General features: G+C 71.1%; 59 protein-coding genes and 1 pseudogene (2 of these 60 cut by a window edge). 31 read left to right on the forward strand and 29 right to left on the reverse strand.

Features of this window, described 5'->3' with window-relative positions:
• Nucleotides 1-274 carry the beginning of a deoxyribose-phosphate aldolase gene (gene deoC / locus AUC44_RS06475; RefSeq protein ID WP_062157905.1) on the reverse strand. 404 nt of this gene lie to the left of the window's left edge, so the window shows 274 of its 678 coding nt (coding positions 1-274); it begins with the start codon at nt 272-274; its stop codon lies off the left edge, out of view.
• 564 nt (nt 275-838) lie between these two features.
• Entirely contained in the window at nt 839-1,297 is a 459-nt protein-coding gene (locus AUC44_RS16150; RefSeq protein ID WP_082688971.1) for a polymorphic toxin-type HINT domain-containing protein, read from the reverse strand.
• Between the two features lie 224 nt (nt 1,298-1,521).
• Here AUC44_RS16150 and AUC44_RS06480 point away from each other — a divergent pair, with 224 nt between their 5' ends.
• Genes AUC44_RS06480 through AUC44_RS06520 form a run of 9 tightly spaced genes read left to right on the forward strand, consistent with a single transcriptional unit; the run spans nt 1,522 to nt 8,493 of the window.
• The gene (locus AUC44_RS06480; protein ID WP_062157906.1) at nt 1,522-2,004 is read left to right on the forward strand and encodes a PaaI family thioesterase; all 483 of its coding nucleotides are present in this window, start codon (nt 1,522-1,524) and stop codon (nt 2,002-2,004) included.
• 9 nt (nt 2,005-2,013) lie between these two features.
• A complete protein-coding gene (locus AUC44_RS06485) occupies nt 2,014-2,511 on the forward strand; it encodes a shikimate kinase (protein WP_062157907.1) in 498 nt (165 codons plus the stop codon).
• Nucleotides 2,512-2,567: 56 nt separating this feature from the next.
• Nucleotides 2,568-2,987 carry a methylmalonyl-CoA epimerase gene (gene mce / locus AUC44_RS06490; RefSeq protein WP_062157908.1) on the forward strand — a complete coding sequence of 140 codons (420 nt, stop codon included), beginning with the start codon at nt 2,568-2,570 and terminating at the stop codon, nt 2,985-2,987.
• Nucleotides 2,984-3,364 (forward strand): VanZ family protein, encoded by a 381-nt coding sequence (locus AUC44_RS06495; protein WP_417926366.1) that lies wholly within the window; start codon nt 2,984-2,986, stop codon nt 3,362-3,364. Before mce ends, AUC44_RS06495 begins: the two co-directional genes overlap by 4 nt.
• Before the next feature lie 54 nt (nt 3,365-3,418).
• Nucleotides 3,419-4,363, forward strand: coding sequence for an AAA family ATPase (locus tag AUC44_RS06500; protein ID WP_062157910.1), 945 nt, complete (start codon nt 3,419-3,421; stop codon nt 4,361-4,363).
• Entirely contained in the window at nt 4,363-7,254 is a 2,892-nt protein-coding gene (locus AUC44_RS06505) for a transglutaminaseTgpA domain-containing protein (RefSeq protein ID WP_062157911.1), read from the forward strand. The genes AUC44_RS06500 and AUC44_RS06505 overlap by 1 nt, the downstream gene beginning before the upstream one ends.
• Nucleotides 7,255-7,273: 19 nt before the next feature.
• On the forward strand, nt 7,274-7,768 hold the full coding sequence (locus AUC44_RS06510) for a hypothetical protein (RefSeq protein WP_062157912.1): 495 nt from the start codon (nt 7,274-7,276) through the stop codon (nt 7,766-7,768).
• Between the two features lie 4 nt (nt 7,769-7,772).
• Nucleotides 7,773-8,186, forward strand: coding sequence for a hypothetical protein (locus AUC44_RS06515; protein WP_062157913.1), 414 nt, complete (start codon nt 7,773-7,775; stop codon nt 8,184-8,186).
• Between the two features lie 7 nt (nt 8,187-8,193).
• A complete protein-coding gene (locus AUC44_RS06520) occupies nt 8,194-8,493 on the forward strand; it encodes a hypothetical protein (protein ID WP_062157914.1) in 300 nt (99 codons plus the stop codon).
• Nucleotides 8,494-8,518: 25 nt separating this feature from the next.
• Here the strand turns inward: AUC44_RS06520 and AUC44_RS06525 are convergent, their stop codons facing one another.
• Entirely contained in the window at nt 8,519-9,133 is a 615-nt protein-coding gene (locus tag AUC44_RS06525) for a pyroglutamyl-peptidase I (protein ID WP_062157915.1), read from the reverse strand.
• Between the two features lie 42 nt (nt 9,134-9,175).
• Here AUC44_RS06525 and AUC44_RS06530 point away from each other — a divergent pair, with 42 nt between their 5' ends.
• From AUC44_RS06530 to pdxH, 3 genes and pseudogenes are all read left to right on the forward strand, one after another.
• Nucleotides 9,176-9,637: a hypothetical protein gene (locus tag AUC44_RS06530; RefSeq protein WP_062157916.1), complete on the forward strand. Its 462-nt coding sequence runs from the start codon at nt 9,176-9,178 to the stop codon at nt 9,635-9,637.
• A gap of 74 nt (nt 9,638-9,711) precedes the next feature.
• Nucleotides 9,712-10,557: a DNA-formamidopyrimidine glycosylase gene (locus AUC44_RS06535; protein ID WP_062157917.1), complete on the forward strand. Its 846-nt coding sequence runs from the start codon at nt 9,712-9,714 to the stop codon at nt 10,555-10,557.
• Nucleotides 10,554-11,197, forward strand: a pseudogene (pdxH, locus tag AUC44_RS06540) (pyridoxamine 5'-phosphate oxidase). Before AUC44_RS06535 ends, pdxH begins: the two are co-directional and overlap by 4 nt.
• Nucleotides 11,198-11,234: 37 nt before the next feature.
• Here pdxH and AUC44_RS06545 read toward each other — a convergent pair.
• From AUC44_RS06545 to AUC44_RS06550, 3 genes are all read right to left on the reverse strand, one after another.
• Nucleotides 11,235-12,410 (reverse strand): ATP cone domain-containing protein, encoded by a 1,176-nt coding sequence (locus tag AUC44_RS06545; RefSeq protein ID WP_335338691.1) that lies wholly within the window; start codon nt 12,408-12,410, stop codon nt 11,235-11,237.
• Nucleotides 12,314-12,721: a hypothetical protein gene (locus tag AUC44_RS17285; RefSeq protein WP_335338692.1), complete on the reverse strand. Its 408-nt coding sequence runs from the start codon at nt 12,719-12,721 to the stop codon at nt 12,314-12,316. Before AUC44_RS17285 ends, AUC44_RS06545 begins: the two co-directional genes overlap by 97 nt.
• A gap of 94 nt (nt 12,722-12,815) precedes the next feature.
• Nucleotides 12,816-13,427: a TetR/AcrR family transcriptional regulator gene (locus AUC44_RS06550; RefSeq protein ID WP_062157918.1), complete on the reverse strand. Its 612-nt coding sequence runs from the start codon at nt 13,425-13,427 to the stop codon at nt 12,816-12,818.
• Nucleotides 13,428-13,535: 108 nt separating this feature from the next.
• On the opposite strand from AUC44_RS06550, the gene ppgK reads away from it, so the two are divergent.
• Both ppgK and AUC44_RS06560 read left to right on the forward strand, forming a co-directional pair.
• Nucleotides 13,536-14,348 carry a polyphosphate--glucose phosphotransferase gene (ppgK, locus tag AUC44_RS06555; RefSeq protein ID WP_062157919.1) on the forward strand — a complete coding sequence of 271 codons (813 nt, stop codon included), beginning with the start codon at nt 13,536-13,538 and terminating at the stop codon, nt 14,346-14,348.
• Nucleotides 14,349-14,401: 53 nt separating this feature from the next.
• Nucleotides 14,402-15,136 (forward strand): sporulation protein, encoded by a 735-nt coding sequence (locus tag AUC44_RS06560; RefSeq protein WP_062157920.1) that lies wholly within the window; start codon nt 14,402-14,404, stop codon nt 15,134-15,136.
• Nucleotides 15,137-15,187: 51 nt separating this feature from the next.
• On the opposite strand, the gene AUC44_RS06565 is transcribed toward AUC44_RS06560, so the two are convergent.
• The 9 genes from AUC44_RS06565 to AUC44_RS17020 form a co-directional block, all read right to left on the reverse strand.
• Entirely contained in the window at nt 15,188-15,937 is a 750-nt protein-coding gene (locus AUC44_RS06565) for an ABC transporter ATP-binding protein (protein ID WP_062157921.1), read from the reverse strand.
• Nucleotides 15,934-16,770 carry an ABC transporter permease gene (locus AUC44_RS06570; protein ID WP_062157922.1) on the reverse strand — a complete coding sequence of 279 codons (837 nt, stop codon included), beginning with the start codon at nt 16,768-16,770 and terminating at the stop codon, nt 15,934-15,936. The genes AUC44_RS06565 and AUC44_RS06570 overlap by 4 nt, the downstream gene beginning before the upstream one ends.
• An 18-nt stretch (nt 16,771-16,788) precedes the next feature.
• Nucleotides 16,789-17,739 carry an ABC transporter substrate-binding protein gene (locus AUC44_RS06575; RefSeq protein ID WP_062157923.1) on the reverse strand — a complete coding sequence of 317 codons (951 nt, stop codon included), beginning with the start codon at nt 17,737-17,739 and terminating at the stop codon, nt 16,789-16,791.
• A gap of 97 nt (nt 17,740-17,836) precedes the next feature.
• The gene (gene sat / locus AUC44_RS06580) at nt 17,837-19,003 is read right to left on the reverse strand and encodes a sulfate adenylyltransferase (RefSeq protein ID WP_062157924.1); all 1,167 of its coding nucleotides are present in this window, start codon (nt 19,001-19,003) and stop codon (nt 17,837-17,839) included.
• Nucleotides 19,004-19,102: 99 nt separating this feature from the next.
• Nucleotides 19,103-19,786, reverse strand: a complete 684-nt coding sequence (locus AUC44_RS06585) for a phosphoadenylyl-sulfate reductase (RefSeq protein WP_062157925.1) — start codon at nt 19,784-19,786, stop codon at nt 19,103-19,105.
• A complete protein-coding gene (cysC, locus tag AUC44_RS06590) occupies nt 19,783-20,322 on the reverse strand; it encodes an adenylyl-sulfate kinase (RefSeq protein ID WP_062157926.1) in 540 nt (179 codons plus the stop codon). Before cysC ends, AUC44_RS06585 begins: the two co-directional genes overlap by 4 nt.
• Nucleotides 20,319-21,890 carry a nitrite/sulfite reductase gene (locus AUC44_RS06595; protein ID WP_062157927.1) on the reverse strand — a complete coding sequence of 524 codons (1,572 nt, stop codon included), beginning with the start codon at nt 21,888-21,890 and terminating at the stop codon, nt 20,319-20,321. Before AUC44_RS06595 ends, cysC begins: the two co-directional genes overlap by 4 nt.
• Nucleotides 21,891-21,899: 9 nt before the next feature.
• Nucleotides 21,900-22,352: a DUF4395 domain-containing protein gene (locus AUC44_RS06600; RefSeq protein WP_062157928.1), complete on the reverse strand. Its 453-nt coding sequence runs from the start codon at nt 22,350-22,352 to the stop codon at nt 21,900-21,902.
• A 91-nt stretch (nt 22,353-22,443) separates the two neighbouring features.
• Nucleotides 22,444-23,391 carry an excalibur calcium-binding domain-containing protein gene (locus AUC44_RS17020; protein WP_231724550.1) on the reverse strand — a complete coding sequence of 316 codons (948 nt, stop codon included), beginning with the start codon at nt 23,389-23,391 and terminating at the stop codon, nt 22,444-22,446.
• A 65-nt stretch (nt 23,392-23,456) separates the two neighbouring features.
• Between AUC44_RS17020 and AUC44_RS06610 the strand changes: the two genes are divergently transcribed.
• Together AUC44_RS06610 and AUC44_RS06615 are read left to right on the forward strand one after the other, a co-directional pair.
• Entirely contained in the window at nt 23,457-23,987 is a 531-nt protein-coding gene (locus tag AUC44_RS06610) for a phosphoribosyltransferase family protein (RefSeq protein ID WP_062157930.1), read from the forward strand.
• 230 nt (nt 23,988-24,217) lie between these two features.
• Nucleotides 24,218-24,763: a phosphoribosyltransferase family protein gene (locus tag AUC44_RS06615; RefSeq protein WP_062157931.1), complete on the forward strand. Its 546-nt coding sequence runs from the start codon at nt 24,218-24,220 to the stop codon at nt 24,761-24,763.
• Nucleotides 24,764-24,823: 60 nt separating this feature from the next.
• Here AUC44_RS06615 and AUC44_RS06620 read toward each other — a convergent pair whose 3' ends face one another.
• Nucleotides 24,824-25,711, reverse strand: coding sequence for a complex I NDUFA9 subunit family protein (locus tag AUC44_RS06620; RefSeq protein ID WP_062157932.1), 888 nt, complete (start codon nt 25,709-25,711; stop codon nt 24,824-24,826).
• Nucleotides 25,708-26,634 (reverse strand): MerR family transcriptional regulator, encoded by a 927-nt coding sequence (locus AUC44_RS06625; protein ID WP_062157933.1) that lies wholly within the window; start codon nt 26,632-26,634, stop codon nt 25,708-25,710. The genes AUC44_RS06620 and AUC44_RS06625 overlap by 4 nt, the downstream gene beginning before the upstream one ends.
• 107 nt (nt 26,635-26,741) lie before the next feature.
• On the opposite strand from AUC44_RS06625, the gene AUC44_RS06630 reads away from it, so the two are divergent.
• Together AUC44_RS06630 and AUC44_RS06635 are read left to right on the forward strand one after the other, a co-directional pair.
• A complete protein-coding gene (locus tag AUC44_RS06630; RefSeq protein ID WP_062157934.1) occupies nt 26,742-27,641 on the forward strand; it encodes a UbiA family prenyltransferase in 900 nt (299 codons plus the stop codon).
• A gap of 1 nt (nt 27,642) precedes the next feature.
• Nucleotides 27,643-29,007 carry a phytoene desaturase family protein gene (locus AUC44_RS06635; protein WP_062157935.1) on the forward strand — a complete coding sequence of 455 codons (1,365 nt, stop codon included), beginning with the start codon at nt 27,643-27,645 and terminating at the stop codon, nt 29,005-29,007.
• Nucleotides 29,008-29,010: 3 nt separating this feature from the next.
• Here the strand turns inward: AUC44_RS06635 and AUC44_RS06640 are convergent, their stop codons facing one another.
• The 7 genes from AUC44_RS06640 to AUC44_RS06670 all read right to left on the reverse strand — a co-directional run bounded on the left by AUC44_RS06640 (nt 29,011) and on the right by AUC44_RS06670 (nt 36,081).
• Nucleotides 29,011-29,433, reverse strand: coding sequence for a hypothetical protein (locus AUC44_RS06640; RefSeq protein ID WP_062157936.1), 423 nt, complete (start codon nt 29,431-29,433; stop codon nt 29,011-29,013).
• A 211-nt stretch (nt 29,434-29,644) separates the two neighbouring features.
• Nucleotides 29,645-31,396, reverse strand: a complete 1,752-nt coding sequence (locus tag AUC44_RS06645) for a S8 family serine peptidase (protein ID WP_062157937.1) — start codon at nt 31,394-31,396, stop codon at nt 29,645-29,647.
• Nucleotides 31,397-31,884: 488 nt separating this feature from the next.
• The gene (gene pruA / locus AUC44_RS06650; RefSeq protein WP_062157938.1) at nt 31,885-33,456 is read right to left on the reverse strand and encodes an L-glutamate gamma-semialdehyde dehydrogenase; all 1,572 of its coding nucleotides are present in this window, start codon (nt 33,454-33,456) and stop codon (nt 31,885-31,887) included.
• 71 nt (nt 33,457-33,527) lie between these two features.
• On the reverse strand, nt 33,528-34,460 hold the full coding sequence (locus AUC44_RS06655; RefSeq protein ID WP_062157939.1) for a proline dehydrogenase family protein: 933 nt from the start codon (nt 34,458-34,460) through the stop codon (nt 33,528-33,530).
• Entirely contained in the window at nt 34,457-35,116 is a 660-nt protein-coding gene (locus tag AUC44_RS06660; RefSeq protein ID WP_062157940.1) for a GntR family transcriptional regulator, read from the reverse strand. Before AUC44_RS06660 ends, AUC44_RS06655 begins: the two co-directional genes overlap by 4 nt.
• A gap of 86 nt (nt 35,117-35,202) precedes the next feature.
• Nucleotides 35,203-35,586, reverse strand: a complete 384-nt coding sequence (locus AUC44_RS06665; RefSeq protein WP_062157941.1) for a hypothetical protein — start codon at nt 35,584-35,586, stop codon at nt 35,203-35,205.
• Nucleotides 35,587-35,613: 27 nt separating this feature from the next.
• Entirely contained in the window at nt 35,614-36,081 is a 468-nt protein-coding gene (locus tag AUC44_RS06670) for an MgtC/SapB family protein (RefSeq protein WP_062157942.1), read from the reverse strand.
• Between the two features lie 254 nt (nt 36,082-36,335).
• Here AUC44_RS06670 and AUC44_RS06675 point away from each other — a divergent pair, with 254 nt between their 5' ends.
• The gene (locus AUC44_RS06675; protein WP_046842690.1) at nt 36,336-36,602 is read left to right on the forward strand and encodes a cold-shock protein; all 267 of its coding nucleotides are present in this window, start codon (nt 36,336-36,338) and stop codon (nt 36,600-36,602) included.
• Nucleotides 36,603-36,719: 117 nt separating this feature from the next.
• On the opposite strand, the gene hpt is transcribed toward AUC44_RS06675, so the two are convergent.
• Nucleotides 36,720-37,247 (reverse strand): hypoxanthine phosphoribosyltransferase, encoded by a 528-nt coding sequence (gene hpt / locus AUC44_RS06680; RefSeq protein WP_062157943.1) that lies wholly within the window; start codon nt 37,245-37,247, stop codon nt 36,720-36,722.
• 60 nt (nt 37,248-37,307) lie between these two features.
• Between hpt and trpC the strand changes: the two genes are divergently transcribed.
• The 5 genes from trpC to AUC44_RS06705 are packed head-to-tail and all read left to right on the forward strand — an operon-like array spanning nt 37,308 to nt 41,501.
• The gene (gene trpC / locus AUC44_RS06685) at nt 37,308-38,111 is read left to right on the forward strand and encodes an indole-3-glycerol phosphate synthase TrpC (protein WP_062157944.1); all 804 of its coding nucleotides are present in this window, start codon (nt 37,308-37,310) and stop codon (nt 38,109-38,111) included.
• Complete coding sequence (locus tag AUC44_RS06690; protein ID WP_062157945.1) at nt 38,108-38,935, forward strand: MBL fold metallo-hydrolase; 828 nt, start codon at nt 38,108-38,110, stop codon at nt 38,933-38,935. Before trpC ends, AUC44_RS06690 begins: the two co-directional genes overlap by 4 nt.
• 58 nt (nt 38,936-38,993) lie before the next feature.
• The gene (locus AUC44_RS06695; RefSeq protein ID WP_062157946.1) at nt 38,994-39,692 is read left to right on the forward strand and encodes a TVP38/TMEM64 family protein; all 699 of its coding nucleotides are present in this window, start codon (nt 38,994-38,996) and stop codon (nt 39,690-39,692) included.
• A gap of 43 nt (nt 39,693-39,735) precedes the next feature.
• Nucleotides 39,736-40,791, forward strand: a complete 1,056-nt coding sequence (gene purM, locus AUC44_RS06700) for a phosphoribosylformylglycinamidine cyclo-ligase (protein WP_062157947.1) — start codon at nt 39,736-39,738, stop codon at nt 40,789-40,791.
• The gene (locus AUC44_RS06705) at nt 40,788-41,501 is read left to right on the forward strand and encodes a histidine phosphatase family protein (protein WP_062157948.1); all 714 of its coding nucleotides are present in this window, start codon (nt 40,788-40,790) and stop codon (nt 41,499-41,501) included. The genes purM and AUC44_RS06705 overlap by 4 nt, the downstream gene beginning before the upstream one ends.
• A 130-nt stretch (nt 41,502-41,631) precedes the next feature.
• Here AUC44_RS06705 and AUC44_RS06710 read toward each other — a convergent pair whose 3' ends face one another.
• Nucleotides 41,632-44,325 carry a DUF11 domain-containing protein gene (locus AUC44_RS06710; protein WP_062157949.1) on the reverse strand — a complete coding sequence of 898 codons (2,694 nt, stop codon included), beginning with the start codon at nt 44,323-44,325 and terminating at the stop codon, nt 41,632-41,634.
• Between the two features lie 644 nt (nt 44,326-44,969).
• On the opposite strand from AUC44_RS06710, the gene AUC44_RS06715 reads away from it, so the two are divergent.
• The 3 genes from AUC44_RS06715 (at nt 44,970) to AUC44_RS06725 (ending at nt 47,979) form a co-directional block, all read left to right on the forward strand.
• Complete coding sequence (locus AUC44_RS06715; protein ID WP_062157950.1) at nt 44,970-46,412, forward strand: nitronate monooxygenase; 1,443 nt, start codon at nt 44,970-44,972, stop codon at nt 46,410-46,412.
• Between the two features lie 83 nt (nt 46,413-46,495).
• Nucleotides 46,496-47,440, forward strand: coding sequence for a methylmalonyl Co-A mutase-associated GTPase MeaB (gene meaB / locus AUC44_RS06720; protein WP_062157951.1), 945 nt, complete (start codon nt 46,496-46,498; stop codon nt 47,438-47,440).
• Nucleotides 47,437-47,979, forward strand: coding sequence for an isoprenylcysteine carboxyl methyltransferase family protein (locus AUC44_RS06725; protein WP_157445204.1), 543 nt, complete (start codon nt 47,437-47,439; stop codon nt 47,977-47,979). Before meaB ends, AUC44_RS06725 begins: the two co-directional genes overlap by 4 nt.
• 58 nt (nt 47,980-48,037) lie before the next feature.
• Here AUC44_RS06725 and AUC44_RS06730 read toward each other — a convergent pair whose 3' ends face one another.
• Both AUC44_RS06730 and AUC44_RS06735 read right to left on the reverse strand, forming a co-directional pair.
• On the reverse strand, nt 48,038-48,562 hold the full coding sequence (locus tag AUC44_RS06730; protein WP_062157952.1) for a hypothetical protein: 525 nt from the start codon (nt 48,560-48,562) through the stop codon (nt 48,038-48,040).
• Nucleotides 48,563-48,641: 79 nt separating this feature from the next.
• Nucleotides 48,642-50,237: a GMC family oxidoreductase gene (locus tag AUC44_RS06735; protein ID WP_062157953.1), complete on the reverse strand. Its 1,596-nt coding sequence runs from the start codon at nt 50,235-50,237 to the stop codon at nt 48,642-48,644.
• A gap of 71 nt (nt 50,238-50,308) precedes the next feature.
• Between AUC44_RS06735 and argJ the strand changes: the two genes are divergently transcribed.
• From argJ to AUC44_RS17025, 4 genes are all read left to right on the forward strand, one after another.
• Nucleotides 50,309-51,463 carry a bifunctional glutamate N-acetyltransferase/amino-acid acetyltransferase ArgJ gene (gene argJ / locus AUC44_RS06740; protein ID WP_062157954.1) on the forward strand — a complete coding sequence of 385 codons (1,155 nt, stop codon included), beginning with the start codon at nt 50,309-50,311 and terminating at the stop codon, nt 51,461-51,463.
• A gap of 149 nt (nt 51,464-51,612) precedes the next feature.
• On the forward strand, nt 51,613-52,314 hold the full coding sequence (locus AUC44_RS06745) for a hypothetical protein (protein ID WP_062157955.1): 702 nt from the start codon (nt 51,613-51,615) through the stop codon (nt 52,312-52,314).
• Between the two features lie 67 nt (nt 52,315-52,381).
• Nucleotides 52,382-53,134, forward strand: a complete 753-nt coding sequence (locus AUC44_RS06750; protein WP_062157956.1) for a tryptophan-rich sensory protein — start codon at nt 52,382-52,384, stop codon at nt 53,132-53,134.
• A 73-nt stretch (nt 53,135-53,207) separates the two neighbouring features.
• A complete protein-coding gene (locus AUC44_RS17025) occupies nt 53,208-53,690 on the forward strand; it encodes a hypothetical protein (RefSeq protein ID WP_231724551.1) in 483 nt (160 codons plus the stop codon).
• 457 nt (nt 53,691-54,147) lie between these two features.
• Here the strand turns inward: AUC44_RS17025 and ileS are convergent, their stop codons facing one another.
• A protein-coding gene (gene ileS, locus AUC44_RS06760) for an isoleucine--tRNA ligase (RefSeq protein ID WP_062157957.1) crosses the window boundary here: on the reverse strand, nt 54,148-54,224 show its 3' portion. The gene runs 3,109 nt beyond the window's last position; only the last 77 of its 3,186 coding nucleotides appear in the window; the start codon falls outside the window, past its right edge; the stop codon is at nt 54,148-54,150.

The raw sequence follows: 54,224 nt of genomic DNA on the forward strand, positions 1-54,224 counted from the left end.
TCACCATATCCACCTCGTCCGCACCCGCCTCCACACTCAGCCGCGCCTCCACGGCCTTCTGCTCGCTGCTGACCGCACCCAGCGGGAAGCCACACACCGTCGCCACCTTCACGTCCGACCCATCCAGTTCCGCCTTCGCGAGCGGAATGAACACCGGGTTCAGGCACACGGCGAAGAACGAGTTATCACGCGCCTCGGCGCACAATTTCACGATGTCCGCGCGGGTGGCGGTGGGCTTCAGGAGGGTATGGTCAATGAACGAGGACAGCTTCACGCCCCCCAGAATACCCCCCCCAGCCTAAGAAAGATTGACCCGAAAGGAGGAGAGAGGACGGGGGAGACCGGCTGGCAGAAGGCAAGTTGGGCGCGGACTGGCTGTTTTGTTGCCAAAGCAAAGAATCCGCCGTGTGGCGGACTCTGGGGGAGAGAGTTAGTAGTGGTGGAGATCAGTGCTTTTAATGGTCAATCGTTCAAGTATGTCGCCTCAATCTCACAGGTGTCACATCTGGCTTCAATGTTCAGCATATCTGATTCAAATTCTATATATGTCGCACCCTGGGAAATATCTGAATGTAGGCTATAAACCTCATTTGAGCGTTGATCAGAACCCCTGTAGTCGTACGATATGTGTAGATCTCTCCAAAATCCCGCGCCAGCTTTTATGCTTAATTGCCTTATCCCATTAATATTTAGTGATACGATTGCCTTATCGGGTGAGTTATGGATATAAGCCTCAAACGATAGCTTAAAGCCTTCTAAATTTGACCTCATATCTATAGATACAAAGTAACAATCCGTAAATCTCAGATCACGAATAGTCAATGACACAATTAACCTCCTAGAAATCGCAAGGATCAAAGGCAAGATGCCCCATGGATTTTCGCGTCCCAGTCTCGCCAGTCATCGGATCAAAATATTGCCCAGAGGCATTTCCAGCAGCATATCTGAAATCTTTGCTCTCCTCGTGTATGTCGGCGTGCTCGCTTGGAGGTTTGATTTTTAATCGCCAGTCTCCAGTCTGTGGATCAGACCATACTTCAATATTGCCAGACATAGATTTTTTGTAGCCCTGTTTTGCAGCCCATGTCCGCAAATCTGTAGCGGTTGGTAGTGCAGGTTTACTGCCCGTGTTATGCACCAACCATCCGTCCTGCCCGACGTAGTAGGTGTGGGCTTCGCTGACGGTGAGGTTGAACATCTCGCGCGTCTGTTCAACTGTGGTGACGTTTGCCACGAGGCCGGTGGTGCCGTCGGCCTGCTTGATCGTATCGCCAATCTTCAGGTGCCCCGCCCCCACCCAGTTCGGGCTGAGGTCGCTGTGGCCTTTCGTTGTGGCCGCAGGCTCGGGGGCGGCCCCTCGCCTGTCTTGTGTGCGGTGGCGTGTCTCTGTACGTGGTGGGGCGCGGGCCTGGGCTGGGCATCGGCTTGCTGCGCGACGAAGAAGGGATGCGGTGTGGGATTCCCTCTGCTTATACTTGAACTCAGTTCAATTTCTGAGTTCTCTCCCTGGAGGTTTCACCCATGACCCAAGCTGCCACCCTGCCCGCTTTCGCTGCCCAGGCCGTCAAGAAGGCCCTGCACGACATTCCCATGAACGCCACGGTCGGCGTGCAGATCACGGACGTGGGGGTGGGCTGGGCGACCGGGGAGGCGCCGGACACCGCGCCGTTCCGCAACCACCTGGGCACCATTCACGCGGGCGTACAGTTCCTGCTGGCCGAGGCCGTGAGTGGCGCGGCGTTCGCGGGGGCGTTCGCGGCGCAGCTGGCGTTCGCGGTACCGCTGATCGAGAAGCTGGAGACGCACTACGTGAACCGCGCCGTGGGTGACCTGACCGCGCGGGCCGAGGCGGCGGACGCGGCGCAGGTCGCGGCGGCCCACGCGGAGTTCGCGCAGGACGGCCGGGCGCGACTGGTGATCAACGTGACCGTGCAGGACGGTGAGGCCAAGGACGTGATGCGCGCCGTGGCCCACTGGTACCTCCGCGCCCGCCCGCAGAAGTAAGGCCCGGGCATGCCGGCGGTGCTCCTGACGGGCATGTCCGGTGCGGGGAAGAGTGCCGCGCTGCTGGCACTGGCCCGCCGTGGATACCGCGTGGTGGACACAGACGCCGGGGACTGGAACGAGTGGGTGCAGGCCCCCGACGGCCCGGACTGGGTGTGGCGGCTGGACCGCCTGCACGCGCTGCTGGACGAGGTGGGGTCTGCGCCCCTGGTGCTGGCCGGCTGCCGGAGCAATCAGGGGGCGCTGTACCCGCGCCTGCGGGCGGTGGTGCTCTTGACGGCCCCGCTGCCGGTGCTGCTGGCGCGCGTGCAGCACCGGGAGAACCCGTATGGCCGTACGGCAGAGGATCGGGCGCGGATCGCGGAGCATGTGGCGTGGGTCGAGCCGCTGCTGCGGCGGTCCGCGACACTGGTGCTGGATACGGCGCGGCTGTCGGTGGCGCAGGTGGCGGATCAGGTCGAGGCGCTGCTCAGGGACGATGGACGGGTGGGCGCCCCGCAGGTCTGACGGGGTGCCGCCGGCCTCTGCGGCTGTGGCCCGCGCCGGTGCTCTACCCTGCACGCATGACTGTGTTGCTGCTGGATCACGTGGCCGTCGCGACTCCTGATCTGGAGGCGGGCTCGGCGCCGTACGTGGCGCTGGGCCTGAGTCCGGAAGGGCCGGATGAGGAGGTGGAGGGTCAGGGCGTGCGCGTCCGGGCGTTCCAGGTGGGGGAGACCCTGATCGAACTGCTGATGCCCACCCGGGAGGACAGCCCGATTGCGGGGTTCCTGGCGCGCAAGGGGCCGGGGCTGCATCACACGGCGTACCGCGTGTTGGACCTGGACGCCGAGATGGCGCGGCTGCGTGCCCAGGGCGCGCGGTTCCTGAGCGATACGCCCGCGCCGGGCCGGGCGGGGTCGCGCGTGGCGTTCCTGCACCCGAAGTGGGGTGAGGGGACCCTGATCGAACTGGTGGAGCACCCGCAGGGCGGCCACGCTTGACCCGTGGGCGGCGGGCGAGACCGCTGTGGTGGGTGCCGTCGCTGGCGATCATGGGGGTGATCTGGTGGCTCAGCGCGCAGCCGCAGACGCCGGGGCCTTCCCTGGAGCACCCCAGGGACTGGATCGCGCATTTTCTGGCGTACCTGTCGCTGGCGTTCTGTCTGGGCCGCGCGACGGGGCGGCGGGGGCTGGCGCTGGTGATCGCGGCGTGGTTCGGCGCGCTGGACGAGGTGCACCAGTCGTTCGTGCCGCCGCGCGAGGCGGGCGTGCAGGACTGGCTGTTCGACGTGGCGGGCGCGTGGCTGGGGGTGCGGTTCGCGGTGCGCCGGCCAGGCCGGGCAGCCCCGGAGCCGGACGCGGCCGTTCATCCGGCCTGAAGCTCGCGCGCGGCGTCGCAGTTCTGTCAGACGGGCTCGGGTAGGCTCGCGGGCATGACCGCACCGACCCTCCCGCCCGCGCAGGCCAGCCACGTGGCGGCGCTGCACGCGGCCCTCACGCAACTGGACGGGGTGATCCTCGGGAAGGGGCAGCAGATCCGGCTGGCCGTCGCGTGCCTGCTGGCGCGCGGCCACCTGCTCATCGAGGACCAGCCCGGCGTGGGCAAGACCACGCTGGCGCAGGCCCTGGCGCGCACCTGCGGCCTGCACTTCCGGCGCGTGCAGTTCACGGCGGACCTGCTCCCCGCCGACCTGACCGGCGTGAGCGTCTGGGACGCGCCGAGCAGCGCGTTCCGTTTCGTGGAGGGGCCGGTGTTCAGCGAACTGCTTCTCGCGGACGAGATCAACCGCGCCACGCCCCGCACGCAGGGCGCGCTGCTGGAAGCCATGGAGGAGCGGCAGGTCTCCGAGGGCGGCGTGACCCGCGCGCTGCCGGAGCCGTTCTTCGTGATCGCCACGCAGAACCCGGCGGCGTTCGTGGGCACCAGCCCCCTGCCCGAAGCGCAGCTGGACCGCTTCCTGATGACCGTCACGCTGGGCTACCCGGACCTGCGCGCCGAACGGCAACTGCTGGAAACCGGGGGCCGCAGTCTGTCCGTCCGCGAACTGCCGGCCGTGCTGAACGCGGGCACGCTGATCGCCATGCAGACCGAGGTGGACGCCGTGCACGCGGCCGGGCCGCTGCTGGACTACCTGCAACTCCTGGCCCGCGCCACCCGCGAGCACCCCGGCCTGACGACCGGCCTGAGCCCGCGCGGCCTGCTGGCGCTGCTGGCCGGCGCGCGCGCCTGGGCGTACCTGCACGGGCGCGGCATGGTCCTGCCCGAGGACGTGCAGGCGGTGTTCGCGCCGCTCGCCACGCACCGCCTGAGCGCCCGCGCGGGCGTGAACGTCCCCGACGTGATCGGGCGCCTGCTGCGCGAGACGCCCATTCCCTGATGACCCGCCCGGACCGACCGTCAGCCGTGACGGTGACGCTGCGCGCGGGGCCGACGGGCTTCGGCGTCGCCTTCCTCGCGCTGATCGTCCTGACGCTGATCGGCTGCGTGAACTATGCCCTGAGCCTCGGGTACGGCCTGACATTCCTGCTGGGTGGCGTGTGGGTGCTCGCGGCGGGGCAGGCGCTGCGCGCGGCGCGGGACCTGACGGCCGGGGTGCAGGCGCGCGGGCCGGTCCGGGCGGGCACGCCGCTGCCCGTACAGGTGCAGGCGCGTGGCGGGCGCGGCGGCGTGCTGCGCGTCGCCCTGCACGCCCCCTTCGACGTGGTGAGCGGCAGCGTGACGCTGGAGGACGGAGCAGGCACCCTCGACCTGGCCGTCCCCACCGCCGCGCGCGGCCCGCTGGAAGTCCGCGTGACGCTGCGCGCCCTGGACCGCCTGGGTCTGTGGCAGGTGCGCCTGCCCGACCCGGACCCCGTCACGGTCCTGATTCACCCCCGCGCGGAGGAGGGCGCGCCGCCCCCACCCACCCGGAGCGTGCCGGGCAGCGGCGAGGGCGCGGGCCGCGCGCCCGGCGACGAGGAATTCGCGGGCCTGCGCCCCTACCAGACCGGCGACTCGCCCCGGCAGGTGTCGTGGCGGCACGTGGCGCGCACCGGGCAGCTCCTGACCCGCGAGACCGACGCCGCGCAGGGCCGCGCCCGGCGCCTGGACTGGCAGGACGCGCCCGGTGACCCGGAGACCCGCGCCGCGCGCCTGACCGCCTGGGTGGACGCCCTGCACGCCCGCGCCGACAGCTACGCCCTGCACCTCCCGGGCGAGGTGGTCGGGCCGGGCAGCGGCGAGTCGCAGCGGCAGGCGGCCCTGAACGCCCTGGCTCTGCACGACCCGCCCACCCTGGCCAGCCTCGCGCCCCCGGCCCGGCCGGCCCGGAACTGTTCAGGTACCCGACCGGCGCCGCTGCCGGGCGAGGCCCTCACGTGGACGCTGCTGGCCCTGGCGGTCACCCTGGCCCCCGGGGCGCTGCGCCAGCCGTGGTGGCTGAGCCTGCTGATCGCCGCGCTGCTGGGCCACTCGCTGCTGCGCGCCCGCCGCGACGCGATCCGGCCCCTGCCGACGTGGCTGCTGGCGCTGCTGGCCGTGGCGGGGGGCGCGGCCCTGAACGCCACGTACGGCACGCTGCTGGGCCGCGACGCGGGCACCGCGTTCCTGGCCCTGCTGGCCGCCCTGAAAACCGCCGAGAGTCACGCCCGGCGGGATCAGGCGGTCCTGACGCTGCTGGGCCTGTTCGTCACGAGCACCGCCTTCTTCTTCAGCCAGGGGCCCCTGACCGCGCTGTACGCCGTCCTGAGTGCCGCGCTGCTCCTGACGGCCGCCACCACGCGCCTGGGCACCCCGCCGCCCCTGACCCGCGCCAGCCTGACCGGGCGACTGGGCCGCACCGCGCGCGTCCTGATCCTGAGCGCGCCGCTGACCCTGGCGCTGTTTGTGCTCGTGCCCCGCCCGGACGGTCCGCTGTGGCAGCTGCCGGTGCAGGGTCAGAACCTGACCGGCCTGGGCTCGGAGGTCAGCGCCGGGTCCTTCACGAACCTCGCGCAGAACCCGGCGGTGGCGTTCCGCGCGGACTTCCGCGGCGCGGTCCCCCCACCGGCCGGGCGGTACTGGCGCGGCCCGGTCCTGGAAGCCTTCGACGGCCTGAAATGGCAGCAGGTGCGCGGCAACGTTCCCACCCCCAGCGTCGAGGCGACCGGCGCGCCCCTCACGTACGACCTCACGCTGGAACCCAGCGGCACGCCCTGGCTGCTGGCCCTGGAGACCGTGGTGCGCGTCCCGCAGGGGGCGTTCATCACGAGCGGCGTCCAGGCGTTCACGCCCCGCCCGGTCGCCACGCGCCGCCGCGTGACCCTGGTCAGCCAGCCCGCGCGGGTGGGTCGCCAGGAGAACGGGGACCGCCTGCGCTTCGACACGCTGCTCCCGCAGGGGCAGAATCCCCGCACGCTGGCCCTGGCGCAGCAGTGGGCGGGCCTGCCCCCGGCGCGGCGCGTGCAGGCCGCACTGGACCACCTGCGTTCAGGCGGCTTCACGTACACCCTGAACCCCCCGCTGCTGCCCGAGGAGAACCGCACCGACGCGTTCCTGTTCGGCAGCCGCCAGGGCTTCTGCGAGCACTACGCCAGCGCCTTCGCGGTCCTGATGCGCGCCGCCGGCCTGAGTGCGCGCGTGGTTACCGGGTACCTGGGCGGCGAACTGAACCCCGACGGGAACTACCTGATCGTCCGCCAGCAGGACGCCCACGCCTGGACAGAGGTGTGGCTGCCCGGCCAGGGCTGGGTGCGGGTGGACCCGACCGCCGTGATCGCCCCGGCGCGCGTGAACGCCGACCTGCGCACCGCCCTGACGCAACCCGCGGCCAGCGCCGCCCGGCCCCGCAGCGGCCTGGACCGCCTGCGCCTGCGCCTGGACAGCTGGCAGAACCGCTGGAACTCGGTGGTCGTCGAGTACGACGGCGAGCAGCAGATGGCTCTGCTGACCCGGCTGGGCGTGACCGGCGGCGCGCAGGCCCTCTGGTGGCTGCTGCTGCCCGCCCTGGCTGTCACGCTGCTGCCCGCGTACGCCTGGACGCGCCGCGCCGCCCGGCCCGCCGACCCCGCGCAGCGCCTGTGGCACGACCTGACCCGCACGGTGGGCGCCCCGCAGCACCCTGGCGAGACGCCCGGCACGTACGCGCAGCGGCAGGCGGGTGCCCACCCGCATCTCGCGGATGCGCTGCGGGGCGCCGCGCACGCCTACCAGCAGGCCCGCTACGCGCCGGGCCCGCCGGACGCCGCGCTGCGCGACCTGCGCGCCGCCGTGCGGCAGGTGCGGAGCCTGCGTCACCGTGCCCGCCGCTGACGTCGCGTAGCATGGGGGCGTGAACGTGCTGAAAGCTGTCCTGTCCGCCATCGCTGGCCTCGCCGCCGCCCTGATCGCCTACAGCGCCTTCTTTGTCCGGGGCGACCTGGGCGGCGTCATGGGCTACCTGCGGGCCCGCGGCGCCCTGCGGCGACTGCGCGAGGACGGCACGCCCGAGCAGATCAGCGCGGCGCAGGCCCAGCTGCACGCGCTGGGGCAGCAGGTGGGCGACCCGGCCTTCGCGGGACAGATGATCCCGCTGGCGCTGCTGACCGGCGCGCTCGTGGCCGGACTGGTCTGGTGGGCCTTCACGCGCCGTCAGCAGGACGCGCCCCGCCTGGACATCCAGGAACGCATGGTCTACCGGCTGGCGCACCGGCTGGGCGGCCGCTTCACGCTGGACGACCTGAGCGCCCGCAGCCCCCTGACCGAGGAGCAGGCCCGCGCCGCCACCACCCGCCTGCTGGACCTGGGCCGCCTGACCCGCGACGGCGACACCTTCCGGCTGAGCTGACGGGATGGACACCGACACCACCCTGAGCGCGCTGCTGCGCCGCGTGAACCACGACCCCGCGCAGGGCCTCCAGGCGGCCCTGGACGCCGTCTCCGGCCAGCCGCACCCGCGCGTCGCCGCCATCGCCGCGCACCTGAGCGCCACCAAGCGCGACCTCTGGACCCGCATCGCCCACGCGACCGGCACGCCCACTCCACCCGAGGGCGCGGGCCTGCACACCCTCCTGACCTGGGAGGAGGAGGCCTGCGACGCCCTGAGCGCCGCGCAGCTGGACGTGACCGTCCCTCCAGCCGACCCGGCCAGCGCCGGGGGCGAACCCCCCATGACGGTCGCCGCGCTCCTGCGCCTGAACGCCGCCCTGACCACGGGCCGCGCCGCGCAGATCCGCCGCCTCGCGGCGCAGCCCCGGATCGCCTGAGGCTGGTATGCCCCAGGAACGGCCCTTCCTGACCGACCCGGCCCCCGAGGGAACACGCGGCAGCGGCCCGGTCCCCGACGCGCTGTTCGACCTGGCCGTGAACCGCGCCGCCGCCGCCCTGCGCGGCCTGCGACCCGCCCGCCCCGAATCGGCGCTGGCCGCGTGGCACGCCCGCACCCGCTTTGCCCGCCGCGTGCCGCTGGACGCTGTGCAGGCCGCCCTCTCCGGACAGCCGCAGGGCGGCGAGTGGCACTGGGCGGGCGGCCCCGCCGGAGGCTGGCAGCCGGGCCGCGCGCCCTTTCCCTGAGCTTCCCTCTGGCCTGGCGTCCGCGTTACCGGATGGCGGCGCGGGCGGCCACCTCGACTGCGCGCGTGAGTTCCTCCTGAGGCAGGTAGGGCACGGGCTTCGGCTCGGCTAAGGCCACCTCCGCGTTCGCGGGCAGGTGCAGGAACCCGCACGGCACGTCCTCACGGTCCGCCGCGTGCAGGGCGTGCAGCGCGTGGAACATCACCGTGTTGCACACGAACGTGCCCGCCGTGTCGCTGATCCCGCCCGGGATGCCCGCGTCCCGCCACGCGCGCAGCGTGGCCCGCAGCGGCAGGGTACTCAGGTACGCCGCCGGGGCGTCCGCGACGACCGGCACGTCCTGGTACTGCCGGCCCGCGTTGTCCGGGATGCGGTAGTCCATCACGTTCACCGCCACCCGCTCCAGCGTGACCTGCGGCCGGCCGCTCGCCAGGCCGGTCAGCAGCACGGCGTCCGGCTGCACCTGCGCGAGCAGTGCACTCAGCTGCTCGCAGGCCGCGCCGGGCTCCACGGGGAGCAGCGCGCCCTCGATCACGTGCCCGCCCAGCGTGCGGCCGTGCAGCGCCTGCGCCGCGACGGCGCTGGGGTTCACGGGATGCGTGTGGAAGGGCTCGAAGCCGGTCAGCAGCAGGGTGGGCATCTCCGGCAGCGTAGCGCGCCGCGCGGCCTGTACGCTGCGGGTATGCGACGCCGCCTCGCCCTGACTGCCCTGCTGGCCCTCACCCCGACCGCCCTGGCCGCCACGCAGTACGCCGTACTGACGGGCGTGACCGTGCAGGGCAGCGTCGCCACCCTGACGCTGGACTACGTGGACGTGTACAGCGACACCGACGCCGACGCCCGCCGGGTCGTCGCGCTGGGTGACTACCCCAGCGCCCAGGCGTACTTCGACGCGAACCCCAGCGGGATGTACCTGCGCAACGTCAACCCGAAGTTGCGCACCCTGAAGACCGACGCGAAGACCACCTTCGACCTGTCCTGCCTGAACCGCCCCGGCGGCGTGATGACCGTCCCGCTCGTGACCTTCGTGTCCGCCTGGAAGGGGTACCACCCGCAGGGCTGCTGGCCGTTCAGCGAGAAGGTCGTCGCGCTGCACCTGAGCGGCAGCCGCGTGCTGAAGGTCGAGCAGGTGTACTTCCCCTGAAGAGGGCGGGTGGCGGCGCGGCCTGAGAGGACCGCCGCAGTCTGAGCGGCGGGCGGGGCCTATGCTGCGGCGGTATGCCTGAACTGCCGGAAGTGGAGACCACCCGCCGCAAGATCGAGCCGCTGCTGCTGGGCCGCACGATCCTGGAGGTGCAGCACGACGCGCCCCACAAGTACCGCGACACGCACCTCGCCGCCGGACGCCGCGTGACCGGCCTGTCCCGGCGCGGGAAGTACCTGATGCTTCACCTCGCCGCCGCCGAGGCCGCCCACGACCAGGGTGCGGACTCGCCGCACGATCTGGAATTCATCGTGCACCTGGGCATGACCGGCGGGTTCCGGCTGGAGGGCGGCAAGCACACCCGCGTGACCCTGCGCACCGACGCGGGCGACCTGTACTTCGACGATCCGCGCCGCTTCGGCAAGATGGCGGTCGTGCGGCCCGGCGAGTACGCGGGCATGCCCACCCTGGCCGCCATGGGGCCCGAACCCCTCTCCGACGACTTCCGGGAGGACTTCGCCGCGCTGGCCGCGCAGGCGGGCGCCGTGAAACCCTGGCTGCTGTCGCAGAAACCCGTCAGCGGCGTGGGCAACATCTACGCGGACGAGAGCCTCTGGCTGGCCGGACTGCACCCCACCCAGACCCGCCTGACCCGCGACGAGGCCGGGCGGCTGTACCACGCGGTCCGAGACGTGATGGGCCGCGCCGTCGAGGCGGGCGGCAGCAGCCTCGGCAAGGGCGAGGGCAACTACCGCCAGCACGACGGTCTGTCCGGCCTGTTCCAGCACGCGCACAACGTGTACGGCAAGGGCGGCGAACCCTGCCCCCGCTGCGGCACCCCCATCGAGAAGAGCGTCGTCGCGCAGCGCGGCACCCACCACTGCCCGCAGTGCCAGCCGCTGCGCCGGGAGACCGTATGACCGACCTGACCGGACTGCGCCTGTCCTACACCCGCGCCGAGCTGCGCCGCGCCGACCTGAATCCCGATCCGCTGGCGCAGTTCCAGGGCTGGTTGCAGGAGGCCATCGGGGCGGGGCTGCGCGAACCGTACGCGCTGAGCCTCGCCACCGCCGACGGGCAAGGACGGCCCAGCGTGCGGACCGTGCTGCTGCGCGGCGCGACCCCGGCGGGCCTGACGTTCTACACGAACTACGACTCGCACAAGGGCCGCGACCTGAGCGCCAACCCCCAGGCGGAACTGCTGTTCCACTGGCCGGAACTGGAACGGCAGGTGCGCGCCTCCGGCCCGGTGACCCGCGTCCCGGACGCCGAGAGCGACGCGTACTTCCACGCCCGCCCGCGCGAATCTCAGCTGGCCGCGCACGCCAGCGACCCGCAGAGCGCCCCCACCCCCGGCCGGGAGGCGCTGGAGGCGACCTTCGCGGCCCTGCACGACCGCTTCCCGGAGGGAACCGAGGTGCCCCGCCCGGCCTTCTGGGGGGGTTCCGCGTGCAGGTGCAGGAATGGGAGTTCTGGCAGGGCCGCGCCAACCGCATGCATGACCGCTTCACGTACACCCGCGGCGGCGAGGACTGGCAGATTCAGCGGCTGATGCCGTGACCAGTCCGGCCCCGATGTGCCTCCGGGGCCGGACCGGTCAGCTGCCGCCGAAGGTCAGGTCCGCGTGGTCCTCGCCCAGCAGCGCGCGGCGTTCCTCGCCGGTCAGGGCGATCAGCACGCGCCGCAGCACCATGTCCACCGCCTGCTCGGCGCTCTCGTCCAGCGTCAGGCCGTCGAGCAGCGGCACGTCGTACTGGTGGGCCAGGGCCTCGAGTTCGTCCTGCATGGCGCGGATCTCGCGGAAGTAGCCCATGTAGCGGTGCAGGGGGCGGCTGGCGGCGGTTTCCGTGTCGCGGCTCTCGAAGTGGCGGCGGTGCTCGTCCGCGTCGGGCAGCGTGACCAGCAGCGGCACCACGATCGCGCCCGCGTACGAGTCCGCGCGGATGTACCCGGGGACCAGGTGCACGCCCTCCAGGACCAGACTGCTGCCCTCCTGCACGCTGCGCTGCACGACGGCGCTCAGGCCCACGCTGACCTGCTGCACCTGATCCCGGAAGCCCGCGATCAGCGAGGGCCGGTCCGGATGCTCGGGGCGGGGCGCGCCGGGGGGCAGCAGCGCCTCCCAGGCGTTGAAGGTGCTGGCGTGCAGCGTGGGCAGCAGCGCGGGGGAGACCATGGCGCGCATGACCTCCCGGATGGAATCGGTGCTGACGACCCGCGCGATGCCCAGGCGGTAGGCGATCTCGGCGGCCAGGAAGCTCTTGCCGGTGCCGCTCACGCCACCCAGCAGCACGATCACCGGGCGCGGCGGGCGGCGGATCACGCGCAGCAGGCGGTACCGCGCACTGACGTCCGGGCCGACCTCGTCGCGCAGCAGCGCCTCGACCTTCTGGCGGATCTCGTGCCGGGGAATCACGCGGTCGTCACGGCCCCGCAGGTCCCGCTGGGTCACGCGGGCCACCTTGCGCGCCACGTCCGGCGTGACGCCTGCCGCGAGCATGCTCTGCACCAGGATGCCCTTGCTGAACGGGCTGGGCACGCTGCTGCCCTCGCCCAGCACGCCCAGCTTCCCGCGGTTGTGCCGCAGGTAGCGGTAGGTCAGGCGCAGGTGCTCGCCGTAGCGTTCGGCCAGCGCGGCCTCGGTGCGGTTGTCGATCTCCTCGGCGCTCAGGCTGGTCACGCCCTGCTGGCGCAGCCGCACGTCCACGACGCTCGCCGTCGCGTAGGCGTCCTTGCCCGACAGGCCCGCGTCCTCCAGCGTGCGGGCCAGCACCCCCGGCTGAACGGCAGGTCGCCCTTCTTGGCGGTCACGAGGATGTCCTGGAAGGCGGGCGTCTGCGCCTGCGCCGCCTGCGCGATCTCGTCCCCGGCCACGTCGCGGGCCACCTCGACCATCAGGGCCTTGAGTTCCGCCGGGCTGACCACGGTGCGCCGCGCCAGCCGCAGCTGCTGCTCCACGCGGCGGGATACGGCGGACGCCACGGGCGCGCTGGCCCCGGCGTTCACCAGGGACTCGACCAGAAGGCCGCGACTGAACGGGAAGGTGGTGCGGGCCGACCCCACCCGCAGTTCCGGGTGCGTCACGCCCGCACCGGCCGCAGGGGGGAGCGAGTCATCAGCGCAGTGTAGACCCTGACGGGAAGCCCGGCGTGACGGAGTACCCGTTCAGGCACAGGCCTCAGCGGGCGTCGCGCTTGACGGCCCCCTCCAGCAGCAGGTTCAGCGCCAGGCGCATCTCCTCCTGCAGGGGGCGCTCGGTGCCGTACGCACTCCAGCGCAGCGCCACCATCAGGTACGTGTCCGCGATCAGGTTGCTGATGCGCTGCAGGGACAGGTCGGTGCGCATCATGCCCGCCTGATGCATGGGGCGCAGGATCAGCTCGATCACCTTGCTCAGCGGCAGCGCCTGGTACGCGGTGCGGGCCCGCTCGGGGTTGGGATTCATGACCTCGTACGCCAGCGGGGGGAAGAGATCGCGCTCGCGGGTGTTCTCGTCGGCGAGGCGGTCCCAGACCTCGTACAGCACCGTCAGGGGCGGCGTGCCGTCGTGCAGGCGGGACTCGGCGTGGTCGCGCAGGCGGTTCATGACCTCGCTGCCGTAGTCGAGCAGCACCGCTTCCTTGTACGGGTAGTAGTTGAAGAACGTGCCGCGCGAGACGTTGCTGGCCCGGGCGATGTCGGTCGCGGTGGTCGTCTGGAACCCGCCGCGTTTGAACAGGTCAATGGCGACGTTGTAGATGCGGGCGCGGCGGCGCTCCTTCTGGCGTTCGCGCAGCGAGGTTGAATCCATGATTCCCCAGGGTATAGCGTTTCCGGTACAAAATTGCACCCCGTCCAACGGGGTTGTCTGCCTGGGGGTCCCCGGACGGGCCGGGGCGCGTGCGGTACGCTGGGACTCATGAGCGTGATCCTGGGCATCGACATCGGCGGGAGTGGCATCAAGGGCGCGCCCGTGGACACCCGCACCGGCCGGCTCACCGCCGAACGCCACCGCATCCCCACCCCGGACGGGGCCGCGCCGGCGGACGTGAAACAGGTCGTGGCGCAGCTCGTCGAGCACTTCGGCCTGCCGGGTCCGGTCGGCGTGACCTTTCCCGGCATCGTTCAGCGCGGCCACACCCTCTCGGCCGCGAACGTCCACCCGGACTGGGTCGGCCTGAACGCCGACGCGCTGTTCACCGAGGCCACCGGGCACGAGGTTCACCTGATCAACGACGCCGACGCCGCCGGACTCGCCGAGGCCCGCTTCGGCGCCGGGCAGGGCGAGACGGGCAGCGTCCTCGTACTGACCTTCGGCACCGGGATCGGCAGCGCCCTGGTGCATGGCGGCGTCCTAGTGCCGAACACCGAGCTGGGCCACCTGTGGCTGCGCGACAAGCACGCCGAGACCTGGGCGTCCGACCGCGCCCGCGAACGCGACGACCTGAACTGGAAACAGTGGAGCAAGCGCGCCAGCACGTACCTGCAGCACCTGGAACTGCTGTTCAGCCCGGAACTGTTCATCATCGGCGGCGGCGTCAGCAAGAAGGCCGACAAGTGGCGCGAGCACCTCAAGGCCGAGCGCACCCGCGTCGTGCCCGCACGGCTGCTGAACGAGGCCGGGATCATCGGGGCCGCCATGATGGCCGCCGGCCGCGACCCGGCCCTGAACGCCGAACTGGACGAACCAGCTGCCCCCAGCGCCACACCCACCCGCAAGCCCAGGAACTGACCTGTTCGGGCCCACCCGGGAACCCGCGCGCGGCTGGTCCCGTACCGCCCGTCATGGGATTCCTCAAGAAGATGATGGCTGCCATCGGCGTGGGCGGCGCGCGTGTCGACGCCCAGGTCCACACCCCCGCCGTGCGGATCGGCGACAGCGTCACCGGCGTGCTGGTCGTGCAGGGCGGGAACCTTGACCAGCGCATCGAACGCGTGAACCTCGGGCTCGCCACCCGCTACAGGAGTGACGACAGCTACGTCTCGCACCAGCTGAGCAAATTCCAGGTCATTCCCACCTTCGAGCTGCGCGCCGGGGAACGCCGCGAATTCCCCTTCAGTATCCCCGTCGAGCCCGGCACGCCCCTGTCGCTGCCCGGCACGCAGCTGTGGCTGGCCACCGACATGGACATCGCGGGCGCCGTGGACCCCGGTGACCAGGACCACCTCCAGATCCTCCCCAGCCGCGAGATGGAGGTGCTGTTCCAGGGCGCGCAGCGCCTGGGCTTCCAGCTCAGCGGCAGCGAGATCGAGTACCACCACGGCCGCGTCGTGCAGGAGATCAGCTTCCGCCCCCCGCACGGCCAGTACCGTATCGCCGAGATCGAGATGATGCTCTTCCCGCAGGCAGGCGGCCTGGACGTCATCCTGGAGGTGGACCGCCGCGCCACGGGCGTCGCCAGCCTGTTCACCAGCGAGTTCGAGCAGCGCGGCCGCTGGCACCTGAGCGCCGCCACGCTGGGCGCCGGACCGGACGCCGTCGCCCGTGAACTCGAGGCCCGCATCCGCGCGCTGCTGTAAGCCAGGACAGCGCCGCCCCCCTGCCACGGGGGGCGGCGCGTTTTTGGGCTGTCATTCACCCAGCAGGCGTTTGAGGTCATCCACGCTCGTCTGCGCGGCGGGGGCGTCCAGCGCCACCTGACCGCCGCGCAGGGCCACGACCCGCTGGCCCAAGTGCAGGGCTTCTTCCAGCTGGTGCGTGACGAACACGACGGTCACGCCCGACTGCCGCCAGAGGGTCAGCAGTTCGTCGGCCAGGGTGGTGCGGGTCGCGTGGTCCAGGGCGCTGAAGGGCTCGTCGAGCAGCAGCAGGCCCGGGCGGGTGACCAGGGCGCGGGCCAGGGCGACGCGCTGGCGCTGCCCGCCGCTGAGTTCGTGCGGGCGGCGCGGGCCGTACCCGTCCAGGCCCACCTGCCGCAGGGCGTCCTGCACGCGCGCGTCGCGTTCGGCGCGGGGCACGCCACGCAGGCCGAAGGCGACGTTCCCGGCCACGGTCAGCCAGGGGAACAGCGCGGCCTCCTGCTGCACCAGGGTCAGGCGTGGGTGCGGGCCGCGCACGACCTCGCCACCCAGGCTGATCTGGCCGCGCTGGGGTTTCAGAAACCCGGCCAGGAGGCTCAGCAGGGTGCTCTTGCCGCTGCCGGACGGCCCGACGACGCACAGGAACTCCCCGCCCGGCACGTCGAGGGTCAGGGGGCCGACGCCCGCCCCTTGCCCACGGCGGCCCTGGTAGTGGTACGTCACGCCGTCCAGGGTCAGGGGCGCGCCGCCACGTTCGGCGGTGCGGGGGGCGGCAGCGGCGCGGTTCATGGTGGTGGTCATTGTGGCACCTCCAGGCCGTAGTCACGCCGGACGCGGCCCTCGGCGGCGCGCAGCAGCGAGTCGAACAGCCCGCCGATCACGCCGATGATGATGATCGTCGCCAGGACCAGCGCCACGTTCGCGGTGTTCCGCCCGACCTCCAGCTGCTCGCCCAGGCTGGCCGCCCCGGCGATCAGGAGTTCCCCGCCGACCAGGGCGCGCCACGCGAAGCTCCAGGCGGTGCGCAGCCCGGTCAGGATGCTGGGCACGCTGGCGGGCAGCAGTACGCGCACGATCAGGCTCAGCGAGCTGGCCCCCAGGGTGCGGCCCGCCACGCGCAGCGCCGGGGGGACGTTCAGCAGCGCGCCGGACACCGCCAGCGCCACCGGGATGAAGCCTTCCAGGATGACCACGAACAGCACGGCGCGTTCGTTCAGGCCCAGGAACAGGATCGCGAACGGCACGAACGCGATGCTGGGGACGCTCTGGATGCCGGTCAGGTACGCGCCCAGCGTGGTCCGCAGCGGCCGCCACGCGCCCATCAGCAGGCCCACTGCCGTTCCCAGCAGCACGGCGATCACGTACCCGGTCAGGACGCGGCGCAGACTCCCGCCGATGGCCGAGAGCAGCTTGCCGTCCTGCGGGCCGGTGCCCCACAGGCCGTAGCTGATCTCGGTCCACACGGCCTTCGGACCGGGAAACACGTACGGCGGGTACAGCTTGAGCACGTCGGTGATCAGCCACCACGCGCCCAGGATGACCAGCAGGCCCACGAGCTGTGTGACCAGGGTCTGCCAGCGGCCCGGGCCCCGCGCGGCGCGGGTGGGTTGAATGTCAGGGGAGAGGGCGGTCATAGCGGTTCCTCCCCGGGGTCACTTGCGGATGAACGGCGCGAGGTCCGGCGCGCTGCGGGCGTACCCGGCTTCCACGTTCAGCTTGGCGTACTCGGTCAGCGCGGCCAGGTCGAGGCTGGTCGTGAAGCGCGTCCGGGCAAAGGCCCGCTGAAGCACGCGCGGGTCGAGTTTCGCGCCCGTGAGTTTGAGCAGCTGCGCGTTCACGGCCGTCTGGGCGCCCACCGGGCTCTTGTTGATGAACGCCACCGCCTCGCTGTGCGCCTTGAGGAACGCCGCGACGAGCTGCGGGTTGGCCTGCGCGAACTTCGTGTTCACGATCACGACGGTCGTGGGGTACTTCCCGTCGCGCCAGACGGTCTTCTCGGTCCCGATGACCTTGTGGCCCTGCGCCTCGAGGGCCGCGCCCCAGGGTTCGGGCACCAGCGTGGCGTCCACGCGCTTGGCGGCGAAGGCGGCCAGCACGTCGACCGGCGCGACCGGCGTGATGGTCACGTTCCCGCCGTCCGTCTTGGACTTCAGGCTGTTCTCGTTCAGGATGTGGCGCAGGCTGATGTCCTGGGTGTTGCCCAGGCTGGGCACCGCGATGATCTTCCCGGCCAGGTCCTTATACGACTTGATGCCGCTGTCCTTGCGCGCGACGAGCACCGCGCCGGCCTCGCTGGCGCCGGCCAGGAACTGCACGGGCATGCCGCGCCCGGCGGCGTTGATGGCCGGGCCCGGGCCCACGTAGGCGATGTCGATCTGCCCGGCGGCGAAGGCCTCGGTCAGGGTGGTGCCAGACACGAATTCCTTCGCGTCCAGTTTCACCTTGCCGAGCGCTTTCTGGAAGGTGCCGCGCTCCAGGCCCACCAGGGCGGGGGCGTGCGTGAGGTTCGGGAAGAAGCCCAGCCGGACGGTCTGGGCGTCCTGGGCGGCGGCGGTGGTCGTGAGGGTCAGGGTGAGCAGGGTCAGCAGTGCGTTTCGGGTCATTCGTCCCTCCGGATCAGGTTGCTGCATTTCACGGTGCGCGGCGGGCAGGCACATGTGACCGGGCCTGCCGGGGCTTCAGGGTTTCTTCAGGAGCCGTTCAGACCGGCTGGGTGTACGCAGCGCGCAGCACCTCGGCCACCTCGGGCCGGGTGAACTCGGCGGGCAGGTTCTCCCCGGCGCGCAGCTTCTCGCGCACCTTCGTGCCGCTCAGCACGAGGTGGTGCGAGCTGTCGTGCGGGCAGGTGCGGGGGCTGACGAGCTGCCCGCAGGAGTTGCAGTAGAAGGTGTGCTCGAACTTCAGGATCTGCACGCCCAGTTCCTCGGGCGTGTACGCGCTGAAGATCTCCTGCGCGTCGTACGTGCCGTAGTAGCTGCCCACCCCCGCGTGGTCGCGGCCCACGATGAAGTGCGTCACGCCGTAGTTGCGCCGGGACAGGGCGTGCAGGATCGCCTCGCGCGGCCCGGCGTAGCGCATGGCGGCCGGGTACACGCTGAGCAGCGTGCGGGCCTGCGGGTAGTAGCCCTCCAGCAGCACCTCGTACGCCTGCACGCGGGTGGCGGCGGGCACGTCGTCGCCCTTGGTGGTGCCGACTAGCGGGTGCAGCAGCAGCCCGTCCACGAGTTCCAGCGCCACCTTCTGCAGGTACTCGTGCGCGCGGTGGATGGGGTTGCGGGTCTGGAACGCCACCGCAGAGCGCCAGCCGCGCGCCTCGATCACCTCGCGCACCTCGGCGGGCGTGCGGTGGTGACGGGGGAAGTAGCCGCGGGGCACCTCGAACAGCGCGACCGGCCCGGCCAGGTTGACGTCACCCTGCGCGTACAGCGCGGCCACGCCGGGGTGCGTCCCGTCCTCGGTGCGGTACACCTCGCGCGCCTCCCAGGCCTTGCGGGCCGCGTAGGCCTCCTGCACGTCCACCCAGCCCACGTCCTGACCCTCGAAGCTCAGCACCACGCGCCCGCGCAGCCCGGCGTGCTCGGCGCTCACGGGCAGCGTGATCGGGATGCTCCAGGGCGTGCCGTCCGCGAGGCGCAGCCGCTCGATGACCGAGAGGTAGTCCGCCTCGTTCACGAAGCCGGTCAGGGGGGAGTACGCGCCGGTGGCGAGCATCTCCAGGTCGGCCAGGGTGCGCTCGCTGATGTTTAGGCGCGGCAGCGCGGCGAGTTCCGCCGGGTCGAAGTCGTGTCCGGCGCGGCGCATGCCGTTCACGAGGGTGCCGCCGAGGGGGCTGGGGAGGGTGGAGGTGGTGGGGAGCAGGATCGTCATGGGTCAGACCTCTTGATGAAAAGACTCAACTATTCGGGGCAGGAAAAGCCGCTCAGGGTTCAGGCGGCGGTGCAGGGCGCGGGCGTCAACAGCGGCGCGTCACAGCCTGTTCTCCCCGGCCCACAGGCCGCACTCGGTCTTGCCCTTCCCGGCCCAGCGGCCCGCGCGGGCGTCCTCACCGGGACGCACGGCGCGCGTGCAGGTCCAGCAGCCCACGCTCAGGAAGCCGTCGTAGTACAGCGGGTTCACCGGCAGGTCCTGCTCCCGCGCGTAGGTTTCCAGCATCTCGCGCGTCCAGTGGGCCAGCGGGTTCACCTTCACGCGCGCGCCGTCCTCCACGAACGGAATGTCCGCGCGGGTGCTCGCCTGATCGCGGCTGCGGGCGTTCAGCAGCGCCGACGGGGCCTTCTGGCGCAGGTACGCCTGGAGGGGCGCGACCTTCCGCACCGCGCAGCAGGCGTCCGGGTCGCTGGCATACAGCGCCGGGTCGGTCTGCCCGTCCTCGGGACTCGCGCCGTCGTTCAGGGTCACGAACGTCAGCTCCGGGTAACGTGCGGCCAGCCGGTCGCGGGTCGCCAGCGTCTCGGGGAAGTGATATCCGGTGTCCACGAACACCACCTCGCCCCGGTACCCGGCCTTCACGGCCAGATCGAGTAGCACCACGCCGTTCAGGTTGAACGCGCTGGGCATCAGCACGTCACCGTGTGCCTCCAGCGTCCAGCGGATCACGTCCAGCGGGTCGCTGGCCGGCGTGAAGTCGGGTCGGGGCGAGGTGGCGGTCATAGCTTCAGCGCCTCCAGCAGCTGCCCCACGCCCTCCTCGACGCTGATGCGGTCGGTGCGCAGGTGCAAGTCCGGGTGCTCGGGGGCCTCGTAGGGGTCGCTGACCCCGGTGAAGTGCGGGATCTCCCCGGCGATGGCCTTGAGGTACAGGCCCTTCACGTCCCGCGCGGTCACGACGTCCAGCGGGGCGTCCACGAAGACTTCCAGCGCGTTCGGCAGACCGGAAAGCACCTCGCGGCGGGTGTCGGCGTAGGGGCTGATCGCGCTGACGAGGACCGTCACGCCGTGTTTGGCGAGCAGGCCCGCCACGAAGCCGATGCGGCGCACGTTCGTGTCCCGGTCGGCCTTCGAGAAGCCCAGGCCCTTGCTGAGGTTCTCGCGCACCGCGTCGCCGTCGAGCAGTTCGGCGGCCACGCCGCGCGCCAGGAGTTCCGCGTACAGGGCGCTCGCCAGGGTGCTCTTGCCCGCGCCGCTCAGGCCGGTCAGCCACACCACGCGGCCCGTCCCGACGGCCTGCTGCTCGGCCACGGCGGTCACGCGGTCACCGCCTCACGCCCGCCCAGCACGGCGTCCGGCGTGAACTGCTCGGCGCCCACGCGGTCGGCGTACTCCACGAAGCTCTCCCCGGCGTGCTTGTTCGCCTGGAAGTCCGCCAGCACCGCTGCCGCGTACGCGTTCAGCTGCTCGGCGGGCACCGCGCCCTTCAGTTTGGTGCCGGTGCGCTGCGCCTGCCCGATGCTCCCGGCCAGGTGCACGTTGTACACCTCGTGCACGGTGCCGTCCTTGTCGGTTTTATTCGCACCCATGAAGCCCAGGTCGGCCACCTGATAGCGCGTGCAGGCGTTGCTGCACCCGGTCAGGTTGATCGTGAACGGCACGTCCATCGCCAGCGTCAGGGGTTCGAGGTGATCGACCAGCGCGGCGGTGCGGGCCTTCGTCTCGGTCAGCGCGAGGCGGCAGAACTGGTTGCCGGTGCAGGCGATGGTCGTGCCGCGGATGGTCGCCTTCGGCGCGAGGTTGATCGCGGCCAGTTCGGCGCTCAGGGCCTCGACGTCCTCCGTGGCGACGTGGGGGATCACCATGTTCTGGAACGCGGTGGTGCGCAGCACGCCCTTGCCGTAGCGGTCGGCCAGATCGGCCAGGGCGCGGGCCTTGGTGGGGTCGATGCGGCCCACGGTGGTCGCCACGACCACGTAGTTCAGGCCGTCCGCCTGGGGGTTCACGCCCAGGACGTCGTTCCCGCCGAACCGCGCGACGGGCGCGGCGGGGCCGTCCTGCAACCTGCGGCCCAGGTAGTCGTTCTCGACGATCTCGCGGAACTTCTCGACGCCCAGGTCCTTGATCAGGAACTTCAGGCGGCTCTTCTTGCGGTTCTGGCGGTAACCGTGGTCGCGGTACGCGGCGGTGATGGCCTGCCCGACCTCCACGACCTCCTCGGGGCGGATGAACACGCCTAGGCGCTTGGACAGGTGCGCCACGGCGCCCAGGCCGCCGCCCACCCACACGTCGAAGCCGACCTCACCGTTCACGCGGTGCGCCAGGAAGCCGATGTCGTTGATCATGTGGATGCCTTCCAGCTCCGGCACCGCCGTGATGCTCATCTTGAACTTGCGCGGCAGGTCCTGGAAATCAGGGTTGCCGGTCAGGGTGCCTTCCATGGCGTGGGCCAGGGGGCGCACGTCGATGATCTCGCGGGCGTCCAGACCCGCCAGGGGGCTGGCGATCACGGCGCGCACGGTGTCGCCGCAGGCACCCTTGGGGTGCAGGCCCAGCGGTTCCAGCCGCTCGAAGATGCGGGGGATGTCCTGAATGGTCAGCCAGTGGAACTGGAACGCCTGCCGGTCGGTGACGTCCAGGAAGCCCCGGCCGTACTCCTCGGCGATGTTCGCCACCTCGCGCATGGTCGCGCTGGAGAACTCGGCGGCGGGGACGCGCACGCGCATCATCAGGAAGCCGTCCTCCTGCGGGCGCTGCGGGTACACCCCGGCCCACTTGAGCAGGTCGATGCGCTCGGGGTCGATGAATCCCTGCTCGGCGTACTGGGGGATCAGGTCGAAAATCTGGAAGGGCGGTACGGCTTTCTTCAGGGCTTCGATGTCACTCATGATGGGTCCTTAGCGCTTGAGGAGCTGGTAGCGGAGGCGGCGGTACTGGAAGTACATCACGCACCCCACGCAGATCTTCTGGGAGAGGTTCAGAACGGCCAGGGCGATCACGATCACGCCCAGCACCGCCCCGACGATGGGGAGACCCGCCAGTGTAAAGGTCGCGGAGGCCAGCAGGAAGCTGCCGCCCACGCCCTGCGCGAAGTGGTGCGCGCGGGGGTCCTCCTCGACGATCTCGGGCTTGAGGCCCAGGGCGGGCCCCAGCAGGCGGTACGCGGCGCGCATGGGGGAGAGGTCGGGCGTGACGGCCCCGATCAGCATGGCCGCGCCCAGCACGAGCGTCAGGGCCGGGACGGTCAGGATCACGGCCAGCAGCGTCACGAACACCACCGTGACCTGATTGAACTTCAGCGCACTCAGGTCCGTGCGCGCGGGCTGGCGGGTGGGGGCCGGGGCAATCATTGACAAAAAAGGTAAACCTTTGGGGGCGCCAACACAAGTCAACCATCCAGACAGCCCACGCCCCCTGTCCGGACAGCTCACCCCTGGGCGCTCAGCGTTCGCAGGCCAGCCCGTCGCCGTCGCCGTCCAGTCCCGGCCGGTAGCCGGGCTGCCCCCGCTGCAGCGGCAGCGCCGCCCCCGCTGCGCGCGCCGCCGCGCAACTCGTGAAGCCCCCGGGCGGCGCGTCGGCGGCCCCGCCGTCCAGCGGGCAGGCCCCTGCCGGCAGCCGGAACGGCGCGGCCCCCCGGGCCTGCACCCGGTAGCCCAGATCCTCCAGCGCCCCCAGCGTCAGCGGGCTCACCGGATTGAGCCGCCCCGTGTAGTCCCCGGACGACCCGGACAGCACCTCCGAGCACACCACCTCGCCCGCCCAGTGCCCCCGGTCGGGGTCGAGCGGAATGCCCGCGCCCTTGCCCCCCAGCGCCCGGAACGCCGCCACGGCCCGGGGCGCCACGTACAGCGTGGTCTTGCCCTGCCGGTTCACGAACACCCGGTCGTCCTGGTCGCCACTCACGGAGATCCGCGCGTCCCGCTCCCACAGCGTCCCCACGCCCAGCACGTGCAGGAACTCGTGGATCATGGTGTCCAGCACGTCCGTGCGCGGCAGATCCGACAGCCCCGAACTGTTCAGGTCCACCACGCCGTAGATGGGCAGGAACGACCCGTCATGCAGGTCGCAGGGCATCCCGGTCGCGTACAGGTCGTCATCCAGCCGCTTGACGCGCACGAACACCACCAGCCGCGTCAGGCGGCCGCGCAGCGCGGGCAGCCCCCGGTCGCACTCGCCCGCCGGGACGTCCACCCGCACCGGCTCGAACGGCGAGGCGATCAGCGCCGACACCCGCCGCGCCGCCTCGTTCACCGCCGAGCGCTGCGCGGCCCCCAGCGGCGCCCCCAGGAACCGTACCTCGATCCCGAACGGCTCCGCCGCCACCGCGCCCGCCGGTCCCGCGCCCAGCAGCGCGCCTGCCAGTGCCACTCCCCGCCACCACGTCTTCACCCCCCTACTGTACGGACTGCGGCCGGGGCACCCCGCCCACGCCGCCGCGCGTTACACTGCGTCAAGTGGACACGTTCAAGGTTCAGATCGGTCGCGTGACCCGCGACCTGCCCATCGTGCCGGTTTCCCCGGACGTCAAGGTCGCCCTGTTCAACATGCTGGGCGACACCGACGTCACCGAGGAAGCCGGGCGCGAACTTGCGCACAGGCTCCCCGCCGACATCGACGTGCTCGTCACGCCGGAAGTCAAGGCGCTGAGCCTCGCGCACGTCATCAGCCGGGAAAGCGGCAAGCCGTACATCGTCATCCGCAAGACCCAGAAGCCCTACATGGTCGATCCCGTCGCCCGCGAGGTCGTGAGCATCACCACCGGCAAGCCGCAGCTGCTGGTGCTCGACGGTTTCGACGTGCAGAAGATCAGGGGCCGCAAGGTCGCCATCGTGGACGACGTGGTCTCCAGCGGCGGCACCCTGCACTCCATCCGCCAGATCATCGAGGAAGTCGGCGGGGAAGTCGCGGCGGTCGTCGCCGTGTTCACTGAAGGGCAGGAACGCCCCGAAGTGACCGCGCTGGGCCACCTGCCCCTCTTCAAGTAAAAGCCTCCTGACCCGGCCCCCTTCCACGTGGAGGGGGCCCTGCCATGCCGTCCGGTCCTGCCGACCCCATACAGACTCCGATTGAATGGCTTGCAAAGCCGTTCAATCCGAGCAGAGCGAGTGGGAGCGAAACGGGTTCCGGGCGTGGAGTGGGCAACCCGGTGCTGTCCCGGGTGTCAACGAAACAGCCGGAAACCGTATCAGCTGACGAACGTGCGTTAGCCTGAGCCATGACCACAGCCCCGCAGGAACTGACTGTCACCATCGGCGACGTGAGCCGCACCCTCCCCACCGTCCGCGCGGGCGGCATGGGCCGCGTGCCCCTGGTGGAATTCATCGGGGACAGCGAGTTCACCAAGGCCGTCGCGCAGGAGATGGTCGCCCTGATCCCGGCAGGGACCGAGGTGCTCCTGACCGTCGTCACGAACGCCCTGCCGCTCACGCACGAACTCAGTGACCGCTCGGGCCTGCCGTACGTGTGCGCCCGCAAGAAACGCCGCACGTACATGCAGCAGCCCCTGATTCAGGACGTGCCCAGCATGACCCTGGGCGTCGCCGAGACCCTCTGGCTGGACGGCCCGCACGCCGAGCGCCTGAAAGGCAAGCGCGTGACCATCGTGCAGGACGTCGTCGCCAGTGGCGGCACCGCGCAGGCCCTCGCCCGGCTGGTCGAGCGGGCGGGCGGCACCGTCAGCGGGTACCTCGCCGCGTTCCGGCAGGGCACGCCCACCCTGGACGTCATCGCCCTGCAGGACCTGCCCCGCACCCTGAGCTGACCCACGGCCAAAGGGCGCGCCCCGCCGGGCTGAGCGGCGGGGCGCACGGTTCGGCGCGGATTACTTCTTCAGGGCGGCCTGCACGATCTGCGGCAGGTGATCCTGCAGGCGCAGCATCGGCAGGTCGAAGGTGCTGCGGGCCGGTTCGTTCGGCGCGGTGTTGCCCTCCTTGAGCATCGCGTACTGGTCGCGGGTGATGGGGGGGCTGGGCAGCACCTGCATCAGCGGCACGGCGAGGTTCATCAGCGGGAGCGGCACGGGCACGATGGGTTTGCGTTTCCCGAGCGCCCCGAGTTCCAGGTCCAGCAGCTGACGGAACGTGAATTCCTCCGGGCCGGTCAGGGCGAACGTGCCGTGCAGGCCGGTGCGGCTGCCGGCGGCGCGCGCGAAGGCCTGCGCGACGTCCTGCACGCTGACCGGGCGGAACGGGAACGACCCGTCCCCGATCTGCGGCACGACCGGCGCCGTGGACACGAGTTCCCGCAGCACCCGCCCGAAGAAGTCGTCCCCGACGCCGAAGATCAGGCTGGGCTGGAAGATCGTCCAGTCCAGCCCGCTGGCCCGCACGAGCGCCTCGGCGCGCGCCTTGCTGCTGGAGTACCGGCTGCCGCTGTCCTCGCGGGCGCCCAGGGCACTCATGTGCACGTAGCGCGCGCCACGTGGCGTGGCGGCCAGGACGTTGCGGGTGCCCTCGACATGCACCCGCTCGAAGGTCTGGTCCCCAGCTTCCGCAATGATGCCCACGAGGTGCACGACGACTTCCGGGTCGGCCTGACCGGCGGCGCGCTGCACGCTGCCCGGGTCGGTCACGTCCAGCTTCACGCCGCGCGCGCCGCTCACCGCCTCGCCCCGGCGGCTGCCCGCCCAGACGTCGTGGCCGTCCTGCACGAGTTGTTTCACGACTGCTTTCCCGACGAAGCCGCTGGCTCCGGTGACCAAGATCTTCATGAGGTGCCTCCCTGGGGACGGTGCAGGTGCGCGGCGATGAACTGCGCGGCGCGTGGGGCGTCCGGCCCGGCGTACACGCCGCCGAACTCCTCGGCCAGTTCCGGGTGGGCGTTGGCCAGCGCGCCGCCCACGAACAGCGGCACGCCCAGCCCGTCCAGGTCGCGCAGGTGCGCGCGGGTCGGCCCGAGCGCCCAGTCGCCGTTCAGGGCCAGCAGCACCGCGCGAGCGCCCTGCTGCCGCGTGAACACCGCCAGGTCGCCCAGCGGCACGTTCGCGCCCAGGTAAGCGACCCGCACGCCCCGGCGCCGCAGGGCCAGGGTCAGCATCATCAGGCCCAGCTCATGTTCCTCGCCGGGCGCGCAGGCCGCCACGACGAGCGGCCCGAAGCCCTCCTGCACGCCCGCCACGTCCATCAGGTGTGAGAGGCGCGCGCGCAGGAACGCGCTGGCCTGATGCTCGTGCGCGACCGTGATCTCGCCGCGTTCCCAGCGCGCCCCGATGTCGGCCAGGGTGGGGGAGATCACGTGCGTCAGGACGTCCTCGACCGGCAGCTGCGAGTGCACCTGCCCCAGCACGGCGCCGGCCTGATCCATGTCCGAGCCGATCAGGGCCTGCGTGAGCTGGCGGGACCACTCGGCGGCGTCCCGTGCCTCGGGCTCGTCGGGCACGGCGTCGAGGTCCCGCTGGGTGAGTTCGGCGGCGCGGCTGGCGGGCACCCCGGCGTTCAGGTGCGCCTGCATGCGCTGGATGGCGGCGACGTCGTGCGGGGAGTACAGCCGGTACCCGTTCGCGCTGCGTTCGGGGCGGGGGAAGCCGTAGCGGCGCTCCCACTGCCGCAGGGTCGTGGCGGGCACACCGGTCTGCGCCTCGACCTCGGAGGCGGTGAACATGGCGGTCTGTGACCGCCCGGCGGGAAGGTTCATCAAACCCTATTCTGAGCGCCGCGTGACCGCAGGAACGTAACGATTCCGGCCAAACGCCGGGGCATCTGCCCACCACCCCCAGCCGCTATGCTGCGGAGGTTGCCGTCATGCCGACCGACCGCGCCGCCCCCACCCTGACGCCCGCCCGCTTCCCGCTGCGGCGCGCACTGGTCGTGTCCCGCCCGGCGCTGTGGGTGAACACCGTGGGCACCCTGGTGACCGGCGTGTGGCTCACGGGCCGTCTGTACACCCTGGACGCCGGGGTGCTGGCGCTGCTGGCGTACCTGACCCTGCCGTTCAACCTCCTGATCTACGGCCTGAACGACCTATGGGACCAGGAGGAAGACGCCCGCTCCTCCCGCAAGGGCGGCTGGCAGGGCGCGCGGCTCCGGGCGCAGGAGGCCGCGCCGCTGCTGCGCGCCACCCTGTGGTGGAACCTCCCCGCCCTGGCCGGGCTGGGCGCGCTGCTGCCACCCCCCGCCACGCTGCTGCTGCTGGCCTCCGCGCTGCTGTTCGCCGCGTACAGCCTCCCCCCGCTGCGCCTGAAAGCCCGCCCGTTCCTGGACGGCCTGAGCAACGTCGCGTACGCCCTGCCGCTCGCGCTGCCCGCCCTGGCCCTGGGCAGCCAAGTGCCGTGGTGGCCGCTGCTGGCCCTCATGAGCTACTCGGTCGGCAAGCACGCCTTCGACGCCGCGCAGGACATCCCCGCCGACCGCGCCGCCGGAACCCGCACGGTCGCCACCACCCTCGGCGCGCGCGGCGCGGCCACCTACGCCCTGACGTGGTTCGTCCTCGCCTCGGCGCTGCTGCTCCCCGCGTCGAAACTGACCGCGCTGGCGCTGCTCCTCACCTGCGGCGGCATGGCCCTGCGCCTCCTGCTGCGACCCACCCCCGAACAGGCCGCGCGCCTGTACCCCCTGAGCATCGTCACCCCCTGGATCGTCGGCGCAGTCGCCGGGGTGCAACTCGTGTTCCTGCTGGCGCGCGGCCAGTGGACCGGGTTCTGACGTGACCCGCAGCGTCGGCACTCAGACGGTCGGCATCCTGGGAGGCGGGATCGCCGGACTGGCCCTCGCCGCCCGCCTCGCGGGGCGGGGGCACGCGGTCACTGTGTACGACCGCGATCAGGCCGGCGGGAAGCTGCGCCGCCTCACCCTGGCGGGCGAGGTGGTGGACACCGGCCCCAGCCTGTTCACGTTCCCGCAGGTGTGGCGCGCGTACCTGCGCGGCCTGAACGAACCCGACCCCCTGCACCTGCGTACGCTGCCCGGCGGGCTGGGCGTGCACCACACGCCGCACGGCCCGGTGCCGCTCCCGGTGCCGCCCGGCCATCCCCTGTACCCGCACTGGCAGCGGTACCTGCGGGCCGCGCAGCCCCTCACGCCGTTCCTGGGCGTGCTGCTGACCACCCCGCCGCGACTGCGCGACCCGCTGTTCCGGCAGGCGGCTGCCGCGCTGCTGCGCGTGCAGGGCCCGCACCTGACCGCGCAGGGGTGGCTGGCCGCCCAGCGGCTCCCACCCGCCCTGACCCACGCTCTGGCCACGCACGCCCTGAACGCCGGACTGCCCCCCGGGGTGGCGCCGCCGCTGTACGCGCTGATCCCGGCGCTGGTCGGCGCAGACGTCTCCCGCCCGGCGGACGGCATGGGAGCGCTGCTGGACGCCCTGCTGGCGTTCGGGCAGGCGCGCGGCGTGCAGGTGCGCGAGCACACCCCGGTCACGCGGCTGGACGGGCAGACCCTCACCCTCGCGGACGGCGAGGTGGCGCGGCACGACCTGATCGTCAGTGCCCTCGACCCGCACCGACTGGCCGCGCTGCGGGGCCGCCCCACCCCCTCACCCGTCGCGCGGCGCACCGTCAGCGGCGTCGGCGTGTACGCCGTCCTGCCCCGGCCCGCCCCGCTGCCCGCCACGAGCGTCCTGCCGCCCACCAGCTTCGCGGCGTTCCACGCGCACGTCCGGCGCGGCGCGCTGCCCCCGGACACCCTCACCCTGGTGCACGCGTGCGGGCGGCAGCTGAGTGTGCTGCTCGCCACGCCCGCCACCGGCGAGGCTCTCACCCTGGACCACCCCTGGGTGCAGGCGCAACTCCGGCGGACCGAGGAGACCCTGAAGACCCCCGGCCTGCTGCAAGGCGCGCTGGACGTCGCCACGCTCGCCCCCGACCACTACGCGCAGGGCGGACACCCCGGCGGCGCCCTGTACGGCCCGGGCCTCCCCGCATGGCGCGGCGGGCCGCTGCACCCCCAGCCGTACCGCCTGCGCGCCGGACTGTGGCAGGTCGGCACCGGCGTCCACCCCGGTGGCGGCATCCCCGCCATTCTGGGCGGCGTGCAGATCGTCGACCGACTGCTGGAGGAGGCGGGCTGGTAGGGGTCAGGGCACCCGCAGCGTCGCGGTGTTCGACACGAGGGTCAGGCGGGTGTTCCCGGCCTGCGCCTGAACGTGCGCCGTCATGAGGTACGTCCCGGCGGGTAGCCGCGCGGCGCGGACGGGGGAGAGGTCGAGGGTGAACGCCCCCCACGCGTCCCGCGTGGTGTTCACGCCCAGGCCCACCTCGGCGCAGCGGGTCGAGCGGTCCGGGTACCCGAGGAGGGCGCGGCCCTGCCGGTCGAAGACGGTGTACCGCACCTGACACTGCCCGGTCGTGAGCGAGCGTCCCGGCGATTCCAGGCCCTTCACGCGCAGGGTAACGCGGGGCTGCGTGGCGGTCAGGGTGCCCGTCAGGAACAGGTGTGCGGGCGCGTGCTCGGGCATACCGGACAGCAGCAGGGGGAACAGGAGGCCTGCTCGGCGCATGGGCTCAGGCTAACGAACAGCACCCCCTCCGTGTGGAAGGGGTGCCGTTTGATACGGGATTAAAGTGATTTTCTTCCAACGTGCTCGTGTTCCGTTGTTCCCTCTCCCCCTGTGGGAGAGGAAGGGATGAGCGAGGCGACGGAAGGGTGAGGGGGCCACCGGGCGACTCCGTATGATTTAGAATCGCCTTACTCTCGTATGCGCGGAAGGATTACTGGCCGGTGATGGCCTTCAGGGGGTCGACCAGACCGTACCCGAAGTTGTTGTCCTTCCCGGCGGTGCCGAGGTCCTTGGCGGTGCTGGTCAGCAGGCTGAGCAGCTGGGTGTTCGTCAGGGTGGGCTTGGCGGCCCAGACGACCGCGGCGGCGGCGCTGACGTGGGGGGTGGCCATGCTGGTGCCGTTGTAGGACTCGTAGTCGGCGCCCGTCACGGCGACGGTGCCGGTGGTGGGCAGCTTGCCGAGCAGCGCCTGACCGTCGGCCTGCTGGATACCGACGACGGGCACGGCGTAGCTGTTGGTGAGGCTCATACCCAGGGCGCCCGCGGCGTTGTTGTAGATCATGACGCCCTTGGCGCCGCTGGCGACGGCGTTGGCGGTCTTCTCCTCGAAGGAGCAGGTGCCGCGGGCGATCAGGGCGATGTTCCCGGCCAGGGCGCTGTTGCGGGTGCTGGTACCGCAGAATTCGTTCGCGCCGGCGGTGCCGGTGCCGTCCCCGGCCTTGACGATGGTGCCGGTGAAGCTGCCCTTGCCGGTCAGGTCGGCGGCCTGCACCTGGGTGAAGGTCACGCCGCCGCCGGAGGCGCTGGCGCGGGTGCCCTGGCCCAGGGGCACACTGCTGATCACGTCCACGCCGGGGCCGACCAGATCGACCTGCGTGCCGAAGTTGCTGAAGTCCGCCTTGGCGAGGTTGCTGTCCACCGCGCCGATGCCGACCACTTCGGTGTACGCGGCGGGGTAGGAGACGGCGGCGCCGTCGTTGCCGGTCGCGGCGATGGTCATGGCGCCCTTGTTCCAGACGCTGGTGTAGGCGCGCTGCTCGGTCACGCTCTTGCTGCCGCCGCCCAGGGAGAGGCTGATGACGACCTTGTTCTCGGTGCCGCCCTGGCTCTTGAGCTGCGCGGCGCACCAGTTCACGCCGTTGATGATGCCGCTGCTGCTGCCGGAGCCGGTGTCGCCCAGCACGCGGGCCATGTACAGGTTCACGCCGGTGGCGACGCCGACCACGCCGTTGGCGTCCATGCCGTCCTGCAGGCCGGCCGCGCCGGTGCCCGCGCCGAGCTGCGCGAAGATCGTGCCGGACACGTGCGTGCCGTGGTGCGACAGGTCGTTCAGGGCGTAGGGGTCGTTGCGGTTGGCTTCGGTGGTGACGAAGTTCTTGAAGCCCTTGAGCTTGCGCGCGAATTCGGGGTGGTTGCCGTCGATGCCGGTGTCGCCGACGCACACGGCGACGCCCGTGCCGGTGTAGCCGGCGGCGCGGAGGTTCTGGACGCGCAGGGCGTTGTCGCCCCAGGTGAACTCGCCGCTGGGGGCGTACAGGGCCTGCGCGCTGAGGTTCTGGCTGCCCAGGCTGGCCTTGGCGGCGCTGTCCTTGACGCCGCTCTTGAAGCCCATGGCGTGACGCACGTAGTCGGGTTCGATGTATTCGACGCTGGGGTTGGCCTTCAGTTTGGCCAGTGCGGCGGCGTCGAGTTTCACGGCGGCGGCGCTGATGTCCACCCACTGGCTGGTCATGATCCCGCCCGCTGCGGCGATGGCCTGGGCCTGCACGGCGGCCTGGTCGGTCAGGCTCTGGCTGCTGAGGTTGCCCTGTTTGAAGCCCACCAGGTACGCGCCGGGAATGGCGTCGGCGGCGGTGGGGGCGCTGGCCTCGGGGGCCGTGGCGACCGGGGTGGCCGTCTGCTGGCTGCAGGCGGCGAGGCTCAGGGCGAGGGTGGCGGCCAGGATGGAACGGGTGTGCTTCATGGGATCTCCAGTGTGCGGCGGAAGACGGGCTTCCGGCTCGCAGCCGAACGCGGGTGGGAACGGCGGTCTGGCGCGGCCGGGGGCTGCGTCAGGGCGGGCAGTGAGCGTCGCTCGGTGTGTTGAAGTTGAGGGGGATGTTAGTGCCCAGTGGGATCACAATGAACCGCATGTCTAGGTTGCTCTGGAGTGGGTTCAGAATGCCGGACATTTATCGTGTGACAGGGCCTGAATGGTGTCTCGGGCGGCATCCGCCGCTTCATTTGAGGCACCCCGCCCGGCGGTTCTGAGGTAGAGTTATGTTTCTCATTCTTCAGTCAGTTCGCGATCAAGAATTGTCATGTGGCAATAAAACCAGTCATCGTATTTACAAACGGAAATGACCTGATTGTTCTGAATGGCGCCTGTCTACCCTGTGTCTGGTTGACTGCCAGCAGAAAAGGGCGTCCAGCTTTGGCTGGGCGCCCCCCATTCGGGTGGTCGGTGCTGGCTTACCAGCGTTCGGTGACGGTCTTGAGCTGCATGAAGTTCGCCAGGTAATCCGGGCCCCCCGCCTTGCTGTCCGTGCCGCTCATGTTGTAGCCGCCGAAGGGCTGCACGCCCACGATCGCGCCCGTGATCTTGCGGTTGAAGTACAGGTTCCCGACCTCGAACTCCGCGCGGGCCTGCTCCAGCCGCTCACGACTGGCGCTGCACACGCCGCCCGTCAGGCCGTACTCGGTGCTGTTCGCGATATCCAGCGCGTCCTGCCAGTCCCGCGCGCGGATGACCGACACGACCGGCCCGAAGATCTCCTCCTGCGCCAGACGCGACTCGCGCTTCACGTCGCCCACGATGGTCGGCTGCACGTAGTAGCCCTGCTTCCCGTTCGCCTCGCCGGTCGCGTTGCCGCCCAGCAGCACCTTGCCCTCATCGGGGGCAATCTCCAGGTAGCTCTTGATCTTGTCGAAGCTCATCTGGTTCACGACCGCCGTGACGTTCGCGTTCTCCTCGCCCGTCCCGACCTTCAGGGCACCCGCGCGCTTCACGAAGGCATTCACCACGTCGTCGTACACGCTGTCCACCACGATCAGGCGGCTCATGGCGCTGCACTTCTGCCCGTTGAACCCGAACGCGCCCTGCACCGCCGCCGTCACTGCCACGTCCAGATCGGCGGTCTCGTCCACGATCATGCCGTCCTTGCCGCCCAGCTCCATGATCACGCGCTTGATCCACTTCTGGCCGGGCTGCACCTTCGCCGCCACCTCGTTGATGTGCAGGCCCACCGCGCGGCTCCCCGTGAACGTGATGAAACGCGTCTTCGCGTGCGTCGTCAGGTACTCGCCGATCTCCTTGCCCACGCCGGGCAGGAACTGCAGCACGCCGGCGGGCAGCCCGGCCTCCAGCATGATGTCCACCATGAACCCTGCGATCAATCCCGCGTCCTCGGCGGGTTTCACGATCACGCAGTTTCCCACCACGATCGGCGCGGCCGCCATGCCGATGAAGATCGCGCACGGGAAGTTCCACGGGCTGATGCTCACGCCCACGCCCAGCGGGATGCTCATCAGGCCGTTCTCCTCACCCTCGAACCACGTCGTCTCGCTGCTCCCGAAGCCCGAGTACTTCATGGCGCTGCGCGCGTAGTACTCCAGGAAATCGATCGCCTCCGCCACCTCCACGTCGGCCTCCGCGTAGTTCTTCCCGACCTCGATGCTCATCAGGGCGCACGCCTCCAGGCGGCGGCGCTTCAGGATCGCGGCCGCTTTCAGCAGCACGCGCGCGCGGGCGTCCATGTCCCATTTCTTCCAGCTCTCGAACGCCGTCCACGCGCCCTGCAAGGCGCGCTCGGCATCCTCGATGGTGGCCTTGGCGGTCGTGCCCACCACTTCATTCGTGTCGCAGGGGTTCAGGCTGGTCAGCTTCTCCGCCGTGTCCACCCGCTCACCATTGATGACCATCGGATAGTGCCTCCCGACCAGTTCCGCACGCACCTTCTTCAGCGCGTCCTGGTAGGCCTGGACGTTCTCTTCCTTTGTGAAATCGATGAAGCTCTGCGGGCGGTACTCCTGAATTTTGATCATGGGATCTCCTGATTCGTGTGGTCTGCTCTGGACTGGGTTGAAAGGCGGACGGGTGGGGGGGACTGGAAGGTTCAGCCCTTGAGCATGCCGCGCAGCACGAACATGGCGTTGCGGGGCGTCTCGGCGATGCGGCGGCTGAAGTAGGGGTACCAGTCGCGGCCGTAGGGGATGTACGCGCGGACGCGGTACCCGGCGGCGGCGAGGTTGCGTTGTAGGTCGCGGCGGATGCCGTACAGCATCTGGAATTCGAAGGCGTCCTTGCTGACGCCGTGCGCCAGGGCGTACATCTGCACGTCGTGGATGATCGATTCGTCGTGCGTGGCGACGTTCACGTAGTTCCCGGCGCTCATGTGGGCGTACACGAGGCGGCGGTACGCGGCGTCCACGTCGGCCTTCTGCGGGTACGCGACCGTTTCGGGTTCCAGGTACGCGCCCTTCACGATGCGGAGGTTGGGGCTCAGGTCGTCCAGGCTGGCGCGGTCCTTCTCGGTGCGGTACAGGTAGCTCTGGAGGACGGTGCCGACGTGCTGCCCGCCGAATTCACCGTGCAGGGTGCGGAACTGCACGAGGGTCTGGTCCACGCGGGGGTGGTCTTCCATGTCGAGGCACACGAAGCCGCCGTACTCCTTGGCGCGGCGGATGATGCGCCGGGCGTTCGTGAGGCCCAGGTCCTCCCCATCCACCGTCTTGCCCTGGCCGACGCTGGACAGCTTGATGCTGACGTAGGGCGTGATCCCGGCGGCGTGCGCGGCGTCCAGCATGGTAATGACGTTGTCGGCGAACTGCGTGCACTGCGCGGGGCTCTCGATGAATTCGCCCAGCAGGTCGAGGTTCGCCATGATGCCGTCTTTTTTCAGGTCGTGGACGGCCTGGATGGCGGTCTGGGGGGTTTCGCCGGCGACGAAACGCTGGGCCATGCCCCAGCCCCGGGCACGGACGGCGTTCTCGATGGCTTTCTGCCCGGCGACGGTCAGGACGGCTTTGCGGTACATCTGGTCGATCATGGGGTGCTCCTGGGTTGAAGGTCGTTCAGGACGAGGGCGGCGAAGGTGCGGACGTGCGTGCGGGCGGCGTCCCGCGCGGCGTCGTGGTCACGGGCGAGGATCGCGCCCAGCAGGGCGGCGTGCTGGGCGTCGGTCTGCGGGTGGGCGTTGTACGTGCGGGTCTGGTGTTTGATGAGCGCCACGCGCTGTTCGAGGTCGCGGTTCAGGTCGCTCAGCGCGGCGTTGTGCGCGGCGTGCGTGATGGCGCGGTGGAACGCGAGGTCTAGGCGGGTCTGGGCGCGGTAGTCGCTGCCGGGCGCGGCGTGCAGGTCGGCCAGGGCGGCGCGCAGGGCGGCCGCGTCGGCGGGGGTGTGGTGCTGCGCGGCGAGGGCGGCGGCCAGTCCGTCGAGTTCCTCGCGGACGACGTAGGTGTCGCGGGCCTCGGCGGCACTCAGGGTGCGGACGCGCACGCCCTTGTTCGCCTCGGCGATCAGGAGGCCGTCCTGCGTGAGGCGCATCAGGGCCTCGCGGATGGGGGTGCGGGACACGCCGAGCTGCGCGCCGAGTTCCACCTCGCCCAGGCGTTCGCCGGGGGCGAGGTCGCCGTCCAGTACGGCGCGGCGCAGGTGTTCGTACACGCCGTCGCGGACCAGGGTGGGGCGCTCGAAGGAGGTCATTGTGGATATTGTATACAATCCTGGCGATCTGACCAGCCCCCCCGGTCATCTGTTCCCCACACCTGTTCAGGCAGGCGGCGCGCAGGTCACGCCGACACGCTGTGCAGGCACGACGGACACACCCAGTCGTCAGGGGACAGCCGGTCCGACAGCACCCGCCGCCGCTTCAACCGCCACCGGTGCCGCGCGGCTGCGACGCCCGCCGACCACAGGAACCCCAGTCCACCGACGGTCAGAACCAGCACCCGCCCACGGCTCCCGCCCAGCACGGCCAGCAGCAGTGGCGCCTGCGTCACGAGCAGGAGTGTCAGCCCCACACCCACCAGTGGGACCGGCACCAGCCAGCGGTCCTCGTCCCAGTCGATCCAGGGCCTTTCCCGCGACGCGCGGTAGACCCGCCAGCGCAGCAGACGGTGACGGCAGCGGGGGCAGTCGGCCCAGCCTGAATCCGGGTGGGGGAGACGGCTCATCCCAGCCAGGTACGGGCCCCGGAGCGTTCAGGTTTCCCCGTCGCGCCGGCCGCGTTCCAGGGAATGCAGGGGCCGCAGGACGAACAGGAACAGCAGGGTCGCGCCCAGCGCGAAGATATAGAGGTGCAGGCCGCAGGCCACGCCCACGCCCGAACTGGCCAGCAGGCTCGCGGCGGTGGTCAGGCCGCGCGTCTCGCCGCCCCTGCGGGTAGAGAAGATGGTGCCTGCCCCCAGGAAACTCACGCCGCTGACCACGGCGGCCAGCACGCCCACCAGATCGAAACGCACGGCCGGATTTTCACTGCCGAACTGCCGGATGAGCTGCTCGGCGAGGACCACGAACAGCGCCGCGCTGATGCCGACGAGCATGTGGGTGCGCAGGCCTGCCCCGGCGCGGTGCGCTTCCCGCTCCCAGCCGATCAGTCCGGTCAGCAGGGCGGCCACGCCCAGCCCGATCAGCAGGCGCAGCTGCGCCAGGGGGTCGATCCAGTCCATGCCCTGACCCTACGGAGGAGCGCCAGGCGCGTACAAACGGCGTTTCTTCACGTGGCTTCTGCGGGGGCGGCGCACCTGTCTGGTGGGGCCTCCGCCAGCTGGCCTACAATGTGGCGCGAGGCACGTTTGGCGCCAGAAGTGACCTCTACACTGCCCGCATAGTTTCCCGAGTTCGCACAACGACTTGACGAGGGTGGGCGCACAGGGTCTTCACCGTGCGCCCACGCCTACATCTGGAAACTAAGGAGTGCATTATGGCAGTAGGTAAAGTGAAATGGTTCAACGCGGAAAAAGGCTACGGCTTCATTCAGACCGAAGGTAGCCCCGACGTGTTCGCGCACTTCAGCGCGATCCAGGCCAGCGGCTTCAAGAAGCTGAACGAAGGCGACGAAGTCGAATTCGAAATTGAAGAAGGCCAGCGCGGCAAGGGCCCCCAGGCCAAGAACATCGTCGTGACGAAGGCCGCTCCGGTCAGCGATTACGGCGGCGGCGCCGGCGCCCGTCGCAACGACCGCTGGTAAGCACTCCCCTCCAGTAGGCAGGCACTCCGGAAGCGGGGTGCCTCTTTTCATGCCCCCATTCACGCACCCGGCAGAAGGGACGGGCACCCGCAGGCTCCGTCCCCGCAGCGGCCCGCCTTACTCCTGGCTGGTGATGAACGGCAGGTTGCGGTCGAACTGCGCGCGGTCCAGGCCGTAGCCGTACACGAACGCGTCGGGAATCGTGAAACCCAGGTACTCCACGGGAATCTCGACCTTGCGGCGGCTGGGCTTGCTGAGCAGCGCCGCGATCTTCAGGGTCTTCGGCCCGCGGCCTTCGAGGTAGTGCAGCAGGTAGTTCATGGTGATGCCGGTGTCCACGATGTCCTCCACGAGGATCACGTGCCGGTCGCTGATGGGGAACTGCAGGTCTTTGACGATGCGCACCTCGCCGCTGCTCTGCTTGGCGTTCCCGTAGGAACTGGCCTGCAGGAAGTCGATGGTGCAGGGCATGTCCAGGGCGCGCACGAGGTCGGTGTGGAACATGAACGCGCCGTTCAGAACGCAGATCAGGTGCGGTTCCATCCCCCGGTAGTCCTCGCGGATTTTCGCGGCGATTTCCTGAATGCGGGCCTGAACCTGCTGCTCGGTGATCTGAACGGGGCCGTTGCCGGGGGCGAGACTCATAGACCCGCAGGCTAACACGCCCGCGCCCCACTTCACCAACCCCGCGCTATGCTCACGCGGATGTCAGCCCGTGACGACACCGCTCCCGTGACGCTCCACCTTGACCGTGTGCCCGGCGTGCTGGGCCGCATCGTGCACGAACGCGCCGCCGACTACGCGGGCGCCGACCCGGCCCTGGGCCCGGCCCGCGCGCGCCCCCACCGCTTCGAGACGGCCCTGAGCCAGCCGGGCCTGTCCCTGATCGCGGAGGTCAAGCGCGCCAGCCCCAGCCAGGGCGCCATCGCGCCGCTGGAGCCGCTGGAGGCCGCGCGGGCCTACGAGGCGGGCGGCGCGCGCGCGATCAGCGTCCTGACCGAACCGCGCCACTTCGACGGGACCGCGCAGGCCCTGCGGGACGTGGTGGGCGGCGTCGCGGTGCCCGCGCTGCGCAAGGATTTCGTGGTGCATCCCGCCATGCTGCGCGAGGCGGCCGAGTGGGGCGCGTCGGCGGCGCTGCTGATGGTCAGCGTGCTCCACGAGGCCACCGCCGAGTACCTGCACATGGCGCACCACCTGGGCCTGGACGCCCTGGTGGAGGTGCACGACGAGCGTGAACTGGACATCGCCCTCGCGGCGGGCGCGCCGATCATCGGGGTGAACAACCGCGACCTGACCACCCTGCACATCGACCTGGAGGTCAGCCCGCGCCTGATCCGCCGCGCCCGCGACGCGGGGTTCACGGGCGTGCTCGTCGCCGAGAGCGGCTACCGCACCCCGCAGGACCTTGCCAGCGTGCGGGATCTGGCGGACGCCGTGCTGGTGGGTAGCAGCCTGGCGGGCAGCGGGGACCTGACCCGCGCGGCCCGTGACCTGATGCAGGTGTGACCCTGCCCCTGCCTGCCCTGACGTTCCTGGGCACCGGCGACAGCAAGGGCGTGCCGCGCTTCTGGTGCGCCTGCTCCGTGTGCCAGGAGGCCCGCGCGGGCGGCGTGAACCGCCGGGGCCGCACCGCCACGCTGCTGCGCGTACCCCGGCCCGGCGGCGGTGAGGGCACCGCGCTGCTCGACGCCGGGCCGGACACGCACGCCGCGCTGGCGCGCCTGCCGGGCCCACTCGTGCCGGACGTGGTGCTCATCACGCACGCGCACAACGACCACATCCTGGGCCTGGGCGACCTGCTCGACTACGTGCGCTACGCGGGCGGCAGGTTGCGGATCTACGCTCCATCCGAGGTGGTACCCGCCCTGGCCGACCGCTTCTCGTATGCCTTCCGCGCCCAGGCCCCGGTGCAGCCCATGCCCGACGCGGGTGTACCGGTGGGGGACGTGACCCTGCGCCTCTTGCGCGTGCCGCACGGCGCGAACGGCCACAGCCACGCGGTCCGCCTGGACGCCCCGGACTGGCGGGCCGCCGTGATCACCGACGCCATCGACGTCCCCACAGAGACCGCGCAGGCGTGGCTGACGGGGCTGGACCTCCTGGCGCTGGGCACCTCCTTCGAGGACGAGGGTGACGTCCCGCACAGCGGGCGCAGCGTGTACGACGTCCGCGAGGCGCTGGCGCTCCCGTGGGCGCGCTCGGCGCGGCAGGTGATTCTCACGCACCTGTCGCACGGGGTGGACGTGCGCCGCACCCACCTCCTGCCGCCGGGCTGGTCGTTCGCGCACGATGGATTGCGGCTGCCCCTCGCGGGCCCCGCGCGAGTGTGAACGCACTCCAACTTTGGCAGGGCGAAACTCACCCCCGCCGCCCCTACACTGTGGCCCGATGACCGCCGCCCGCCAACCCCCCCGTTCCCTGCGCTGGCTGATCCTGGGCGCCGCCCTGGCCCTGCTGATCGGGGTGGGCCTGCTGCCGGACGTGCGGGCGTTCCTGACCACGGCGTTCGCCGCGCTGACCAGCCGCGACCCGGCTGTCACCCGCGCGTTCGTGGACGGGCTGGGCTGGGCGGGCCCGCTGGCGCTGATCGCCGGGTTCGTCCTGCAGGCGGTCCTGCCGGTGCTGCCCGCGCTCGTGCTGACCGCTGTGACCGCCCGCGCCTACGGTCCCTACGAGGGATTCCTCATCGTGTACCTGGGCACCCTGCTGGGCGCCGCCGCCGGGTACTGGCTGGGCCGCGCGCTTGGCAACGCGCTGATCCGCACGCTGGTCGGCGAACGCACCCGCCTGAAGGTCCACGAGTTCACCGAGCGGCACGGCACGCAGGGCGTCCTGATGATCCGCCTCATGCCGATCCTGTCCGCCGACGTGATGAACCTCGTGGCGGGCGCGGCGCGCATGGAGTTCCGGCCGTTCATGCTCGCCACTGCCGCCGGGGCGCTGCCGGTCACGGCGCTCGTGGTGTGGCTCTCCGAGAGCGGCGAGCGGCTGCTGTGGGGCATGGTGATCCTCTCCGCAGTCGTGGCGGGCGTCGCGGCTGGACGCGCCCTGATCCGGCGCAGGCGCGCGGCGCGCGGACTCGGGTAAACTGAACGCCCGAAGTCCACCGCACGGTGGATGCAGGAGGCTCATGACCAAGCAAGACCAGGGCGCCCAGGCGTCGGCATACGAACGGGCGGGCGTCAGCATCGACGCGGGACACCGCGCGGTGGAACTCATGAAAGGCGCCGTGGCGCGCACCCACACCCCCAACGTCCTGGGCGGCCTGGGCGGCTTCGGCGGGCTGTTCCGCGCCGCCTTCGGGCATATGGACGACCCGGTGCTCGTCGCCAGCACCGACGGCGTGGGCACCAAGACGAAGGTCGCGGTGCGCAGCGGCACCTTCACCGGGCTGGGCGGCGACATCGTCAACCACTGCGTGAACGACATCCTGGTGCAGGGCGCCCGCCCGCTGTTCTTCCTGGATTACGTCGCCATGGGCAAACTGCTGCCCGAACGCGTGGCCGAGGTCGTCACCGGGGCCGCGCAGGCGTGCGAGGCGCTGGGCGTCGCCCTGCTGGGCGGCGAGACCGCCGAGATGCCCGGCGTGTACGTGGACGGCGAACTGGACATCGTGGGGACCATCGTGGGCGTCGTCGACCGACCTAAACTCATCAACGGCAGCCGAATCCAGGCCGGGGACACCGTCATCGCGCTGCCCAGCAGCGGCCTGCACACCAACGGCTTCTCGCTGGCCCGTATGGCCCTGGACGACCTCGACTGGAATGAAGCCCGCGACGACCTGAATGGTCAGACCCTCGCGCAGGTCCTGCCGGTGCCGCACCGTGCGTACCTGCACGCCTTCGACGCCCTGGAACGCGCCGGGATCGACGTGCGCGGCATGGCCCACATCACCGGCGGCGGCCTGATCGACAACCCGCCCCGCGTGTTCCCCCAGGGCATCGGGATGCAGATCGACACCGCCAGCTGGACCGTCCCGCCCGTCTTCGAACTGATCGTGCAGCGCGCCCAGGTCGCCCGCCACGAGGCGTTCCGCGCACTGAACATGGGCGTGGGCTTCCTGTTCATCCTGCCCGCCGCGCAGGCAGGGGCCGCGCTGGACACCCTGAAGACGGCCGGGGAGAAGCCCTGGGTGATCGGGCAGATGGTGGAAGGCCAGGGCGTCACGTTCACGGGAGCCGTTTGACGAAGCGACTCGCCCCCACCGGATTCGCCGCGCCCGACCGCGCCACCGCCACCGAATTCTGGGTGGTGCGGCACGGCGAGAGCACCTGGAACGCCGACGGCCGCTACCAGGGGCAGGCCGACGTGCCGCTCAGCCACATCGGCATTCTCCAGGCCGCCAGCCTCGCCGAACGCCTGACCGGACAGCACTTCGACGCGGTGTACACCAGCGACCTCGCGCGCGCCGCCCGCACCGCCGAGATCGTCGCCGAACGCCTCACCGGGGCGCCGCCCGCGCAGCGCGACCCGGGCCTGCGTGAGATCGACGTCGGTGAACTCTCGGGACTGGTCATCAGCCAGATCCGCGAACGCTACCCCGACTACCTGGACGCGCTGGGCAGCGAACCCTGGAGCACCCGCCGACCCGGCGGCGAGAGCATGGAGGACCTGTACGCCCGCAGCGGCGCGGCCTTCGGCGCCCTGCGCGAACGCCACCCGGGCCAGCGCGTGCTGGTGTTCACGCACGGCGGTGTGGTGCGCGTCGCCGTGGGCCTCGCGCTGGGTGGCGTGCCCGCCAACGCCTGGGCGCGTCTGAGCGTCGCGAACACCAGCATCACCCGCGTCCTGCTGGGCGAGGGCAGCGGCATGCTGCTCGGCTTCAACGACGACGCCCACCTCGAGAACCTCCTCGAGGCCACCGAGGCCGACGACGTGCTGGGGCAGGCCCCCTAGGTGCCCTGAGCGATCAGGCGCCGCGCGGCTCCCTGCCGACTGCCGACTGCTGAGTCACCCGGTCCGCCTGACAGCGGCCACAGAAGCGTCCCCCCTGGCCTTCAGGGGGGACGCCTCGTGTGAGCTGGACTCAGGGGATGACGGTGGTGGATTCGGCCTTGAAGTTCGTCTGGGCCTGACCGCTGCTTTCGGCCGTGTTGTTCCAGCGCATGGTCTGCTGGTACTGACGGGCGGCGGTGCCGGCGGGCGCCGTGACCTGCGTGCGCACCCAGATGACGGCGCCGGGGGCGACGCGGAAGGTGGGGGCGAAGGTCAGCGTCTGCTGGCCCAGGCCGCTCGCGGCGCTCGCGGTGTACTGGTTCCCGGCGGTCAGCAGGGTGCTGGTGCCGTTGGTGTAGTCGCTGGTGATCGCGCCGGTCTGCGCGTCACGGGTGGGGGCGGGATCGTAGTAGACCTGGGTGTTCGTGAAGTTGAAGATGCCGGGCGTCTGCTGGATCGGGTCGAGCGCGCCGAAGTTGTAGATCAGCACGTTGTTGATGGCGCCTTCGTTCGAGGCGGGTTCGACGCTGGCCGCGCTGGCCACGATCGTGCCGGTGGTGTCGCCCGCGCGGATCGGGTCGACCGTGTCGGTCAGCTGCGTCTGCTCGGAGATGAACGAGGTGACGGTCACGCAGGCGCGGGCCTGACCGGCGCCGCCGTTGGTGCTGGTGTAGCTGCCGGTGTCGCAGTAATCGCCGCGGGGGGTGCCGGCGGGCACGGTGCTGGTCAGCGTGAGGGTCAGGCTCTGACCGGGGTTCAGGGTCAGCGCGGCGGGCACGGTGCTGACGGTGCGGGTGGCGGCGTCGAAGGTGACGCTGCCGGTCTGGGCGGTACCGGACAGCACGTAGCTGCCGCTGCCGTAGTTCATGTACACGTTGTTCAGGTTGCCCAGCAGGTCCTTCACGGCGACGTCGGTGGCGGCGGCGGTGCCGGTGTTCGTGACCGTGATGACGCTCTGGTAGCTGCTGCCGGGGGTGAGCTGGTTGATGGGGGCCTGACCGGCGATCTGGCTGTTCTGCTTGGTGATCGCCAGCAGCGGGGAGGCCACCTTGAAGCAGGGAATGTCGGAGGTGCTGGTGAGGGCCGCGCCGTTGTTGCTGGTGGCGGTGAAGGTACCCTGGTCGCAGTAGGTGCCGTCCACGCTGCCGGTTGCGGCGAACGTGAAGGTCTGCGAGGCGCCGGCCGCGAGGTTGAAGGCGGCGGTGGTGAAGCCGTCGTCGCCGTTCTTCGTGACGGCCACGGTCTGCGGCGCGGCGGTCACGTTGCCGCTCAGGGCGTAGTTGGCGGCCACGGTGTTCTGCGCCAGCGCGTCGGTCACGACCACGTTGGTGGCGTCGGCGTTGCCGTTGTTGCTGACGGTGATGCGGGCGTACACCGGGGCGTTCGGCGCGACGGTCACGCCGCTGGCGATGGGGGTGAACGCGCCGGCGGCGTCGACCGTGCCGAGCGTCTTGACGATGTTCAGCGTGGGGGCGGTGACGGTCAGGCAGGCCTCGTCGCTGAGGGTGGGGGTGACGTTGCCGAACGCGCCGTTGGTGTAGGACACGATGGTCGCCACGTCGCAGTACACGCCGACGGCGCTGGCCTGCGCGGGGAACGTGAAGGTGCGGCTGGCGCCGGGGGCGAGGTCGAAGGTCGTGTCGAAGCCGTCGGTGGCGTTCGCGGTGGTGCCGGTGGGCGCGGTGATGCTGTAGGCGGCGGCGTTCCCGGAGCGCAGCACGTCGTTCAGGCGGATGTTCGTGGCGGGGCCGGCGCCGGTGTTGGACACCGTGATGGTGAAGTCACGCGCCTGGTTGATCCCGGCGCGGTTGTCGTCGGGGGTCTTGGTGATGGTCAGGCGGGCGCTGGGCGCGAAGGTCTTGTTCAGGAACTGCTTGGTGATTTCCGTGCCGTTGACGTAGGCGACGGCGCGGACGCGGGCGGTGGCCTGGGTGGTGACGGCAGGATCGTGGTTCAGGGCCGTCCAGGTGAAGCCGTTGGTGTCCGGGGTGTTCACGCCCGTGACGTTGTACAGCGGGTACTGGGTGCTGCTGGGGAAGCGGGCGTTGGTGCCGGTGGCGCTGTTGGTGTAGGTGTTGGCGCTCAGGGCGTTGTCGTTGATGTCCTGACCGGTGATGGGGGCGCCGGAGGGCTGGCCGCCGTCGTCGGCGGCGGAGAAGCGGACGTTGCCGGTCTGTTCGAGGATGTCCCAGCGGACGTTCGCGCCGATGATGGGGTACACCTTGCCGTCTGCGGCCTTGTAGCCCACAAAGCCGCCCGCGACGTTCTGGCTGTTCAGGGGCGCGACTTCGTCCTGCTCGCCGGCAGTGGGGGCGGCGGCGCCCAGGTTGGCGGGGTCGACGCCGCCGGCCTCATTCTCCAGCCAGGCGTAGAACACGAACTTGGTGCCGGCGTTGTTCAGGTCGTCCTTGGTGATGGCGACCATCTTGCCGCTGGCGTCCATGTAGTACGCGCCGGACACGGTGTTGGCGGCCAGGGTGGGGTAGGCGAGGTTGGTGCTGCCGCCGGCGGTGATGGTGAAGGACTGGGTGCTGGGCTGGAAGCCGTCCTTGCTGTAGGTGGCGGTGTAGCTGCCGGGCGCCAGCTGGGCGTAGCTGCTGGCGGGCACGACGTTGCCGCTGCTGTCACGGATGGTCAGGGTGTAGCCGTTAGGGTTGGCGGGCAGGTTGACGCTGCCGGTGGTCACGACGGGCGTGGTGGGCGTGGTGGTGCTGCCGCCGCCGCAGGACGCGAGCAGGAGGACGCTGGTGAGGGCCGCGATACCGAGTTTCATCTGGTTCTTCATGAGTGCCTCCGAGACAGGAATCAACCCACCTGACGCCGGTCGGGCGGCAGGGTGTTGCACATAGGAACGGCGTGGAGCGGTTGACTGTTTCATTTATTCATCCGCCTCCAACCTTTCTGTGAGGCCCATCCACATTGGAGCTTCAAATGACATTCAGTCGGGCTTTAGTTCTGATCGCGGAATGAGTCCTGCGTGTTGCACAACTGAAGAAAGCCAAATAAATGTGAAAAAAATAAACTCTGCGTCGTCTCTGGGCTCATCTTTGAATCAGGTGCGAAGAGACGTCGAAAATCACGTGATTGTGCAGGAAACACGGATGCCCCCGATGCCCGGCAGCCCACCACCACGGCATTCATCCCTCTGAGGGATGAGAAAAAGACCGACTGCCAGAAAACACATGAGAAGAGGTCCGAACCAGCGTTCGCCACGGTTGACGCCGCGCATTCCGCCCGTGCGCGCTGGCCGTCCATGCAGCGCCTTCCATACGGAGCAGGTACAGGAACGGGACGCGGTGTAAACCTGCACGGCGTTCCAGGGTCGCCCGGAGGCCCGCCGGATGGGCGCAGGCTGAAAGCAGGAATGCTGCAGCGCGGGAGGGGCCGGACGGGCTGGCCCACGGGACCGCTGCGGCAGGGAGACCGCGCATGACCGACCAGCCGACCACCGCCCACCCGACTGAACCCAGCCCTCCCGTCCCGGAGCGGCCGCGCGTCATCCAGGGGGGCATGGGCATCGCCGTGTCCGACTGGCGACTGGCCCGCACCGTCTCCATGACGGGTGGGCTGGGCGTGGTGTCCGGCACTGGGATCGACACGGTGCTGCTGCGCCGCCTTCAGGACGGGGACGGTGGGGGAGAGGTGCGCCGCGCACTGGCACGTTTCCCGAACCCGGCGCTGGCACAGGCCTGCCTGGAGCGGTATTTCCGCCCCGAGGGCCGCGCGCCCGGCGAGGCGTACGCCCGCCTGCCCCTCCCGACCGCCGAACGGTACCGTGACGCCTGGGAGATGACGCTGCTGGGTGCGTTCGTCGAGGTCACGCTGGCCCGCGAGGGGCACGACCGCCCGGTGGGGCTGAACCTCCTGACGAAGTTGCAGCTGCACACGCTCCCGGCGCTGTACGGCGCGATGCTGGCCGGGGTGGGCACCGTGATCATGGGCGCCGGGATTCCCCGCGACATTCCCGGCGTCCTCGACGCGTTCGCGGCCGGGCGGCCCGCCAGCCTGCGCGTGGACGTGAGGGGCGGCGAAGGGCTGACCCTGACCTTCGACCCGGCCGACTTCGGCCTGCCACCCGCCCCGCTGGTCCGCCCGGACTTCTACCCGATCGTGTCCTCGCACGTGCTGGCCGGTGTGCTGGCACGCAAGGCCAGCGGGCCGGTGCAGGGCTTCATCGTGGAGGGGCCTGCGGCGGGCGGGCACAACGCGCCCCCGCGCGGCCCGCTGACCCTGGATGACCGGGGGCAGCCCGTGTACGGCGAGCGGGACGAGGTGGACCTGCCGGCGATGCGCGCCCTGGGTCTGCCGTTCTGGCTGGCGGGCGGCTGCGGCACCCCAGGGGCCCTGCGGGACGCCCTGGCGGCGGGCGCGGCCGGGATTCAGGTGGGCACCCTGTTCGCCTTCGCGCAGGAATCGGGCTTGCGCGACGACCTGAAAGCCGACGTCCTGACCCGCGCGCAGTCCGGGGCGCTGGACGTGTTCACCGATCCCCTCGCGTCGCCCACGGGCTTTCCGTTCAAGGTGGTCACGCTGCCCGGTACCCTCTCACAGCCCGACGTGTACGCCGCCCGCGAGCGCGTATGCGACCTGGGGTACCTGCGCGAGGCCTACCGCACTGGCGCTGGCCGGGTGGGCTGGCGCTGCCCCGCCGAACCGGTCGCGGCCTACGAATCCAAAGGTGGAGCGGCGGCCGACACGCCGGGTCGCAAGTGCCTGTGCAACGCCCTGATGGCCGACGCCGGGTACGCCCAGGTGCAGCGCGGCGGGCTCACCGAACCCGGCCTGCTGACGAGCGGGGACGGACTGGGCGCCCTGCGCGACTGGACGCCCGGCTACGGCGCGGCGGACGTGCTGCGCGTCCTGAACGTGTGAATGCCGCCCGGCGCGCCCGGGGTGGGTGCGCTAGGGTGAGGGCACATGCATCCGCACCTGCCCACGCCTGACTGGGGGAGCCCGTGAGCGCTCCCTCCGCGCCCCCACCGGGTCCGCTGCTCGACCGCTACCGCGCCGGGGACCTGCGCGCCCTGGCCCGCGCCGTCACCCTGGCCGAGGCCGGACTGCCCGCCGCGCGTCCCCTGCTGCGCGCTGCCCGCGAACGCGGCGCGCGCGCGGTCGTGCTGGGCGTGACCGGCAGCCCCGGCAGCGGCAAGAGCACCCTGACCGACGCCCTGATCGCGTTCCTGCGCCAACGGGGGCAGCGCGTCGCGGTGCTCGCCGTGGACCCCAGCAGTCCCTACAGTGGCGGCGCGATCCTCGGGGACCGCATCCGCATGCTGCGTCACCACGCCGACGAGGGCGTGTTCGTGCGCTCGCTGGCCAGCCGGGGCGCGCTGGGCGGCCTGTCCGAACGCACCCTGGGCGTCCTGGCCCTGATGGAGGGCGCGGGTTTCGACTGGGTGATCCTCGAAACGGTGGGTGTCGGGCAGTCCGAGGTGGACGTCGCGGCCGCCTGCGACCACACCCTGCTCGTCCTCACGCCCGCCGGGGGGGACGGCGTGCAGGCCTTCAAGGCCGGGATCATGGAGATCGCGGACGTGATCGCCGTGAACAAGGCCGACCTGCCCGGCGCGGACCGCACCATCCGCGAACTGATGGCCGCGCAGGGCCTCGGCGCGCACGACCAGCACACCTGGTTCGCTCCGATTCGCCGTACGGTCGCCGCGAAGGGCGAGGGCATAGGGGCCATCGTGGCGGCCGTCGAGGCGCACCGCGCGCACCTGGGCGCGGAGGGCCTGCAACGCCGCCGCGAGGCGAGAGCGGCGCTGGAGGTCCGCACCCTGGTGCAGGAGCGCCTGCTGAGGCGCGCGCGTGAACTGGGCCGCGACCTGTACGCCCGCGTCGCCCGGGGCGACCTGGACGCCGACGACGCTGCCGACACGCTGCTGCGGGGGAACCTGTGAAGGCCCACCTCCCCACGAAGGCCAGCGCCGTGGCCGGGTGGCTGTTCGCCTTCTTGGTCGTGCAGCGCCTGCTGGAACTGCGCGTCGCCCGCTCGAACGAACGCTGGGCGCGCGAGCACGGCGCGCAGGAGTACGGCCAGTCGCACTACCCGCTGTTTTTCGTGCTGCACCCCACCTGGATGCTCCTGACGCTGCTCGAGGGCCGCGCCAGCCGGGGCCGCGTGAACCCGTGGGCGCTGGCGCTGTTCATCGTGGCCCAGCCGCTGCGCTACTGGGTGATCCGCACGCTGGGCCGCTACTGGAACACCCGCATCCTGATCGTGCCCGGCGGGCAGCGGGTCACGGGCGGCCCCTTCCGCTACCTGAAACACCCGAACTACGTGGTGGTGGCGCTAGAGATCGCGGCAGCCCCGCTGGCGGTCGGCGCGTGGCGCACCGCGCTGGCCTACACGCTGCTGAACGCCGCGCTGCTGCTCGGCATCCGCATTCCCGCCGAGGAACGCGCCCTGGCCGAGTACCGCCGCTCGCAGCAGAAATGAGTCCACGGGAACGGGCGGCCTCACCTGATGGTGCGGGCCGCCCGTTCAGGGTCCAGGGTCAGTTCACGCGGACGCTATTCGTCAGGGTGCGGACGATGGCCTCGTTCCTGGCGTAGTCCTTCAGGTTCCCCGCGATGGTCACGACCAGCATGCGGCCCCCGGCACTGGTGACCAGCAACTCGCGGCGCAACTCGTCGCCCTGGCTGGGGGTGGTGAAGATGAACTGCGCCCAGGGCGTGCCGCTGACCTGCAGCAGGTTGGCCTTGAGGGTCTTCACGTTGGGGACCTGCGCGCGGATCACGCTGGGGAACTGCTCGACCAGCGTGCCCACCTCGGTCTTGTTCAGTTTGCTGGCGCGCCACTCGAAGGCCACGCTCACCTTGCGGTCCTCGGTCATGAAGACGGCGTCGGGGCGGCCGGCGGCGCTGGGGAACGCAGTGCGGATCCCGGCGGCGCTGAGGGTCAGGAGTTTGGCGTTCGGTTCGACGGTCACCGGCACGTTGCCCAGCTTCACGGGCACCGCGCTGGCAGCGCCCAGGGTCAGGGCGGCGGCGAGCGTCAGGAGAAGGGAGCGGGGCTTCATGTCCCTGCCACCCTAGCGTGAGAGGTGAGAACGCTCGTGAACCGAGCATGAGGACTGTGCGGAATCCATCAATTTCGGGTCAGTCCCTCCCGGCGGCGCGCAGCGCGAACGTCGCGGCCCGCGCGCCGATCATCATGCTCGTCGCGTTCGTATTCGCGTGAATGATGCGCGGCATCACGCTCGCGTCCCCCACCCACAGGCCCCGCACGTCCCGCACCGCCAGCTCACGGTTCACCACGGCGGCCTCACCGTCGCCCAGGGCCGCCGTGCCGACCGGGTGGTACAGGGTCGCGCACTCGCGCGCCACGTGCTGGCGCAGCGCCGCGTCACTGCGGTGCCCCTCGCCCGGCAGGACCTCCGCGCCGCGCAGTTCGGACAGGGGAGGGCTGGAGGCGATCTCGCGCGCCTGCCGCACGCCCGCCACGAGACTCTGCACGTCCCGGTCGTCCGTCAGGTACCCCGGGTCGATGACCGGCGCGGCGTGCGGGTCACGCGACGCCAGCGTCAGGCGGCCCCGGCTGTGCACGTCCACGAGCACCGGCCCCACCGTGAAGTGGTTCCCCGGCTCGGTGCGGAACCCGTGATCCCGGAAGTACGCCGGACCGAAATGGAACTGGATGTCCGGGTCGTCCTGCGCGCTCAGGCCGGGGCGGGCGTGCGTGAACGCACTGGCCTCCGCGACGTTGCTGCTCAGCGGGCCGCTGCGGTTCCACAGGTACCGCGCCAGCGCCTCACCCTGCGGCACCCGGTCCAGGCTGGTAATCCGCGAGCGGCTGATCACCGGCACCGCGAGGTGATCCTGTAGCCCCCCACCCACGCCCTCCAGCGCCACGCGCACCGGGAGGCCGTGCCGCTCCAGTTCCGCGCGCGGCCCGATCCCCGACAGCATGAGCAGCTGCGGCGTCTGCACCGCGCCCGCCGTGAGGATCACCCCGCCCGCCGGGGCGTCCAGCGTCCGGCCCCGCCAGCGCAGCCGCACGCCCGCCGCGCGCTGGCCCTCCCATAGCAGTTCCAGCACGTGCGCGCCCGTCAGGACCGTCAGGTTCGGGTGATCCAGCACCGGCCTCAGGAACGCCCGGAACGCGCTGAAGCGCTCGCCCCCCTGGTGGTTGCTCTCCAGCAGGCCCGCGCCGTCCAGCACGCCGTCATTGAAGGACTCGACGACCGGCAGCCCCAGCCCCACCGCCGCCGCCTTCACGAACGCGTGACTCAGTTCGTGCGACGCGCCGCGCGCCCCGGCGGGCATCGGGCCGTCCGTGCCGCGCGTTTCCGACGCCGGGCCCCGGTACGATTCCAGCGCGCGTAACTCCGGCAGGACGTCCTCCCAGGTCCAGCCCTCGCCCCAGCTGTCGAAATCCCGTTTCGATCCGCGAATCCAGATGGTCGCGTTGATCGCGCTGCTGCCGCCCAGCACCTTCCCGCGCGGCCAGTAGAACGACCGCCCCGCCGCGCGCGGCTGCGGCACCGTCGTCAGGTTCCAGTCCACTGCCGTGCGGAACAGCTTGTTGAACGCCCCCGGCGCGCGGATCAAGGGGTGCGAGTCCGGCCCGCCCGCCTCCAGCAGCAGCACCCGCGCGCCCGCGTCCAGCAGCCGCCGCGCCGCCACGCAGCCGCCTGACCCGGCCCCCACCACGATGAAATCCACGCGCCCCTGCCCTGCGTCCCGGCTTGTCATGTACCCCGAGTATAGACGCCCACCCCGCGCGCCCTCCCAGCCCGGGCGGGCCGCCCGCTACACTCCCCTACATGAGCCTCACCTTTCCCACCGGCTTCACCGCCGCCGCCATGGCCGCCGGCATCAAGCCCAGCGGCAAGACCGACCTGAGCGGCGTCACGAGCGCCGCGGACTGCACCTGGGCGTTCGCGGGGACGCGCAGCACCACCGCCGCCGCGTGCGTCACCCGCAACCGCGACCTGTACGCGCAGGGCGCGCCCATCCGCGCGCTGCTCGTGAACGCCGGGAACGCCAACGCTGCCACCGGCACCCGCGGCGCGGGCGACAACGCCGACATGGCCGACGCGTTCGGCAGCGTCCTGAACGTGCAGCCCGACGCGGTCCTGACCGCCAGCACCGGCATCATCGGGCACCTGCTCCCCATGGACAGGGTCCTCAGCGGCATTGAGCACCTGCCCGACGAACTGGAGAGCGGCGCGGACGCCTTCGCCAGCGCCATCATGACCACCGACACCCGCCCCAAGACCGCGGAAGCGACCTTGAGCAGCGGCGCGCGCATCGTCGGGACCGCCAAGGGCAGCGGCATGATCCATCCCGACATGGCGACCATGTTCGCCTTCGCGTTCACCGACGCCCAGATCGACCAGATGGCGCTGCGCGAGGCGTTCCCCGCCATCGTGAACCGCACCTTCAACGCCGTGACCGTGGACGGCGACACGAGCACCAACGACATGGCTGTCGTCCTGTGCAACGGACAGGCCGGACCCACCGACCTCGCTGAATTCCTGACCGCGCTCGAAGGCGTCATGCGCGACCTTGCCCGGCAGATCGCCGCCGACGGCGAGGGCGCCACCAAACTCCTGACCGTGCAGGTCAGCGGCGCCCGCAGCGAGGCCGAGGCGCTGGCCGCCGCCCGCACCTGCTGCGTCAGCCCCCTGCTGAAAAGCGCCGTGCACGGCAACGACCCCAACTGGGGCCGCGTCATCATGGCCGTCGGCCGCAGCGGCGCGGGCGTGAACATCGAGAAACTCCGCGTCACCGTGCAGGGTCACCCGGTCTTCCAGGGCAAACCCCTCCCGTACGACGACGCGCAGGTCAGCGAGAGCATGAAGGCCGAGGAGGTCGTCTTCACCATCGACCTCGGCGTGGGCGACGCGCGCGGCGAGGCCTGGGGCTGCGACCTCAGCGCCGAGTACGTCAGCATCAACGCCGACTACACGACCTGACCTGAGGAGCTTGAGGCTTCCTTGTCACTGGCCGACACGATCCGGAACGGGGGGTAGGGTGCGGGCATGCGTGCTCCCTCTGCCCCCGCCCGGCTGCCTCCCGTTCGGCGCTGGCGCGCCCGCTGGACTTCACTTACCCGTCGAACCGCGTGGCGGCGCTGGGCCTGCTGGGGACGGTGGCGCTGGCCCGCCTGCGCGGGCGCGGCTGGGCGGACGCGATAGGAGCAGGAGGTACGGCCTTTCTGGCCTGGGCGACGGCGCGCGAACTCGACCCGGACTTCACGGGCACGGCGAACGCGGCCCTGCCCGTGGCGGCAGTGGCCGGACTGGTCAGCCGCGGCGTTGGGCTGGCCCCGCTGCTCCCGGCGGTGGCCGTCCTGTCGGGCCTGCGGGGGATCGCCGGGACGACGGGGGAGACCCTGACCCGCACCGATCACCTGGGTCTGCTGGCGCAGTCGCTCGCGGCGGCCGGGACAGGCGGCGCCGTGGGGGCGCTCGTGGCCGGTGCGGCCCCCCTCCTGGCCGAAGGCGGGCGGAGCGTGACCCCGCTGATGGGGGCGCTGTTGCCCCCGCTGGCCCCGGCGCGCGGCGGATCGTGGACGGGTGCACTGCTGTCGGCGGCCGCCCTGCCGCTGGCCCGTGACCTGACCGCCCCGGAACCCGTGCAGAGCGCCTGCGACCGCGCCCCCCGCGCCGTGCGGGCCGGGGAGGTCCGCCGCGCCCGGCAGGTCGCCGCGCTGGCGCTGGCCGCCGGGCTGCTCACGCGGCAGTCGCGGGGGCTGCTGCCGCTGGCCGCCGCGTGCCTGACCGTCGCGGCCCGCCGGGCCGGCGCGAACCTCAAGAACACCTGAAGACCCCCCCAGTCAGACTGGGCGCCCGGCGACAGCTCCACGAAGGGTCGCCTCCTACGCTGCACGCATGACCGGACTTCCCAGGCAGATCACGCTGCTGCTCGCCACGATCCTCACACTCGTGATGAACTACCTCAGCAACGCCCTCCCGCTCTTCGGCAACTCGAACAAGGAGGTCAGCGACGCCCTCCCGAACGCCTTCACGCCCGCCGGACTCACGTTCGCCGTGTGGGGACCCATCTTCCTGGGCCTGCTGGCCTTCGCCGTGTACCAGGCGCTGCCCGCCCAGCGCGGCCCCCGCTACGACCGGCTGTTCTGGCCGTTCCTGCTGGGCAACCTGCTGAACGTCTCCTGGCTGCTGGCCTTCCAGAGCCTGAACTTCGGCCCCAGCGTCATCATCATGCTGGCCCTGCTCGCCAGCCTGATCTGGCTGTACCTCACCGTGCGCGGCCTGCCGCCCCAGGGCGCGGAACGCTGGACGCTCGCGCTGCCCACCTCCCTGTACCTGGGCTGGATCAGCGTCGCCACCATCGCCAACATCACCGCGTACCTCGTCAGCGTCGGCGTGACAACCGGCGCGCTGGGCCTCAGCGCGCCCGTCTGGTCCGCCGTGCTCGTCGTGATCGCCGCCGCCATCGGCGTGTTCTTCCTGGCCCGCTTCCACGACTACGCCTTCGCCCTCGTCCTCCTGTGGGCCTTCTACGGCGTGTATGTCGCCCGCCCGGACGCCGCGACCGTCGTGACCGGCGTCGCCATCGCCGCCGTGCTCGTCGTGCTGGGCGCCCTGCTCAGCCTGCGCACCCGCCGCACCGCGCTGTAATCTCACCCCCCGGATGGGCCGCTGCGGGCATGACCGGCAGCGGCCCATCTGCGGTCGCTACACTGAACCTCACATGCATCCCGACTCGCCCCTGGCCCTGATCGGCTACCCCGCCCCGGCCGCCCGCGCCCTGCGCGACCTCGGCCTGATCGCCGTGAACGTCCCCACCGACGACCTGCGCGCCGTGCTGGACGCCAGCCGCACGCTGCACTTCACCGGGGCGCTCGTCCACCCCAGCCAGGAGACGCACGTGCTGGACGCCGTCACGCCCGACGCTGTCGCCCGCCGCGTGGGCCGCGTGGACGCCGTTGCCCTGAGCGGCGAATTCCACGGCACCTTCGCCCTGAGCGACGCGCTGACCGACGCGCTGGACGCCAGCGGGTACGCCTCACGCGGCGCGAGCGCCCTGATCCTTGGCGTGGACGCCCACGACCTCGCCCTGGCCCTGCCCCTCGCCCGGCTGGGCTTCACCGAGATCGGCATCGCCGCCGAGAGCACCCCCGAAGCGGAACGCGCCGCCCGCGACCTCCCCGCCGGCCGCCGCGCCTACCCCTGAGCCGCCGCGACCCCAGCGTCGGCGACTTCGCCGCCCGCGCCGACCTGATCATCCTCACCGCCGGCCCGCTTCCCAGCGGACTCACGCAGCCGTACCACACCGTCATTGACCTGACCGGCCGCGCCAGCGTCACCGGGAGCGGCGCCAGCACCCTCGACCTACGCGACCTGCCCCTGCGCCGCCTCGCGCGGCAACTGGAACACGCCACCGGGCAGCGCTTCCACCCGCAGGAACTCGAAGGAGCCCTCCAGGCCCTCGTGTAAAGGAAAAAGGGAAGAGGCGCACCCAGTAATCCGGGTGCGCCTCTCTTGATGCCCGCTCACAGCGGTTTCCAGTTCCATTGAGGGGCCAAGGGCACGCCCCTCAACTCCACTTCCAACCGCTGTCCTTCGCAGGTGCTCGCTCCGCTCGATTCAGAGATATTGAAGAAGCCCTTCAATACCTCTGAATTCTGCTGTCAGTTGTGGCTGGCGGTGTCCAGTTTCTGCAGGTACGCCTTTCCGCCCTCGAGTTCGGCCTCGAAGCCGTCGGCGG

The organism is Deinococcus actinosclerus, from assembly GCF_001507665.1.
Taxonomy (GTDB): domain Bacteria; phylum Deinococcota; class Deinococci; order Deinococcales; family Deinococcaceae; genus Deinococcus; species Deinococcus actinosclerus.

What these genes read in the sequence shown, in the direction of transcription:
- AUC44_RS06480 (WP_062157906.1), top strand. Translation starts at nt 1,522, where the DNA reads ATGACCCAAGCTGCCACCCTGCCCGCTTTCGCTGCCCAGGCCGTCAAG.
- AUC44_RS06485 (WP_062157907.1), top strand. Translation starts at nt 2,014, where the DNA reads ATGCCGGCGGTGCTCCTGACGGGCATGTCCGGTGCGGGGAAGAGTGCC.
- mce (WP_062157908.1), top strand. Translation starts at nt 2,568, where the DNA reads ATGACTGTGTTGCTGCTGGATCACGTGGCCGTCGCGACTCCTGATCTG.
- AUC44_RS06500 (WP_062157910.1), top strand. Translation starts at nt 3,419, where the DNA reads ATGACCGCACCGACCCTCCCGCCCGCGCAGGCCAGCCACGTGGCGGCG.
- AUC44_RS06505 (WP_062157911.1), top strand. Translation starts at nt 4,363, where the DNA reads ATGACCCGCCCGGACCGACCGTCAGCCGTGACGGTGACGCTGCGCGCG.
- AUC44_RS06515 (WP_062157913.1), top strand. Translation starts at nt 7,773, where the DNA reads ATGGACACCGACACCACCCTGAGCGCGCTGCTGCGCCGCGTGAACCAC.
- AUC44_RS06520 (WP_062157914.1), top strand. Translation starts at nt 8,194, where the DNA reads ATGCCCCAGGAACGGCCCTTCCTGACCGACCCGGCCCCCGAGGGAACA.
- AUC44_RS06525 (WP_062157915.1), bottom strand. Translation starts at nt 9,133, where the DNA reads ATGCCCACCCTGCTGCTGACCGGCTTCGAGCCCTTCCACACGCATCCC.
- AUC44_RS06530 (WP_062157916.1), top strand. Translation starts at nt 9,176, where the DNA reads ATGCGACGCCGCCTCGCCCTGACTGCCCTGCTGGCCCTCACCCCGACC.
- AUC44_RS06535 (WP_062157917.1), top strand. Translation starts at nt 9,712, where the DNA reads ATGCCTGAACTGCCGGAAGTGGAGACCACCCGCCGCAAGATCGAGCCG.
- AUC44_RS06550 (WP_062157918.1), bottom strand. Translation starts at nt 13,427, where the DNA reads ATGGATTCAACCTCGCTGCGCGAACGCCAGAAGGAGCGCCGCCGCGCC.
- ppgK (WP_062157919.1), top strand. Translation starts at nt 13,536, where the DNA reads ATGAGCGTGATCCTGGGCATCGACATCGGCGGGAGTGGCATCAAGGGC.
- AUC44_RS06560 (WP_062157920.1), top strand. Translation starts at nt 14,402, where the DNA reads ATGGGATTCCTCAAGAAGATGATGGCTGCCATCGGCGTGGGCGGCGCG.
- AUC44_RS06565 (WP_062157921.1), bottom strand. Translation starts at nt 15,937, where the DNA reads ATGACCACCACCATGAACCGCGCCGCTGCCGCCCCCCGCACCGCCGAA.
- AUC44_RS06570 (WP_062157922.1), bottom strand. Translation starts at nt 16,770, where the DNA reads ATGACCGCCCTCTCCCCTGACATTCAACCCACCCGCGCCGCGCGGGGC.
- AUC44_RS06575 (WP_062157923.1), bottom strand. Translation starts at nt 17,739, where the DNA reads ATGACCCGAAACGCACTGCTGACCCTGCTCACCCTGACCCTCACGACC.
- sat (WP_062157924.1), bottom strand. Translation starts at nt 19,003, where the DNA reads ATGACGATCCTGCTCCCCACCACCTCCACCCTCCCCAGCCCCCTCGGC.
- AUC44_RS06585 (WP_062157925.1), bottom strand. Translation starts at nt 19,786, where the DNA reads ATGACCGCCACCTCGCCCCGACCCGACTTCACGCCGGCCAGCGACCCG.
- AUC44_RS06595 (WP_062157927.1), bottom strand. Translation starts at nt 21,890, where the DNA reads ATGAGTGACATCGAAGCCCTGAAGAAAGCCGTACCGCCCTTCCAGATT.
- AUC44_RS06600 (WP_062157928.1), bottom strand. Translation starts at nt 22,352, where the DNA reads ATGATTGCCCCGGCCCCCACCCGCCAGCCCGCGCGCACGGACCTGAGT.
- AUC44_RS06615 (WP_062157931.1), top strand. Translation starts at nt 24,218, where the DNA reads ATGACCACAGCCCCGCAGGAACTGACTGTCACCATCGGCGACGTGAGC.
- AUC44_RS06620 (WP_062157932.1), bottom strand. Translation starts at nt 25,711, where the DNA reads ATGAAGATCTTGGTCACCGGAGCCAGCGGCTTCGTCGGGAAAGCAGTC.
- AUC44_RS06625 (WP_062157933.1), bottom strand. Translation starts at nt 26,634, where the DNA reads ATGAACCTTCCCGCCGGGCGGTCACAGACCGCCATGTTCACCGCCTCC.
- AUC44_RS06630 (WP_062157934.1), top strand. Translation starts at nt 26,742, where the DNA reads ATGCCGACCGACCGCGCCGCCCCCACCCTGACGCCCGCCCGCTTCCCG.
- AUC44_RS06640 (WP_062157936.1), bottom strand. Translation starts at nt 29,433, where the DNA reads ATGCGCCGAGCAGGCCTCCTGTTCCCCCTGCTGCTGTCCGGTATGCCC.
- AUC44_RS06645 (WP_062157937.1), bottom strand. Translation starts at nt 31,396, where the DNA reads ATGAAGCACACCCGTTCCATCCTGGCCGCCACCCTCGCCCTGAGCCTC.
- pruA (WP_062157938.1), bottom strand. Translation starts at nt 33,456, where the DNA reads ATGATCAAAATTCAGGAGTACCGCCCGCAGAGCTTCATCGATTTCACA.
- AUC44_RS06655 (WP_062157939.1), bottom strand. Translation starts at nt 34,460, where the DNA reads ATGATCGACCAGATGTACCGCAAAGCCGTCCTGACCGTCGCCGGGCAG.
- AUC44_RS06660 (WP_062157940.1), bottom strand. Translation starts at nt 35,116, where the DNA reads ATGACCTCCTTCGAGCGCCCCACCCTGGTCCGCGACGGCGTGTACGAA.
- AUC44_RS06665 (WP_062157941.1), bottom strand. Translation starts at nt 35,586, where the DNA reads ATGAGCCGTCTCCCCCACCCGGATTCAGGCTGGGCCGACTGCCCCCGC.
- AUC44_RS06670 (WP_062157942.1), bottom strand. Translation starts at nt 36,081, where the DNA reads ATGGACTGGATCGACCCCCTGGCGCAGCTGCGCCTGCTGATCGGGCTG.
- AUC44_RS06675 (WP_046842690.1), top strand. Translation starts at nt 36,336, where the DNA reads ATGGCAGTAGGTAAAGTGAAATGGTTCAACGCGGAAAAAGGCTACGGC.
- hpt (WP_062157943.1), bottom strand. Translation starts at nt 37,247, where the DNA reads ATGAGTCTCGCCCCCGGCAACGGCCCCGTTCAGATCACCGAGCAGCAG.
- trpC (WP_062157944.1), top strand. Translation starts at nt 37,308, where the DNA reads ATGTCAGCCCGTGACGACACCGCTCCCGTGACGCTCCACCTTGACCGT.
- AUC44_RS06695 (WP_062157946.1), top strand. Translation starts at nt 38,994, where the DNA reads ATGACCGCCGCCCGCCAACCCCCCCGTTCCCTGCGCTGGCTGATCCTG.
- purM (WP_062157947.1), top strand. Translation starts at nt 39,736, where the DNA reads ATGACCAAGCAAGACCAGGGCGCCCAGGCGTCGGCATACGAACGGGCG.
- AUC44_RS06710 (WP_062157949.1), bottom strand. Translation starts at nt 44,325, where the DNA reads ATGAAGAACCAGATGAAACTCGGTATCGCGGCCCTCACCAGCGTCCTC.
- AUC44_RS06715 (WP_062157950.1), top strand. Translation starts at nt 44,970, where the DNA reads ATGACCGACCAGCCGACCACCGCCCACCCGACTGAACCCAGCCCTCCC.
- AUC44_RS06730 (WP_062157952.1), bottom strand. Translation starts at nt 48,562, where the DNA reads ATGAAGCCCCGCTCCCTTCTCCTGACGCTCGCCGCCGCCCTGACCCTG.
- AUC44_RS06735 (WP_062157953.1), bottom strand. Translation starts at nt 50,237, where the DNA reads ATGACAAGCCGGGACGCAGGGCAGGGGCGCGTGGATTTCATCGTGGTG.
- argJ (WP_062157954.1), top strand. Translation starts at nt 50,309, where the DNA reads ATGAGCCTCACCTTTCCCACCGGCTTCACCGCCGCCGCCATGGCCGCC.
- AUC44_RS06750 (WP_062157956.1), top strand. Translation starts at nt 52,382, where the DNA reads ATGACCGGACTTCCCAGGCAGATCACGCTGCTGCTCGCCACGATCCTC.
- AUC44_RS17025 (WP_231724551.1), top strand. Translation starts at nt 53,208, where the DNA reads ATGCATCCCGACTCGCCCCTGGCCCTGATCGGCTACCCCGCCCCGGCC.